The following is a 55895-nucleotide window of genomic DNA, read 5'->3' as shown; positions in this document are numbered from 1 at the left end:
GCCTTCACCGGCTTTTCGGAACGGCTGGTGCCTAACGCCCGTCCGGCGCTGGACTGCCCGATTGTCTATCCCTATGCGCCCAACGCCGTGCTGCTGGGCTTTATTTTCAGTTTTATCGGCGGGCTGGTGGGGTTGTTTTTCCTCGGGCAATTGCACTGGGTATTAATTCTGCCGGGCGTAGTACCGCACTTTTTCTGCGGCGCCACCGCCGGCGTCTTCGGCAATGCCACCGGCGGCAGGCGCGGCGCCATGGCGGGGGCCTTTGCCCACGGTGTATTAATCACCTTCCTGCCTGTGGCGCTGCTGCCGGTGCTCGGCGCCATGGGCCTGGCCAACACCACTTTCTCGGATACCGATTTTGGCGTGGTGGGGATTATGCTGGGCAACATGGCGCGCTTTATGGACCGAGGCACCATTACCATGGCGATAACCGGGGTATTTGTGCTGCTGGTGATTTATAACTTTGCCGCCAGGAAGAAGGTGGCGGTGGAGGAGCGCGAGGTGTAATCGCTCCGCCGGACATACTGAATAAGGGCCGGCGACGGCCCTTTTTATTGCTCATTTGCCCTTGGATGACGTCTCAACAACAAGGGCGCTGTACGAACTTATGTTAAACGTCCCGGGGATTCAGGTTGATATCGCTTTTTTATACACAATAGGTATATTTCCGTTTTATACAAAATATGTATAAAGAGAACTTATACAATATTTGTATGCTGTGAAAATATTTTTTGCATGCATAAATGCCAGACTGGAGGCTCGTTAATATCCGTCCTGGAATTTTATGTCGCGGTCATACTATCTCGATTGTCGCTGAGTTGGCCGGAAATATTCCCGCCGCCGATTAATCCATCACCCACCTGCATCGCGGACTCATGGTCGGGAAGTCCATCGCCGATCGTAAGGCCAGTCGGGCCGGGTAGCGGGACGTCACCCCAACGAATAAAGGCGAGGAAACGACAGCGCGTTACGTTGATGTCGGTGTAATAATAGTTCCAGAATCAAAATCATATGTAGTAATATGTAATCATTGATTATAAGCAAATTAATGATTGCAGTCATGCAAACAGGAAAGTGGAATGGCAACATATGATTTTGTAGTAGGGAATAGCTATACCAAAAATGATCTTTATACCCTGTGCCGTATTCCCGTAGAAAAGCAAAAAGGCAGTTGGAATACCGGCTATACCCAGTACGATGGGGATTGGTTTATCTTTTGTAATATCGGCATGCCGGGGCGTACGGGCCATAACTATGGCAATAGATTCGTTGGGGATGATCTGTTGTGGTATGGCAAGACCGACTCCCATATCAATCAGCCTTCCATCAAATCAATGCGGGATGGAATAGGCAATAATTTCATCTTTTATCGCACAGACGATCGCTCCCCCTTCACCTTCGCGGGCAACGCCAAGGCGATACAGGTGCGCGATATACGACCGGTTGAAATCCTATGGGGGTTTCTACAATCGGGAGAGCAACGCGTTGAGGTGCTGGCGCAAGAAGAGGTGGAGCCGGAAAAGTTCTATGAAGGCGCCACTAAAACCATTTCAGTGAATATCTATGAACGCAACCCCCAGGCGCGCAGGCTGTGCATCGATAAACATGGCGTGTCTTGTGCCGTATGCGGGTTTAACTTTGCCAAGGTCTATGGGGAGGTCGGCAAAGGTTTTATCCACGTCCATCATCTCAAGCCGCTGGCTGGGATTGGGGCGGAGTATCAACTCGACCCCGTTGAAGATCTGCGCCCCGTATGTCCGAATTGCCATGCTATGCTGCATCGGCGCAAACCGCCCTATTCTATTAATGAACTAACTGAATTACTAAAAGAGAATAGTTCCCAGTAAAGCGATTCAAAAGGCACGCTCACTTAAAAGGTCATCGTTATGATGTGAGCGTGGTTGAAAAAATATTTTTGAATAAGCCATGGCGAACTTGTGTATTGTCTATATTGACTTTTTGAAGGATAAACATTAGGGTTACCTCATGCGCTGACCGCTGGAGAAACAATGTCATTGATCGTGTTGATACTTTCAGTATCATTAATGGGCTTTTACTTTAAGAATAAAACCGAATTAAATAAAACGATTAATTTTATAAATGTATTTTCCATATGTATGACCCTGTTTTTTATTACTTATTTTATCAGAAATTATAGCTCATCGTCGCCTGAGTTGATTATGTCATTTGATGTATTTATAACTATTTTTTTCATAAGTTTATTCATTGCTGCTTTTGCACACTTAATGTTTTTAAGAATTAAACCTTATTGATATTGGTGAGATTATAAATAAATGGAATTTCATTAACATTTTTTACAAAAGGAGATAATTATGATCAGACCACAGTTTGGTATTACCCCTAACCCAGCCTGCAATCAACCCAATCCCGTGGGCAATACTAATTACAATACCAATGGTTTATTGCCTTTAGGAATAGGCATTGGAACAACGGTTATGCGGGCTATTCCCACTCCTGTAGGCGTCGGAATTGCGGTTGCCACCGATGTGTTAGGCAGGGCCGCGAATCATATGCCTATTAGTACGCCCATGCCTAACGTACCGATGAATCCCAGTTGGGTTGGGAATAAATAATTTTTTAAGGGCCTAATGAGTTATTAGGCTCTTAAGTCATCGCATTAAATTTCTCGATTAAATCATTTAATTTACCCTATCCACTTTGCGATGGCGGCTGCAATTATCGATTAAACGGATAGCGCACGATCTTATCCTGCTTTTTTCCCTCGCCCGGGCGCCTTGCCACCCGAGCGTGCCGGCTTGCCCGCGGCCTGTGCCCCCATCCCCGTAAAGCGCGTTAACGCCGGCTGAGCATTGCGATCCCGCTTTTTGCCCGTCCTGAGCTCATCCACGGTGGCCGGCGGAATCAAGCACTCCCTGCGGTTGCCGATCAGCTGCTTCATATCCATTGCCGTCAGCGCCTCGCGTATCAGCGGCCAGTTGGCCGGGTCGTGATAACGCAGCAGCGCTTTATGCAAGCGCCGCTGGCGCTCGCCGCGCGGGATCACCACCTCTTCGCTGTGATAATCCACCTTCGCCAGCGGATTTTTACCGCTGTAATACATGGTGGTGGCGCTGGCCAGCGGCGAGGGGTAAAAATTCTGTACCTGGTTCAGCCGGAAGCGGTTTTTCTTCAGCCACAGAGCCAGGTTAACCATATCCTCGTCGCGGGTGCCGGGATGCGCCGCGATAAAATAGGGGATCAGGTATTGCTCCTTGCCGGCCTGCCGGGAATAGGTATCGAACAGCTGCTTAAAGCGCTGATAGCTGTCCATGCCCGGTTTCATCATCTTGGCCAGCGGACCTGCCTCGGTATGCTCCGGCGCAATCTTTAAATAACCGCCAACGTGATGCTCCGCCAGTTCCTTAATATAACGCGGGTCCGCCACCGCCAGGTCGTAACGCACGCCCGAGGCGATCAGGATCTTCTTGACGCCCGCAAGCGCCCGGGCGCGGCGATAAAGTTTGATGGTCGGCTCGTGGTTGGTATCCATATGCGGGCAGATTTCCGGATAGACGCAGGATGCCCGCCGGCAGGTCTGCTCGGCGCGCGGCGCCTGGCAGCGCAGCATATACATATTGGCGGTGGGGCCGCCCAGATCGGAGATCACGCCGGTAAAGCCCGGCACGTTGTCGCGGATTTGCTCGATTTCCCTTGTAATGGAGGTTTCCGAGCGGCTTTGGATAATGCGGCCTTCATGTTCGGTAATCGAGCAGAACGCGCAGCCGCCAAAGCAGCCGCGCATAATATTCACCGAGAAGCGGATCATATCGTAGGCCGGGATAGCGGTATTGCCATAGGCCGGATGCGGCACGCGCTGGTAAGGCAGGGCAAATACCGAGTCCATTTCTTCGGTCAGCAGCGGAATGGCCGGCGGGTTGATCCAGACATAGCGGTCGCCGTGTTTTTGCATCAGGGCGCGGGCGCAGCCGGGATTGGTTTCATGATGCAGGATGCGCGAGGCATGGGCGTACATCACCTTGTCGTTCCTGACCTTTTCAAACGAGGGCAACAGGACGTAGGTTTTTTCCCATGGCTTGGGTTTGGGCGCGCGCACGCTTACCGGCCGGGCGTCGCCGGCGTTTACCGTCCGGGTGGCGCAGGGCAGGTCGTCGCCGTAAGGATTAACCATGGGCTCGATACGCCCCGGCGCATCAAGGCGCGTGGAATCGACGCCGGTCCAGCCGGGCAGCGCCGTTTTACGCAGTACGGCGGTATTACGCACATCGTTGATATCAGCGATGGGCTCTCCCGCCGCCAGGCGGTGGGCCACTTCCACCAGCGGACGCTCGCCGTTGCCGTAAATGAGCATATCGGCCTTGGCATCCACCAGTACCGAGCGGCGCACGGTATCCGACCAGTAGTCGTAATGGGCGATACGGCGCAGGCTGGCCTCGATGCCGCCCAGCACCACCGGCACATCGCTGAACGCCTCCTTGCAGCGCTGGGTATAGACCAGCGTGGCGCGGTCCGGGCGTTTGCCGGCGAGATTGCCCGGCGTATAGGCATCGTCATGGCGCGCTTTGCGATCCGCCGTGTAGTGGTTGATCATCGAGTCCATATTGCCGGCCGTAACGCCAAAAAACAGGTTCGGCTTGCCCAGGCGCATAAAGTCCGCTTTGCCGCGCCAATCCGGCTGGGCGATGATGCCCACCCGAAAGCCCTGCGCCTCCAGCATGCGGCCGATTATCGCCATGCCGAAGCTTGGATGATCGACATAGGCGTCGCCGGTGACCACGATAATATCGCAGCTGTCCCAGCCCAATTGGTCCATCTCCGCGCGGGACATGGGCAGGAAGGGCGCGGTGCCAAAACATTCGGCCCAGTAAAGCGGATAGGAGAACAGCTGGCGTTCGGGGCGGATCAGGCTTGTCGGCACGGGGAACTCTTAAGCGGATGGCGTCTTTGGGGCGAAAATTCTACCGATTTTGCCGGGGAAATGGTGGGGAAATTGCGATCACAATGAGACAGATCAAAAAAATCAGCCCCGCTTATCGCCTGGGCCAGGAAGGCATGGCGGCAATATTACCGGCTGTGCCGTTAACGCTCTTACCGAAATCGCAATGGCCGGAAATGGGCCTGATTAGCATTCAGGCCCTCTAAGTCTTCACATTTTATCTATCAAAGTACATTATCGATCATACACTGGAGGAAAGGTTTGACTTGCTCTTGCCGGTCCTGACTGACGGGTTGGCTTGTTTCGTCGCTAATATTCAGTTCCCTCGTTATTTTATCCTGTTTGTCCGGTGATTTTTTATCAACCGCCACTTTGATATCTATGAGGTACTCATGGCCGTCAGGCAGCAGCCTGGTACAGCTTTTTATCCGCTCACTCTCGTTTTCCCTCAGCTTTACTGACTCATGTGTGGTGTGCGCATACGTGAGTGGGCTAAGCGTTACGATTGGTAATAGCATGCAAAGCAATTTTTTCATTTTATATCCTCGTTAAATTTATTTTTATTAAAAACGCGTTAATTAAAAAAATTATGCCAATTATTCACTTTAAAATTATTTTAAATAAAATAAAAATGACCCAGAATAATCTAACCGGAATGCAATGCTCGCATACTGCTATTTAAAATAGACTATTGTGGTGTGTTTTTATATAGGGTTGGATGTTGGGTGGGCGGTAAAGTTCATCCATTTTTTAAAATCATTATTCATTTTTTGCAAGTTATAGATAGATTATTTTAATTATAATGTTAATTATATATAGTGATTTAAACGCCTGGAGCAGAGGGTGCCGCGTAATCACCGTATCGTGGTATCGGCCATCACCTACGCCGAAACGCGCTTCGGGACAATCGGCCAGAAGGCTTCCCGGCGCCATGCTGGTGACCAATAATATCAGAGAATTTGCGCTGGTGCCGGGACTGGCGCTGGAGATTGGGTTGAGCAACAGGATTCGGCGAGCTTTAGCGTTATTCGTTAACCCAGGAGGCAGCGCCGCGTTTAACGCCGCCGCCTTATCTCCTGCGGCAATGTCGCCAGCGTCGCCAGCTCCGCCACCGGCCGGGGGGCGTCATCGGGGGCGGGCAGTCCCACCCGGTTGTGCCAGAACGTGGGCAGGCCCACTTTGGCCGTGCCGAACAGATCGTAGGCCGAACCGGCCACGAATACCGCCCGGTCGGCGCTGACGCCGGCGATATCCAGGGCCAGTTGATAGGGGCGCGGATCGGGTTTATAGAAGCCGGCCTGTTCCGAGGTGACCACTACATCAAAGGGCACGCCAACGCTGAGGGCCGCGGCCAGACCCAGGCGCTGCGAGCAGTTGGTGACCACGCCCAGCCGGTAATGCCGCGCTAACGCCCTAAGCACGCCCGCGGCTTCCGGCCAGGGACGCAAATCGCGCCAGCCCTCCTCCAGGCGGCGGGCGGCGGCTTGACCCAGTCCGACCCCGGCGGCGGCTTCCGCCACCAGGGTTTCATAAGGCCGGTAGGCGCCGCAGCCGTAGGTCAGCCCCAGATAGGCCATGCGCCAGGCGCGCCCCGCGTCTTCGGACCCGGCGGCCCGGTTCCATACCGTCCATGAGTCCAGCACGGCGGTAAGCAAATCAAATAACACCAGCTCCACCGGCAATACGGGTGCCCCTGCCTGGATAGCGGTTTGGTCCATGGGTTTCTCCTTGCCTGGCCTTAGTCTGGTTGCGCGATGGCGCTGATGTCCGCCTTGACGTGCCCCGTATTGCCTACCAGCCGTTGATGCGCGGCCAGAATACCGGCGGCTGGGTATCGGCCAGGTAATAACCGCTGAACTGCGCGGCGGTGGCGCAGGCGTGGTTGGGCAATATCCGCAGCAGGGTGCCGATCGGCAGCGCCGGCAGATCGCGCGCGCCGGAACGGGAGGCGATAATGCCGTGCTCCTGATTGGCGTCGGCGACGATCAGGTCGGCGATGGGGTTGCCCTGATTATCGCACACCAGGCCGTACCCCTGATCGACGGGTTGGGCCGCGGTGCCGCGATCGCGCGACAGGGCCATCCAGCCCGCATCGATAAGGGTCCAGCCTTTGGCCGGCTGATGGCCGATGACCGTGGTCGCCACCGACAGCGCAATATCCCCGGCACGACAGACACCCAGTCCGGCCATCACCAAATCAAAAAACGCGAATACCCCGGCGCGCACTTCGGTTACGCCGCTAAGGTCGCGGGCAAACAGCGCGGTGGGCGTGGAACCCACACTGACGATCTCTATGGGAAAACCGGCCCGGCGCAGCATATCGGCGCTGGTGACCACCGCGTCGCGTTCATCCATGGCGCACTGCGCCAGCGCGGCGGCGGAGCGGCAGTGATAAGAGCCGCCGGCGTGGGTCATGACGCCCCGCAGCCGCACCCTGCTGTTTTGCAGCACGCGGGCGATATCGATAAGCAAGGGCGACGCCGGCGGCACGCCGGAACGGTGGCCGTCGCAATCAATTTCCAGCAGGACGGCGAAATCGACCTGGTGACGGCCGGCAAAGGCCGTCAGCGCGCCGGCGCTGGCGAGGTTATCGAGGATCAGCAGCAACCGGCAGCCGGCGCCGATAAGCCTGGCGGCATGGGCTAATTTATTCGGCGCAATTCCCACGCCGTACAGAATATCCCGGTAGCCGGCGGCGAAAAAGAAATCCGCCTCGCGCAGGGTGGACACGGTAATCGGGCCTTTTTCCCCGGCAAAAAGACGCTCGCTGACCTGAAGGGATTTATTGGTCTTCACATGAGGGCGCAGCGTAACGTTAAACGGCGCAACCTGGCGGCGCATGCGCTGAATATTGTTGTCCAGACGCGCAACATCCAGCGTCAGGTAAGGGGTTTCCATGGTGGCGCTTATATCGGGCATAGGTCCTCCGGCTGAATAGTGACAGTATAAAAAACCGCCGCTGGCGGAGTAAATTGAATCTTTCTGTATCTATGATTCAGTACTACTTAATACTTGATTCATGCATTTAGCAGGATGGCAATATTAGTCACAGTAGTATGGTAACGGGCGGTGACTATGATAATTTATCATTATTAATCCCAGATTCAGGAATGTCCTATGCACGATATGCGGGATCTGAAGCTGCTGCTGGCGATTCGCGATAACGATACCCTCGTGGCCGCCGCCCATCAGCTGGGCCTGACCCCTTCGGCGGTGACCCAGCGTTTGCAGACCATAGAGAAGCGGCTAAATGTGCGCTTGATCGACCGATCCGCACGGGGCTTGTGTTTTACCGGCGAAGGGGAACTGTTATGCCTGCGCGGTAAACAGCTGGTGGAGCAGTACGATGCCCTGATGCATGAGCTGGACAAGCGGCGCAGCGGTTTTGCCGGCACCTTGAAAATCAACGCCCCGTTTGGCTTCGGCCGGCGTTACCTGGCGGCGGCGGCTGCGGATTTTCAGCAGCGCTATCCCGACGTCGAGATGTCGCTTACCCTGTCGGACCGCCCGCTGGTTGAAGCCGCCGAACGGTTTGATATCGTGATTCATATCGGCCAATTGCGGTCATCCAGTTTGATTGGCCATGCTATTGCCGCCAACAGACGTTTTGTCTGCGCCTCGCCCGATTTTATCGCCCACCATGGCCAGCCCAGCTCGCCGGAAGAGTTGGCCCGCCTGCCCTGCATCGCCCTGCGTGAAAATAATGAAGACGTGCTGCTGTGGCATTTTACCCGCGGACGCACCAGCAGCAGCGTGCGCGTGCGCTCAACGCTTGCCAGCAACGACGGCGATATTATCCGGCTGTGGGCGACGCGCGGGCTGGGCATTATCATGCGCTCGGAATGGGATGTGGCGGAGGCCTTGCATAAAGGGGAACTGGTGCGCCTGATGCCGGCCTGGAAAACCCCCGACGCCAATGTGATTGCCTTGACCCACCAGCGTGAGGGGTTGCCGCTGCGCACGCGCCAGTTCATGCGTTTTCTGCGGGAACGGTTTTCGCCGGTCCCGCCCTGGCGCGAGGCTCAGGAGGAGAAAATCCACGGCTAGGATTACGCGTTAATACCGCCGTCCACATTGATGCCGGTGCCGGTAATATGCCCCGCCGCCGGAGACGCCAGGAACGTGACCGCGGCCGCCACGTCTTCTGCCTTGCCGTAATGGCCCAGCGCAATATACTGGCGCTGGGTCTCGGCGCCTTCGCCGTCGGCGGGGTTCATATCGCTGTCGGTGGGGCCGGGGTGGACCAGGTTAACGGTAATGCCGCGCGGGCCCAGATCGCGGGCCAGGCCGCGGGTCAGCGACAACAGGGCCGACTTGGTCATCGCATAAACGGCAATGCCCGGCATCGGCACCCGATCGGCCAGGCAACTGCCGATATTGATAATGCGCCCGCCTTGCCCCAGGTGCGGCAGCGCGGCCTGGGTGGCGACCACCAGGCCGCGGATATTGACGTTAATCATCGCGTCGATATCCTCAAGCGCCATATCCTCCAGCATGCCGCCGCGCGCGATGCCCGCATTATTGACCAGGATATCGAGACCGCCCAGCCCGGCCACGGTTTGGCTTACCGCATCGCGTACCGCGCCGGACGATGCGCTGTCGGCCTGGATGGCCAGCCCCTTGCGGCCAAGCCGCTCAATCTCCGCTACCACCGCGCTGGCCTTGTCGGCGGATTTTTCATAGGTAATAGCCACGTCGGCGCCGGCCCGCGCCAGCGATATCGCCATGGCCTTGCCCAGGCCGCGGCTGGCGCCGGTAACGAGCGCGCGTTTGCCTTGCAGTGAATTCATGGTCGCTTCCTCTTTATGTGTTAATCGATACAAAAATAACTTAAACGGAATTGCCGCCGAAGATCAAGCGTATTATTATAATGATCGACACATAATTAATGAGGGCAGGCGCAGGTTATGGCGGCACGAGGACGACCCAGGGGTTTCGATCGCGAGGCGGCGTTGGCCGCGGCAATGAGACTCTTCTGGCAGAAGGGGTACACCGCGACGTCAATGGCGGAGCTCTATCAGGCGATGGGTATTCATTCGCCAAGCCTGTATGCCGCATTCGGCAATAAGGAAGACTTGTTCCTGGAAGCCGTGGCCTGCTACGAAAAATCTATCGCGCCACTGATATGGTCGCCGCTGGATACCGCGCCGACCGCGCGTGAAGCAGTGGGGGAATGGCTGAAATGCTCGGCGCGTATCCTGACCCGGGACGCGTGGCCGCCAGGCTGTATGGTGACGCTGTCGAATGTGGCGGGTGAAGGATACGCGCGGCTGGGCGAGCAGGTGAAACGATCGCGCCAGCGCGGTATCGATAAGCTCACCGCCCGGCTGGATCAGGCGGTGGCGGAGCGGGAGCTGGCGGCCGGCATCGATACCGCGGCGCTGGCGCGGATGTACTTTAGCATCCAGCAGGGGATGTCCATCCAGGCACGCGACGGCGCCGGTTTCGCTACGCTTGACGCCATGGCGGATATGGCGCTGGCGCTATGGCCGGCGGCCCAGGCCATGACGAGCCATGGTGTCCAGGGCGACATCCCCAGGCAGGGACAAAAGAATGCCGGCGCCTTGATTACTCGGCATCGCCGTTAAAATGTAATACCGGCGCCGGCTGCCGGTGGGTGCGACGGAACCCGTACAGGCGCAGCCCGCCTAACGCCAGCCAGATCAGGCCTAATATCATGGCGGTTTTATCCAGGCTGACCAGCAGCCATAAGGTCGCGACGGCGCCGAACGCCGGGCAAACCAAATAGAGCAGGGTGGACAGGGGGTCTCGCCGGCGCTGGCGGATGAAGTAGTGGCTGATAACGGACACATTGACCAGGGTAAAGGCCAGGAAAGCGCCGAAATTTATAAATGACGTGGAAGTGGTGACGCTCATGAACAAGGCGAGCAGGGCGACCGCGGCGCAAAGCAGGATGGCGTTCGCCGGGGTATTACAGCGTCCCAGCCTGCCCAGGACCCGGGGCAGCACGCCGTCGCGGCCCAGGGTATAGATAAGCCGGCTGGCGCTGGCCTGGGCGGCGATACCGGAGGCGAACTGGCCGAAGACCAGGCCAATCATAAACAGGGTGACGAAAATATCGCCGCCAATATTGCGCGCAATCTCAAATGCGGCCGCGTCGGTATTCGCGAATGCCGCGCCGGGGTGCGCCAGCTGTACGCACCAGGACACCGCGATAAAAATAATGCCGCCGATAAGCGTAATCAGCATAATGGCGCGCGGAATACTGCGTTTGGCGTCTATGGTTTCTTCCGTCAGGGTGGTAATGGCATCAAACCCGAGGAAGGAATAACAGGCCACGGCGGCGCCGGCGACCAGCAGCGGCAGCAGATGGGCGCCGCCGGCGGTAAAGGGCGCCAGGCTCCAGAACGGCCGGGACGCGTCGCCCCAGATATAATGCACCGCGAGAGCCACAAAGGCCGCCAGCACCAGCAGTTGCACTATCATCAGCAGGCTGTTGACGGCGCTGGCGACTTTCAGGCCGATAATATTGATACATGTGGTCACGGCGATAAACGCCAGCAGCCATACGTACTGCCCAACGGCGGGAAACGCCGAGGAGAGGTAGACCGCGCCGATAAGCCAGATCACCATCGGCAGGAACAGGTAATCAAGCAGTATCGCCCACCCGGCGAGAAAGCCCAGGTTATCGCTGATGGCATTGCGCACGTACATATAGGCGGAACCCGCCACCGGGAAGGCGCTGGCCATCCGGCTGTAGCTAAACGCGGTAAACAGCATGGCCACCAGGGCCAGCACATAGGCGCCGGGCACATGGCCGTCGGTAATCTGCGCCAGCACGCCAAAGGTGCCCAAAACGATAATCGGCGTCATATAGGCCAGGCCGAACAGCACCAAATGACCGGTGGTAAGCGTCTTTTTAAATGCCGACATGGAAAACTCCCGTGTGTGTTTAGTTTTACTAAACATCAAGTTTAAAAAGTGAACGTTAAGCCGTTAAAGCGGCCACCAGCGTTGCCCGTCGGGGCAGGTTTCCATATGGCCGGATAACATGAGCCGGCGGTCCTTGAGATAGTGATATTGGCTGCGGGCTTTTTCCGGCAGGGTAAAATCCAGCGTGACCCTGAGCGTCGCCTCCTGCCTGCCCAGCGCGCCGAGCAGGTTGCCATAGGGATCCACCACCGCGCTTTCGCCGGCAAACGTGAAACCGGCGCCGGCGCCGGCGCGGTTGGTCATCGCGAAAAAAATCTGGTTTTCGAACGCCCGGGCCAGCGCCGCATGCCTGTGTACCGGACCGTAGGGATCCATATTGCCATTGGTCACGACCAGCAGATCGCAGCCCATGGCGGCCAGGGCGCGGGCGGTTTCCGGGAATTCAATGTCATAACAGATAAGCAGCCCGATCCGCTTGCCGCGCCACAGGCCGCATACCAGGCGATCGCCGGCCAGCACCAGCGCGCGTTCATCCGGCCATAAATGGGTTTTGCGGTATTTAAACGCCACGCCGTCTTCCGGGGTGATAAAAACCGTGGTGTTGAAGACGCCCTGTTCATCCCGTTCCAGCAGGCCGATGGCGATGGCGATATCGCGCCGGACGCTGAGTGCCTTAAGCGTTGCGATCTCCGGCCCGTCCAGCCGCAGGGCGCGATCGTCCACATGGCCGTTTTCGGCAAAGCCGGTCAGAAAGGTTTCCGGAAAAATCACCAGCTGTGTTTGCGGACTGCAACATTCGATATGCATTACTGCCTGCGCCATATTGCCTTTGATATCACCCTCGCGGTTGCGTGCCTGTATTAATTCAAGCTGCATACACTGTTATCCTTTGTGCATATTTATGGCGTTAATCATTAGTCCGATTATGCATGTAGGGATATGCTTGCCTATAACACGAACGGGGATGACTCAAATGGGTGATAAGCTTTACTTATCAATGGAGGACCTGGCCTGGCACCATGATATCGGGCTGCTGATCGATAGCCTGGACCAGGCGGATTTTTGGCTGAAAGCCGCGCGCTATTTGCATGGACGGCTGGTATTCGATAATTGGGTGGCGCTGCTGTTTATCCGCGACGCGCCGCCGGTGATCTTCGCCGAAAGTGATGAAAGTGACGGCAGCGACGCCAAATTGTTTTTGGATTATCAGAAAGGCCTATACCTGCTGGACCCCTTTTACCTTGGCGTATGGGCCAATCCGCGCAGCGGGCTGCAGCGCCTGGACGAGGTGGCGCCGATCCATTTTCGCGACTCCGAGTATTACCGCCGTTATTTCCAGCGCAATATCGTCGAGGATGAAGTGCAGTTAAACCTGGTGTTGGATGAGCGGCGAATTTTATGTTTATCGCTGGGCGGGGCGCGGCGTTTCAGCGATCATGACATGGGCCTCCTGCGGCTGTCCGTGGCCTGGCTGCTGCCGCTGATGCGCCAGCGCATGCGTTTTGAAACCGCCCGCGCCGAGAGCGTGGCCTCTCCTTTCCTGACCGGCCTGCCGGGCACCGAAATGCTGACCGAACGCGAAAGCGAGGTGACGCAGCTCATGTTAAGCGGCTGCTCCACCAAGGAAATCGCCCGTCGCCTGTGTATCTCCATCGAAACCGTGCGCGCCCATAAAAAGCATATCTATGCCAAGCTGGGCGTGAAAACGCAGTCGGAATTATTTGTGCTGTTTTGGCAGGGGCGGCAGGAGTGATGTCGGCCCGCTTCCCCGGGCAGGCTCTTAAAATCGTCCGTAATCAGCAGCGCGGCGGCTTTTTTCAGGATATCCCTTTCCATCTCCAGGCACCTGATGCGTTCCTCAAGCTCCTGGATGCGCTGCTGATCCGCCGTGACCGCCATGCCCGGCGGCATGATGCCGCTGCGTTCAGCCCGCAGCTGCGCGACCCAGCGGTACAGTACGTTTTCGTTGACCCCGGTGGCGTCACAGGCTTCCTTGTAGGTATGGTTTTTATCGAGCACCAGGCTTGCGGCCTCCCGCCTGAACTCCATGCTGAATGTTGTTTTTCTGGTCATCAGGACATCCTTTTTAATCCGGCGATTATATCGCCTATCAGGACGCCCGGCATTAGTAGCACCCCCTGCCGTTGCCGCGCGGCCGTCCCCGGCGGCCACGCTTAACCAACAATCTCGGCCAGGGGATTATTCCCGGCCGGCCGGAGAATAATCATGCTTCCTGCCGTTTCGTTCCTGTGCCGTTTAACCGTTTCTTTGCGATCTTCGCAGGGATAAAACCTGACTGGCTCGCTGAAAGAATCAATTATCTCGCACGCTATAAGGCGGGAAATGCTATTTCGCGGGACGCCTGTCCCAGCGAATAATTTCGGGGCGGCAGCGATGCCGGTTTGACGCTTTGCGCAGGGACCACGCCGTCGTCATAACTTTGTCATGATTGCGTCAGGCCGGTGTCAGCGCCGGGGCCGTAAACTCCTTACCTGAAACAAGTGGTACAGACCACTGCCACCACGGTATATGGAGCTTAAAATCATGCGTATTTTGTTAACCCGTACTATGTTGTCATCCGCCGCCTGCGCGCTTTTGCTTACGGCAGGCATGGTTTCCGCCCAGGCCGCGCCGGTCAGGAATATCGTCCTGGTGCACGGCGCATTTGTCGGCGGCGCCGGCTGGCGGCCGGTGTATGATATTTTGACCAGGGACGGCTATCACGTCACACTGGTGCAGGAGCCGCTGACATCGTTCCCGGAAGATGTGGCCGCCGCCAAACGTACGCTGGCCATGCAGGACGGTCCGGCGGTGCTGGTGGGGCATAGCTACGGCGGCGCCATCATTACGCAGGCGGGTAACGATTCCCATGTCGCCGGCCTGGTGTATATCGCGGCCCACGCCCTGGATAATGGCGAAACCGAGGCCAGTAACGGTAAAAAAATGCCCAACACCGCGCGACCTTTCGCCAAAACGCCCGACGGCTACCTGTACATCAACCCGGCAAATTATCCGGCGGATTTCGCCGCCGATCTGCCGCGCAAACAGGCCGAGTTCGAGGCGCAGGCGCAGATGCCGACCTCGGCCAGCGTATTTACCGCCAATATTGCCGACCCGGCCTGGAAAACCAAGCCGAGCTGGTACATGGTGGCGCAGGCCGACAAAATCATCAGTCCCGACCTGGAGCGGATGTATGCGGCGCGGGCGCATAGTCATACGGTGGAAGTCGCCGGCGCCAGCCATTCGGTATACGAATCCCATCCCCAAGAGGTCGCGGCGCTGATAGAACAGGCGGCGCGCCATGCGTTAGACTAAACCGTGGCCGCGACAGGCCGCGCCGGAGATTATATGAAGATTCTCGTCATCGAAGATGAACCCAAGGCCCGGGACTATATGCGCAGCGGCCTGACCGAATCAGGTTATGTGGTCGACGTGGCGTCGGGCGGCGTGGACGGCCTGCATATGGCCCTGGAAGAACGCTACGATCTGATCCTGCTGGATGTGATGATGCCGGGAATGGATGGCTGGTCGGTGATGGAGGTGATGGACAAACGGATTGATACCCCGGTGATCTTCCTCACCGCCAAAGGCACCCTGGAGGATAAACTCAAAGGGCTGGCGCTGGGCGCGGACGATTACCTGGTAAAGCCGTTTTCCTTCGCCGAGCTGCTGGCGCGCATCCGGATTGTTTTGCGGCGCGCGGGACAGGGCCGGCAGGATGACGTGCTGGCTGTCGCCGATTTGCAGATGGATGTCGCCAAACGGCGCGTGGAGCGCAACGGTGTGCGCGTCGACCTCACCAACAAGGAGTTTAACCTGTTGCATCTGTTTATGCTGAGCCCGGGGCAGGTGCTGACCCGCTCGCTGATTGCCTCCAGGGTGTGGGATATGAATTTTGACAGCGACACCAACGTGGTGGATGTGGCGGTGCGGCGTCTGCGGCAGAAAATAGACGAGCCGTTCGGCAAGCCATTGATCCATACCGTCCATGGGGTGGGTTATCGCTGTGAAGACGAAACATGAAACGTTTCTCGCTGACCTCCCGCCTGTCATCGGCCCTGGCCATGCTGGTCATGCTGGTCATGGCCACCGTCGGATACGCCCTGTACCGTACTCTTGAGCAACAGCTGATTATCCGCGACGACGGGGCGCTAATCACCCGCGTCGAGCAGATCCGTACCCTGTTGCTCAATGAAGACGTCATGACGCTGATTCACGATAAGCCCGGCCTGTTTGCCAATATGCTCGGCAATACGGAGTCGTTATTGGTGCTGCAATTTACCGACCGGCCCCCCCTGATTGAAATCAATCCCGGCCATTCGCCCATTCCGCACATCAATCCGGTGCCCGCGGACGCGCCCCTGACGCTCGCCGCCGTACAGCATGCGGTGGCCGCCGGCGGCATTCCCTTTATTTCCGCCTCCGCCCTGGCAAACGTCGCCAGCGCGCCTTATCAGGTAAAAATCACCACCGGCCGCCTGATGTCGGAGCGCACCCGTACCCTGGACATGTACCGCAACCAGATCATCCTCGTCGCGTCGATCGCCACCGTGCTTACCGCGCTGCTGGCCTGGATTTTCACCCGCCGGGGTCTGGCGCCGCTGCGCCGCCTGGCCGCTGAAACCGCCATGATGGATGTCCGCTTTTTGTCCAGGCGCATCGGTATCACCCATGCGCCGCCCGAACTGCGGGAACTGATCGCGGCGTTTAATACCATGCTGGAACGGCTGGAAATCAACTTTCGCCAGCTTAGCCAGGTATCCGCCGATATGGCCCACGACCTGCGCACCCCCATCGGCATACTGCTCGGGCAAACGGAAGTGGCGATGCGGTTCAAACGTGATAATGACTATTATGAAAACCTGCTGGGCTCGAATTTCGAAGAACTGCAGCGCCTGGCAAAAATGATTGACAATATGCTGTTCCTGGCCCGGGCCGGGGATGCGGGCCATGCCATCCAGCGCGTGGTGCTGTCGTTAGCGGACGAATTCGGGCGTTTGAGCGAGTATTTTGAAGGGCCGGCCGGAGAACGCGGCCTGACGCTGGTCTGTGCGCGGGACGGCGCCACGGCGTGGGCCGACCCCGAGCTGCTGCGCCGCGCCCTGGCCAATCTGCTGGCCAACGCGATACGTTATGCCGACGCGGGCACGGCCATCGTGCTGCGGGCCGTGCAGCAGCCTGAGGGAACCACCATCAGCGTGGAGAATACCGGCCCCGACATTGCGCCGCAGCACCTTGAACGCCTTTTTGACCGTTTTTACCGCGCGGACGCTTCGCGTACCGGCGACGCCAGCGCCAGCGGGCTGGGTTTGTCCATTGTCCGCAGCATCATGATGCTGCATCAGGGCAGGTGGCATGCGCAAAGCGGTAAACGGCTCACCCGGTTCAGCCTGTTTTTCCCGGCAAAACCGCGGTAAAACCATTGCCGGGAATATATTTCATAAAAGTGGCATATCCGGCAAACATATTTGATAATTAATCAAATATGAAAACGACTCTTGATGAAATGCAGGCGTTTATCGCGGTAGTGGACAGCGGTTCCATTACCGCCGCCGCCGCGCAGCTGGATCAAACCATTTCCGCCACCAGCCGCACCCTCGGGCGGTTGGAAGAGAAACTGCGCACCACGCTGCTCAGGCGCACCACGCGCCGGCTGGAACTTACCGAGGAGGGCCGGGCCTTTCTCGAGCGCGCCCGGGATATCGTCCGCGCCGTCGAGGAGACGGAGGAATTGCTGTCCATGCGGCGTAACCAGCCGTCCGGGCTGCTGAGCGTGGATGCCGCCTCGCCGTTTATGCTGCACGTCATCGTGCCGCTGGTGGCGGGGTATTGTGCGCGCTATCCCCAGGTGGCGCTGGAGCTGAACAGCAATGAGGGCATTATCGATTTACTGGAAAAACGCACCGATCTGGCGATCCGCATCGGGCGGCTGAAGGATTCCACGCTGCACGCCCGGCTTATCGGCAACAGCCGCATCCGCGTGCTCGCCAGTCCCGCTTATCTGGCCGCGCGCGGCACGCCGGCAAGCGTGGCGGAATTATCCCGGCATACCCTGCTGGGTTTTAACCAACCCGAAGCGCTGAATGAATGGCCGCTGCCCGATGACAGCGGGCTGCCGCTGCATATCCAGCCGTCCATCCGCGCGTCCAGCGGCGAAACATTGCGGCAACTGGCGCTCAATGGCGCCGGTATCACCTGCCTGTCGGATTTTATGACGTGCGCGGATCGGCGGGAGGGGAGGTTGTGTCAACTGTTTCAGCGGCAGACGCTGGATGTCCGCCAGCCGATTAATGCGGTGTATTATCGTAATACGGCGCTGTCTTCCCGGATCCAGTCTTTTGTCGATTATCTGGTCGAGGCCCTCGGCTCCCATGGCTTCGGCGCATAAGGCGCCGCGGTTTAGCTGAACAGGCCGAGATGCTCGATCAGGATATGACAGCCGATGCCGACCAGCACCATGCCGCCCAGGATCTCGGCCCATTTACCCATGACCGGGCCCAGGAAGCGGCCAAGCAGCACGCCGGATGAGGTCATGACCAGCGTTGCCGTACCTATGGCCAGCGCCGTGGTGACGATATTCACCTGCAGGATGGCCAGGCCGACCCCTACCGCCATGGCATCCAGGCTGGTGGCGATGGCCGTGGTGACCAGCAGCCAGAAACTGTGTTTTCTGCGCGGCGGCAGATCGTCGGTGGTTTTGTTAAAACAGCCGTGAATCATCATTCTGCCGCCCAGGATACCCAGCAGGATGAAGGCGATCCAATGATCCCAGGCGACGATGTATTTGCTGGCGGCAATGCCCATTATCCAGCCGATTACCGGCGTGATCGCTTCCACCGCGCCAAAGATGGCGCCGGTTCTCAGCGCCTCTTTCAGCCCCGGGCGTTCAAGCGTCGCCCCTTTGCCGATGGAGGCGGCAAAGGCGTCCATCGACATGGCGAAGGCGAGGATCATGGTGGCGTACATATTCATTATTATTACCGGGTGGTGCCTGGCATCGATCCTGCCGCTGTTCGTCCTGCGCGGCGGGCGCATACCGGTTAATCAGTGAAAGAGGGGATGATACAGCGTTATCGCGGGAAAAAAAAGACAATAAAAACATGGGATTAAGTATAGCCATGGCTATATTTTATAGCCATGGCTGTTTAGCGGTATAAAATTGCGACGCTTTACGCCGGCCGCTGCTCGCTGCGCCGGCCCGCGATCAGCATGATAAGGCCGCCGGCCAGCAGCGTCAGGCCGCTGTAGGCGATGGCGCCCGGCGGCCCGAAGCCGTCCACCAACAGGCCGCCCGCCACTGCGCCCAGCGCGATGGCGATCTGGAACGTCGTCACCAGCAGGGCGCCGGCGGTTTCCGCATGATCGGGCGCGGCCAGCGTGTTCCAGGTCTGGAAGCTTACCGGCAGCGCGCCAAAGGCAAAACCCCAGGTCGCCGTGGCGGCAAAAGCCAGCCCGGCCAACGCGCCGTAGGCAAGCAGCAACGCTGCCATGACGCTGAGCAGGAGCGCCGCCAGCCCAACGCCCAGGCGGGCGCTGCGTTCAGCGATAAAGCCACCGGCGAGATTGCCGAAAAACCCGCCGATGCCGAAGGCCAGCAGCGCCAGGGAAATCATGCGCACGTCAAAGTGCGGCACCTGTTCCAAAAAAGGGCGTACATAGGTAAAGCCGGCAAAATGCCCCGAGATGACGAATATCACGGTAACCAGGCCGATGCGGATGCCCGGGCGGCGCAGCAGCAGCCAAAATGTCCCGAGGCTCGGCACATCCGCCGGCGGCAGCCGGGGCAGGGTGACCAGCTGTGCCAGCAAGGCGGCGATGCTGATGCCGGCGGCCGCCAGAAAAGTGGCGCGCCAGCCCAGGATATCGCCCAGATAGGCGCCCAGCGCCGGGGCGCAAACCGTGGCCGCCGAAACGCCGGTAAAAATAATCATCATGGCCCGCGGCAATAACCGGGCCGGCACCAGGCGCAGGGCAATGGCGGCCGCCAGCGACCAGATGCCGCCCAGGGCTATGCCGAGCAGCACCCGGGCTGCGATCAGCACCCAGATATTGGCGGCGACGGCGGCCAGCAGATTCGACAGCACCAGCAGCAGCGCCAGCCCCCAGACGACCATGCGCCGGTCCACTTTGCCCGTGCCGAGCACCACCGCGGGGCCCGCGATGGCGGCCACCAGCGCCGTCGCCGTTACCGCCTGCCCGGCGGCACCGTCCGAGATGCCCAGATCGGCGGCGACCGGCGTCAGCAGGCTGGCGGGTAAAAATTCCGCCGTCACCAGGGCAAATACGCCGAGCGACAGTGAAACCACCGCGCTCCAGGCCGCGGCGGAGCGCCCGTTATCGGTACGCGCCCCAGGGCATGACAAGCTTTCATCACCGGTACAGGACTTTTCTGACATGGAGACTCCACGAGATTCTTTGCAAGGTATGATCCGGATGGTACAGTTGAAGAGTTGGAACATCCATGCTAGGAAACCCGTAATGCTTGACAATTCGTCCAAATCTGGCGCGCCGCCGTTAAACGATCCTTTAACCGATATGCTGCGGGGACTGCGACTGGACGGGGTGGAATATGGCCGCTGCCGACTTGCCGCGCCCTGGGCCTTTGCGTTTCCGGCCCGCCAGGACGCCTGTTTTCTGTTCGTGGCGGAAAAAGGCTGCTGGCTGCAGACCCCGGCCGGCGCATGGGAAGAGCTGAACGCGGGCGACGCGGTGCTGTTGCCGCGCGGCAGCGCGCACGCGCTGGCAAGCGCCCCGGGCGTGGCGCCGCAAGCCTTTCCCCGCTGGCAGTGTCAATCGATTACCGGCAATTTCTTCGATTTAAACGCCGGCGAGGAAGGCGAGCATTGCGTGCTGTTCTACGGTTCCATGCGTTTTAATCTTGATAGCCTGCATCCCTTGCTGCGCATGATGCCCGATATGATGCGCGCCCATGAGCTGATGCGTAACGAGCCGGCGATCGTGCCTTTGCTGGAGGCCATGGGCTGCGAGGTGGCGATGAACCGGGTGGGCGCGTGCGGTATGGTAACGCGCCTGGCCGATGTCCTGGCCGCGCAGATTATCCGCGCCTGGGTAGAACACGGCTGCGGCAGCGCGGCGGGATGGATTGCCGCGGTGCGCAACCCGGAAATCGGCCGCGTGCTGGCGGCTATCCACGCGGCGCCCCACCGTGACTGGCCGTTGTCCGAACTGGCCGGCGTGATGGGCGCGTCGCGCTCCAGCTTCGCCAGCAAGTTTGCCGCCATCGTTGGGGAAACGCCGGCCCGCTATGTCGCGCAGGTGCGTATGCACCAGGCGCGGCAGTGGATTATCCGCGATTCCGCGCGCATTTCCGAGGTGGCCCAGCGGCTGGGATATGACTCCGAGGCGTCCTTCAGCCGCGCCTTTAAGCGCATTATCGGCACGGCGCCGAGTCATTTTCGCAACGTTGCGAAACAGGAGGCCTGACATTGTCATGCTATGGCAAGAGGAAAACCGGGCGTTATTCCGGCCGCTACGCGACCAGGCGCTAACGTCCGGGCGCGTTATAGAGAACACATCGGCCTGGCCGGGTCGCTTTAGGCCGCGTCGCCAGCGCTGCGGGATTGTCCGCTGATTTTTTGCCGCGCCCACTGCTCTGCGTTTGTTATGCCGATATGGTGCTGGTGATTAAACGTCTGGTTCATATCCCATGCCACGCCGGTTCCTTTGGCGAAAGCCAGCCGGTATTTGCGCACCGTATCCCCGGGTTCACGCGCCAGTCCGGCGGCGAGGTACGCTAAATCCCATGTCACACGGCGAACCTTGGTGCCGGTTACGCCGTCAACGATATCCGCCAGCCGCGCATAGGTCAGAGTATCGCCGGCGATATACACCACCTGGTTGACGATGCGCGGCGCGGCGAACAGAATAGCCGCGGTCAGTACGCCGATGTCCTCGGGCGTGGTGACGGTAACGGCGTTATCCCAACTGCCCAGGGCATGCACGGTGTTGTGCGCCAGATCCACGATGCCGAAAGACGGCTCGAACAGATAGCTGGTAAAGATGCCGGTGGAAATGATGACCCATTCGGTGCGCGTTTGCGCCCGCAGGAGATGGCGCACGTCGAGCTGTTCGTCAAACAGATCCTGGCCGCTGCCTTTGCCGATCAGATCGTAATCGACGCCGAATTGCCAGGGAAAATAGCGTTTCACTCCCGCCGCCAGTACCGCATGGGCTATTTTAAGCTGCGTGCCGCCGCCGGCGGCAAAGCCGGTGCAACACACCAGGGTGGTAAACGGCCGGAAGAGGTCGGCCAGGTCCGATGTGGTCGCGGTGAGCAGATCGCCCGCGAGCAACTGTACGCCCAGCGCGCGCAGTTCGGCCACATCGCGTTGTTTGCCCGGTTCCCGGCTGTGTATGGATGCCTGGCGCAGCAGCACGGTGATGGTGGTGCAGGCGGATAAGGCGGCGCGCTGCGCCAAATTGCGGATCACCGCCATGCCGAGCTCGCCGGCGCCGATCACCAGGATAGCGTCGTGGGTATTTACAGGGTTGACGTTCATGGACTTCTCCTATTAAGTTGCGACCAGGGTTACATCTCCCATGATGAAGAACAAGAAGGCACACCGGTGATACCGGGAGGCAATGTGGAAATGAGCGATATGATTGCACGGTCGCAGGCCGTGTGCGACGCGTTGAGCGACGACGACGATGGTTTAAAGCGCGAGGTGCTGACCCATGCCGGCAACCGCTGGTCGCTCGGCATCGTACACATCCTGGGCGTGGGGGGACGGCTGCGCCATGCGGAGATAGCCAGGCGCATGGGCGGGGTGACGCAGCGTATGCTGACCCGCTCGCTGCGGCAGCTGGAGCGCGACGGGCTGGTGCTGCGTTATGACTATTTTGAGAAATCCCCGCGCGTGGAGTATGAGCTGTCGGAGCTGGGCAGGCAGTTGCTGGGGCAAATGATACCGCTGTGGTTATGGGTGGTGGAGAATGCCGACCGGTTTCGCCAGGCACGGGCGACTTTCGATACCGCCCGGGAGCGTCCGTAAGTCGTCCCGGGCGGCTAGCGTTATCCGGGGAAACAATCCGGTTTGGAGATGATGCCCGGACGGCGGTTATGTATTACAGTGAGATCAGGATAGTTATGCCAGGGGCCACGGTCCTGTTTAACCCGGAGATCTTACCATGCTCACATCGCATATGCGCATCGCCCGCCCCGTCACCAACCTTGAACTCAGCAGGGAAATGTACTGCTCGGGCCTCGGCATGCGGGTGCTGGGCAGTTTTACCGGCCATAATGGGTTTAACGGCGTCATGCTCGGCGCGCAGGGACTGCCCTGGCATTTTGAATTTACCGTTTGCGAACAGCACCCGGTGCCACCGGCGCCGACGCCGGAAGATCTGCTGGTGCTCTACCTGCCGGATGAGGCGCGGTGGCGGCGATCGTGCCAGCGTCTGGGCGAGGCGGGTTTCGAGCGGGTGGTATCGTTTAATCCGTACTGGGACGTGGCGGGCAAGACCTTCCAAGATCATGACGGTTATCGGCTGGTGCTGCAAAACCGGGCCTGGGGCGACGAATCCGGCGCCGGCGCGGCCTAAGGCAAATGTTGCCAGGCGATTTCCAGGCCAAGGCCGAGCAGGCCCAGGAAAAAACAGCGGCGAAACAGTCCGGGGCTGATGACGGCGCGCAGCCAGGCGCCGAAAAACATGCCCGCCAGCGCGGGAATAACGGCCAGCAGCGACAGGCCCAGCGCGTGCAACGGCAGCATATGATGCCAGGCGAGGCTGGCCGCCAGCGCCAGGGTCGAGACGGTAAACGACAGCCCCAGCGCCTGGATAAGCTCGTCCCGCGCCAGGGCCAGGGCATTTAAATAGGGCACGGCGGGGAGGACAAACACGCCGGTGGCGCCGGTTACCAGGCCGGTGATTCCTCCCGCCAGCGGCCCCAGCCATTTCTCCGCCGCGGGCGGCACCCGCGCCTGCCGGTTAAGCAGGCTGACCAGCGCATAGACCATCAGCAGGATCCCCAGCCACAGCGATGTCCACGCCGCCATTGCGCCCGCCATCATGCCGGCGCCGTACCAGGTGCCGAGGCATACGGCCAGCAGCATCGGCCAAAGCCTGCGGCATAAACGCGCCCGGTGCGGCCCGCTGCACAGCTGCCATATATTCGTCACCAGCGAAGGGATAATCAGCAGCGCGGCCGCTTGCGCGGGCGGCATCACCACGCCCAGCACGCCCATGGCAACGGTAGGCAGGCCAAGGCCAATCACGCCCTTTACCACACCGGCGATCAGGAATGTCAGCCCGATTAACAGGATATACAGCGTCGGTTCCATGGTAAGCTTTTTTCTCAAAGTGCGGGTCCTTCTATTTTTGCCGCGTAAAGGATGCGGCACAATGCGTATGTTTTTAAGTCGGCCTTCGTTATATCCGAAGGCTAGCCGCCAAGCCGCACACGGGTAGGGAGGTAATATCATGCATTTCGACCTGACCGATTTACGTCTGCTGGTGTGGGTCGTCGACGCCGGCAGCATTACCGCCGGCGCGGGCAGGGCCTGCCTGTCCCTGTCGTCCGCCAGCGCCCGCATCGCCGGTCTGGAACGGGAGGCGGGCGTCCGCCTGCTGGCGCGCCGCCACCGGGGCGTCACGGCCACGCCGGCGGGACGGGTGGTCTATGACCGGGCAAAAATCATCCTGGGACACGCCGCGCAGCTGTCGGGCGAATTAAGCGCCTTTACCCAAGGCATCAAGGGGCAGGTGCGGCTGCTGGCGAACACCGTGGCGCTGGGGCAGTTTTTGCCCGGGCCGCTGTGTGATTTCCTGCGGCTGCATCCCGGCGTGGATATTGAGCTGGATGAACTGCCCAGCGAGGAGATTACCCGCGCGGTGGCGCGCGGCGCGGCGGATATCGGTATCGCGGCGGATCATGCGGATTTCAGCGGGCTGGAAATCCTGCCGTTCAGGCAGGATTGTTTAGTGCTGGCGGTGGCGCCGGGACATGCGCTGGAACGGCGTCGGCGGGTCAGCTTCAGCGAGGCGCTGGACCATGAGTTTATCGGCCTGCCGGAAGACAGCGCGCTGGCGCGGCATATCGAAGGACACGCGATCCGCGCCGGTAAAACCCTGCGGCTGCGGGCCCGGGTGCGCGGCCTGGATAATATCCGGCGCATGGTGGCCGGCGGCGCGGGGATTGCCATATTGCCCATCGCCATGGCGGCGAACGGGCCGGACGACGGCGTGGCCTTTATCCCGCTGGACGAAAACTGGACCCGGCGGCAGTTGAGGATCGCCATGCGCTCGCGCCTCGATCTTACCCCAGCGGCAAAAAAGCTGGTTGAATTTCTCGGTGCGTTAAACCCCCAGGCGCCAACACCCGGGGGATAAAGCCTGGCCAGATTACTCCTCCAGGGTGATATAATCCGGCCATGCCAGCGCGGCTTTGACCTGCAGCAGGTCGCGCATGCGCACCGCTTCCTGGCGTGGGCTGCGTGAGAACAACCGTTTAAACTCCCGGCTGAACTGGGATGGGCTTTCATAACCGACCCGGATAGCGACCTCCGCCGCGCTCAGGCCTGAGCGCACCATCAACAGGCGAGCCTGGTGCAAACGAGTGGATTTAAGATACTGCATCGGCGTGCTTTGCGTCACCGCTTTAAAATGGGCATGAAAAGCGGGAATGCTCATGCCGGCGTTTGCGGCCAGTTCGGTCACATCAATGCGCGCGGCGAACTGCTGCTGTATTTTTTGCATCGCTCTGGCTATTTGCCCAAAATGCCCCTGGTTGTCCAGCGCGGCGCGCAGCGCTTCCCCCTGTTCCCCCAGCAATACCCGATAATAAATTTCCTTGATTATACCTTCACCCAGCACCTGACAGTCGAGTGCGGAACCGAGGATTTTCACCAGCCGCAATATCGCTTCGCTTAACGCTTCATCGATAGGCGTAGACACCATACTGGCGGGAGCCGCATACCCCGCGGGTTTTTGCCGGGACAGGGTTAGCATTACCTCCGCCAGCAGTTTGAAATCCAGTTTCATGGATATCGCCAGCATGGGTTCATCGGCACTGGCCTCGGTTTGGCTGGCAAAGGGCAGGGGAACCGACAGCACCAGATAGTGCCGGGCATCATAGACAAACACGGCGTCACCGAGAAAACCGCGTTTGCGCCCCTGGCAGACAAATACAATACAGGGCTCATACAAGACGGGGGTACGTTCCAGAGCGGCGTTGGCGCGTAGCAAGCGTACACCGGGCAGCAATGAGTGGTTGTAACCCGGATTGGACGCCAGGCGCAGAAGGTGGCCGACTATTTCCCCGCCTAGGGAGTGTGTGGTAGAAAGCATATTTCTCTTATATATCCAGGTTTTTACTGGATTATTTCAAAATTATTGCTCTTTTTTTACCTTATTGCGATAGGAATAGGCAATTTATTTAGAGGCCTGGGCATTATTTCCCTCGCTGGCAATTTTTACAATAGGCCTCAATCAGCCATCTGGCGAGAAAGGGACACTGGGTTCCTTACCGCCCATCGTAGGGTAAACATTATGTCTATAGATACCACCCAAGGCCTGAGGGAACGGGTTGCCATTGTTACCGGCGCGGCGGGGGATATCGGCCGCGCCACCGTGGCGCTGCTGCTGGCCCATGGCGTTCGCATCGTAGCGGAAGATATTAATCCCGAGGTTAGGGATCTAGAACAAGCCGGCCACATTGTGACGCTGGTGGCGGATGTCAGCGAGGAAGCCACGGCAAAGCAGGCGATAAAGTTAGCGCAAGAGCAGTATGGCGGGCTGGATATTCTGGTGAACAACGCCGGGCGCACGCTGAACAAATCCGTGGCCGACACCAGCGCGCAAGAATGGGATCAGATCCTGGCCGTCAACGCGCGCGGTTGTTTTTTGCATTCCCGCGAGGCGCTGCGGGTGATGGCGGCGCAGGAGCAGGGCGCTATTGTAAACGTAGCGTCGGTGGTCAGCGTTATCGGTATGGCCGACACCGCCGCGTATGCCGCCTCTAAGGGGGCTATCGCGCAGCTAACCAAAGTGATGGCGCTTGAATACGGCGCCCACAACATCCGCGTAAACGCTGTGGCGCCCGGGGTGGTGGAAACCGGCATCCTGAACGGCATCGTCGCGGATAGCCGCGCCACCCTGGCCGGCTACGGTCATCTGCATGCCTTGGGCCGTGTGGCTCAGCCGGGGGAAATCGCCGATGTCATCGCCTGGCTGGCGTCGCCGCGCGCCAGTTTTGTCACCGGCGCGTTAATCATGGCCGACGGCGGTTATACGGCACGTTAAACATTTTTGGGAGTAAAACAAATGAACAACCAAGACATACTGATCATCGCGGCGGAACGCGGACTGGGCCTTGGCCTGGCGGAACAATTTTTCCAACGGGGGTGGCGGCTGTTTGTGACGGCGTTTCCCGGCGCCGATACCACGTCGCTTGAACGTATTGCGGTAGCCGATCCGGCCAGACTGGCCATCGGCTATATAGACGTTACCGCCCGCGAACAGATCGAGGAGCTTAAAACCGCGCTGGGAGAACGCAAGTTTGACGTTATATATCTCAATGCGGGTATTTACGGCGCCTTACATCAGTCAGTGCTGGAGGCCACTGATGAGGAGATGATGCAGATTATGCTGACCAATACCTTTGGCCCTGCCCGGTTGGCCCGTAGTCTGCTGTCTTTCCTGCGCGAAAGGGGCACGCTGGCGTTTATGTCGTCTCACCGCGCCAGTATCGCCGGCAATGTGGAGGGCGGCCTGGAGCTGTACCGGGCGAGCAAGGCTGCGTTGAATATGTTAGCGCGTGGTATCTATGCCGATCAAAAGGCGCGGGGCGTTACCGTACTTTCGCTGCATCCGGGATGGGCCGCCACCGCAATGGGCACGCTGGACGGCAGGGTGGCCGCGGAAATAGACGTGCTGACGAGCGTCACGGGCGTGGCGGACGTAGTGGAGCATTATCGCCATAGCGGACAACATCTTTACCTGGATTATCAGGGAAAACCCTTACCGTGGTGAACTACAAATAGCGCGCGATAAAACTGTCCAGATCGCGAAAATCCGCCAGGCGCTGTTGCAGCGTCTCATGATCCCAATGCCACCACTGGCTGCGCTCGATACGTTCAATCAGCGTCGCGTCAAAACGGCTGCCGATGGGTTTCGCCGGTACGCCGGCGACAATCGCGTAGGGCGCGACGTCCTTGGTCACCACCGACGCGGTGCCGATGACCGCGCCGTTGCCGATGGTGACGCCGGGCATAATGGTGGCGCCATGGCCTATCCACACGTCATGACCGATGGTGACATGCCGTTCGCGCCGCCAGTCGAAAAACGCCTCGTCGTCGGCGCCCAGTCCGTATGCCGAGCTGCGATAGGTAAAATGATGCTGGGCGATGCGCTGATAGGTGGGATGGTTGCCCGGGTTGATGCGCACATAAGAGGCGATCGAGACGAATTTACCGATGGTGGCGTACGAAATCTTGTTATGGCCGTCGGTATACGAGTAATCGCCCATGTCCACCTCTTCGAGAAAGGCGTCATCGGCCAGATGAACATACTGGCCGAGGCGGGTGCTGTTCAATATCACGTTGTTGCCGATTTTCGGCTGTGACCGGGATGTCATGAGTTGGGTTCCTGTCAAAATAACGCATTCTTCACGGCGGATCGGCGCTGCCTGCCCCGCCGCCGCGGGCTGAAAGGCGCAGCGGGCCGCGGTCAGAAGACCTGCCGCCCTTGCCGCCAGACATTTTTCACCGACACATGGCCGTGATGGCGATGGGCCAGCACCAGATCGGCGCGCAAGCCTTCGGCAATCAGGCCGCGATCGCCGAGTCCCAGCGCCCGCGCCGGATTGCCGGTCATCAGCATCACCGCCTGCGGCAGGGTAAAACCGTTGGTCTCATCCGCCGCGATGCGAAACGCGGCGTCCAGCAGGCTGGCCGGATAGTAATCGGAGGAGAGGATATCCAGCACGCCAATCGAGGCCAGATGGTGGGCCGCCACATTGCCGGAATGCGATGCGCCGCGCACGATATTCGGCGCGCCCATCAATACCTGCAAACCCAGCTGGTGCGAGGCGCGCGCCGCCGCCTCGGTGGTGGGAAATTCGGCGATGGCGCTGCCCAGGGCGCGGGATTCCTGCACATGCGCCACGGTGGCGTCGTCATGGCTGGCCAGGGTAATATTGCGCCGGCGGCAATGGGCGGCGATCGCCGCGCGGTTGGGCGCCGACCAGCGCAGGGCCAGGGCGGTCTGTTCCTGTTCAAAGGCATCCATTTGCCGATCGCTGAGATGATATTTACCCTGGGTATATTCACGGTATTTCAGCGACGAGACAAACTGGCGCTGGCCCGGCGAATGATCCATTAATGACACCAGCGCCACCGCCGGCTGATCCATAAATTGCTCAAACAGCCCAAGGGTGCTGCTATGGGGCAATTCACAGCGCAGGTGCAGCCGGTGTTCGGCGCGGGTGGCGCCGGAGGCGTGGCTGGCGACAATGGCGTCGATCATTTTTTGCAGCGTGCCGGCCCGGTGTCCGCCGTCGCGCACATCGCCTATCGCCACCGCGTCCAGCACGGTGGTGATGCCGTTGGCCACCATCAGCGCGTCATGGCTGCTCATGGCGGAATGCGCCGGCCAGTCGACATTCGGGCGCGGGGTAAAGAATTTATCCAGGTTATCGGTATGCAGTTCGATTAACCCGGGCAGCAGCCAGCCGCCCTCGCCGTCCAGCGCCTGGGGCAATTGGCTGGCGCTGTCGGCGTAGCTGAGAATCATGCCGTCGCGCATCTCCAGCGAACCGCTGACAATCTCATCTTTTAATATGAGTTTGACGTTATTAATGATCATCGGGGGTATTCACCTCATGAGACGGTTGCATAGCGTAGAGCCGGTCCGCCACCCGCTGGCGGACGGCGTCGTCATGGAAAATGCCGACAATGGCGGCGCCGCGCTGTTTGGCCTGTTCGATCAGGGCGACCACCGCCGCGCCGTTGCGGCCGTCGAGCGACGCGGTGGGCTCGTCGAGCAGCAATACCGGGTAATCGATGATAAAACCGCGCGCAATATTGACCCGCTGCTGCTCGCCGCCGGAAAAGGTGGAGGGCGCCAGATGCCAAAGCCGGCGGGGCACATTCAGCCGGTCGAGCAATGCCTCGGCGCGCTCGCGGCACTGCACGCGTTCGACGCCCAGCTCCAGTAATGGCTGCATCACCAGGTCCAGGGCGCTGATGCGCGGGATCACCCGTAAAAACTGGCTCACCCAGCCGACGGTATGGCGGCGCACCGCCAGGATTTGCCGGGCCTCGGCCTGGACCATATCCAGCCATCCGTCCTGGTGCCGTATCCAGATATGGCCCTGGTCGGGCAGGTAATTGGCGTACAGCGAGCGCAGCAGGGTGGACTTGCCGCTGCCGGAATGGCCGTGCAGCACCAGGCATTCGCCGCCCTTGACCGTCAGGTTGGCGTCGCGCAGCACCGGCAGGCGCACGCCGTTTTGCTGATGCAGCACAAAGGTTTTACTGAGATGTTCGACCCGCAATTGCGTATTCATCCGATGGTTCCACATGATAGATGTCTCCGTCTCAGGATAAGACCGACGAGACCAGGAGCTGGGTGTAGGGATGATGGGGATCGTCCAGCACCCGATCGGTGAGTCCGCTCTCCACCACCCGTCCTTCCTTCATCACCAGCAGCCGATGGGCCAGCAGGCGCGCCACGCCGAGATCGTGCGTGACGATCACCGCCGCCAGCTGCATCTCGACCACCAGCCCGCGCAGCAGATCCAGCAGCCTGGCCTGCACCGACACATCCAGTCCGCCGGTGGGCTCATCCATAAACACCAGCCGCGGCCGGGTGACCAGGTTGCGCGCGATCTGCAGCCGCTGCTGCATGCCGCCGGAAAACGTGGTGGGCAAATCATCAATGCGCGCCGCCGGGATTTCCACATCCTCCAGCCAGTGGGCGGCCTGTTGCCGGATCTCGCCATAATGACGCTGGCCGACGGCCATCAGGCGCTCGCCGATATTGCCGCCGGCGGAGACGCGCGGGCGCAGCCCGTCGAGGGGATGCTGGTGCACCACGCCCCATTCGGTGCGCAGCAGGCGGCGGCGGTCGCTTTCCGCCATGGCGTACAGGTCGCGCCCCGGACCGGTGGCCGGACAATAGGTTATCCTGCCCTCCTGCGGCGTGAGCCGCGCGGAAATGGCTTTCAGCAGCGTGGTTTTGCCCGATCCGGACTCGCCGACAATGCCGACCACCTCGCCGGGATAGATATCGAACGAGACGTCGCTGAAGCCTTTTCCCGGCGCGTAGAGATGCGTGAGGCGCTCAACCGACAGCAGCGGCGTCGGGGAAAGCGATACGGAGGTCATACGGGATTCCCCTGTGGCTGTTGCGCCAGCTGCTGCTGGCAAAAATCGGTATCGGAGCAGATAAACATGCGATTGCCCGCGTCGTCGAGCACCACCTCGTCCAGGTAGCTGGCGCGGGATCCGCACAGCGCGCAGGGCTGTTCCCAGCGCTGCACGCTAAAGGGATGATCATCGAAATCCAGGCTCTTGACCTTGGTAAAGGGCGGCAGGGCGTAGATGCGTTTTTCACGGCCGGCGCCGAACAACTGCAGCGCCGGCATCATATGCATTTTGGGATTATCGAACTTGGGGATCGGCGAGGGATCCATGACATAGCGATCGTTCACCTTCACCGGATAAGCGTAGGTCGTGGCGATATGGCCGTAACGGGCGATATCCTCGTACAGCTTGACCTGCATGACGCCGTATTCTTCCAGGGCGTGCATTTTACGGGTTTCGGTTTCGCGCGGTTCGATAAAGCGCAGCGGCTCGGGGATCGGCACCTGGTAAATCAGGATCTGGTCCGCCGCCAGGGGCGTTTCCGGGATACGGTGGCGGGTCTGGATAAGCGTGGCCTGGGTCGTGCGCACGGTGGTGGCGACGCCCGCCACCCGCTGGAAAAAGCGGCGGATCGACACCGCGTTGGTGGTATCGTCCGCGCCCTGGTCAATCACCTTCAGCACATCGTTGCGGCCGATAATGCTGGCGGTGAGCTGGACCCCGCCGGTGCCCCAGCCGTAGGGCATCGGCATTTCACGCCCGCCGAACGGCACCTGGTAGCCCGGAATGGCCACCGCCTTGAGAATGGCGCGGCGGATCATGCGTTTGGTTTGTTCGTCGAGATAGCCCGGATTATAGCCGGCCAATGTCTCACTCATGGGGGTTCTCCGATCCGGTGCCGGCGCCGTGGACAAATTCCTGGCGCAGGCGTTTAAGCAATTCCAGTTCAGCCTGGAAATCGACGTAGTGCGGCAGCTTGAGATGGGAAACAAATCCCGCCGCCTCCACATTATCGGCATGGGCCAGCACGAACTCCTCGTCCTGGGCCGGGCTATCGACCTGCTCGCCGTACTCGCCGCATTGCAGCGCGCGATCGACCAGCGCCATGGACATCGCCTTGCGCTCGGCGCGGCCGAATACCAGCCCGTAGCCGCGGGTAAAATGCGGCGGCCGGTCCGCGGGGTCGACAAAGCCGTTGACCATTTCACATTCCGTCAGCAGGATTTCGCCGATATCAATGGCAAAACCCAGCTCTTCCGGCACGACGGTGACCGTCGCGTAGCCGCTGCGGATCTCGCCGGCAAACGGATGGGTGCGGCCGTAACCGCGCTGGCCGGAGTAACTTAGCGCCAGCAGAAAACCCTCGTCGCCGCGTACCAGCTGCTGCAGGCGGGCGGAGCGCGAGCTGGGATAGGTGGGCGGACGGCGGGTGATATCGTCCGGTTCCGCGCCGTCGTCGTGTTCGCCGGGAGCCAGCTGCTGCTGGCCGAGCAGGCTGAACACATGGGCGCATTCATCGGGCAGCGCGGCGTCGGCGCGCGGCGCGGCCGGTACCGGCGCGCCCTCCGCCAGCAGGGCGAAGTCCAGCAGCCGGTGGGTATAGTCATAGGTCGGCCCGAGCACCTGTCCGCCGGGCAGATCTTTATAAACCGCCGAAATGCGGCGCTCCAGGCGCATTTTTTCCGTGGCGACCGGTTCGCTCACCGCCAGGCGAGGCAAGGTGGTGCGATAAGCCCGCAGCAGGAAGATGGCCTCGACCAGATCGCCGCTGGCCTGTTTTATCGCCAGCGACGCCAGTTGCCGATCGTAGATGCCGCCTTCGGTCATGACCCGATCCACCGCCAGGCCGAGCTGTTGATCGATCTGCCCGCAGCCGATCGCCGGGATCGCGTCGTCGCCGCGACGCAGATGTTCCTGTAGTTGATGGGCGGCATCAATCGCCTTTTCCCCGCCTTTCACCGCAACATACATCAGCACACCTCCACATGGGTGGTCCTGGGAATGGCCATCAGGCCGTCTTCGCAGGCTAGCAGGAAATCAAGGCCAAGCGGGAAACGCTGTGGCCGGTTGATCAGGTAATCCAGCAGCGGCGCCGGCAGCGCCGGGGCCGCCCGGCGCGGATGCTCTATGCCCGGGCCGCTCAGGCGCAGCGGTACGCCATCGTCCAGGCTGTCGATTTGCACTACCACCATGGCGCCGAGCTCGGGCGAAATTTCAGTGCCGTGCGCCAGCGCCTGGAGCTGCGCGGCGGTAAGCCGGTTATCGAATACGGCAAGGCTGGCGAGCGCCGGGCGTGCGGCCAGCGGCGCGCCGGTATGGAAACGCAGGTTGTTGATAACGGCGTCGCTGCCCAATGCCGGGCAGATGGCGAGCGGCGTTTCCCCATCGGCCAGCGTCAGCAGTACGCCGGTGGCGGCCTTGCCGAGCGGATGCCACCCGTCCTTTACCGGCAGGGTCACCCGGGAGCCGGGTTCGCTCAGGGCTTTGAGGATCAGGCGAAAAGCCTGCTGGGACTGGTGCACCGGTTGGGTAAATCCTGGCAGCAGCGTCATCAGTTATCCCCCCGCACCAGGGTAAAGAAGTCCACGCGGCTGGCGGCGATTTCACGCGCCCGTAATTGGTGTTGCTCTTGCCGCCGGGCGGACAGGGGCTCGATTAATTGCCGATGCAGGCGTTCATGATGCTCCGCCCGTTGCAGCATGGCATCCGCCAGGGCGCACAGCTCGGCATGGGCTTTATCGCGACCGGCCACGTAGCTGTAGCCATAGGTGCCGCTGCCAAGGCGGACCACGGCCCGTGTTACCGTCATGTCGCCCAGGACAAAACGGCGTCCTGTGGCGCCCATGCGCGCGACAAGCTGGGTAAGCCCGGTTTCCGGCGCGCGGATAATGTCAAACGGGACGTTAAGATCCAGGGTCTGCCAGCCGGCCCGCACTTCCGCGGCGGGGGAGGACGCCAGTACCGACATCCAGCGCTGTCTTTGCTGTAAGGTAAACATTCAGTGCTCCATCGTCAGTTCAATCATATCGGCGCGCGCCAGGGTAAAGGAGTATTCCGCTATCCGGTCGCTGTCGCCGCGGGTATTGAGCGTGCGCACGCAGAGCAGCGGGATTTGATGGGCCGCCTCCAGAAGCTGGCTTTCCTTGGTCTGGGCCCGCCGCGCGCTGATGCGCGTTTGCCTGCGCACCAGCTTCTCGCCCAGGCGCGTAGTGATAAATTCATGTAGCGAACCGCTGGCGAACTGCTGCAGTTCGGGCCACCACGCCAGGTCCGGCAGATAGTGGTCGATAACGCTGAGCGGCACGCCGTTGACCCGGCGCAGCGTGCGTAAATGAATCACGGTTGCGCCGGCCTGGCACGACAGCGCGTCCGCCACCGGCACGCTGCACGGTCGCAGCACCGCCAGCAGCAGTTCGCTGGTGGGGTGGCTGCCCTGATCCAGCAGGTTCTGGCTGAAATGCGCCTGGGCATGCAGCGGATAGTCATAGGGCCGCATCAACACCAGGATGCCGATACCGTGCCGACGCTGCAGCCAGCCGCGATCCACCAGTTGATCCACCGCGCGCCTCAGGGTGTGGCGGTTAACCTGATAGCGCTGCGCCAGGCGCTGCTCCGACGGCAAATATTCGCCGCTGCGGTACTGCGTGCGCAGCTCCTGCTCCAGCTGCGCGGCGATATGCTGATAAAGCGTGGGATAACTGGTCGGATGTCTAGATAACTGCATCATAATAAAAATCTCCACGGGGCGGCGGACAGTGGGTATGCAATAACGGGATGGCGCGGTGTGGCGGCATAACATACGGCAACGCTTCCGTTACGACATTGCATAGCATGATGGCGGCGCAAGATGACAGTGGGGTTAAAATAAGATGACATCGCAATGAATACTTGCCATTCACTGTTTTTATAAAAGAAGAAACGTCTGCAGCTATTTGAATTAAAGAGATAAAAAGATATTGCTCATGCGACGGGAATATATTTTTTGGGGCAACAGGCTGATGAATGACTTAATCCGGGGCAGCGTCACCTGAGCATCATAATAATATCATCCTGCTGTCATATATTAATCCGTTAATAGCAATCCATAGTGGTTTGGTAGACTTATTCCGGAGCAAACTTATGGCACAGGCACTGTTGCAGTTGGCGCAGCCCGAGGATCCCGTACTGCTGGCGCTGGAACAAAAAAAGGTCTTGGCGGTCAGGGGATTGAATAAGCATTTTAATCCGCAAAATAAGGTATTGCAGGACATTAACTTTGACCTGTACGCCGGTGAATTTGTCGCGATCATCGGCCGTTCCGGCGCGGGGAAATCCACCCTGCTGCATATCCTCAACGGCTCATTGCCCGCCTCCGGCGGCGAAATCCTGCATTACGCGCAAGACGGCGGCATGCTGGATATCGCCAGTCTGCCCGCGCGCCAGATGCGGCGATGGCGGGCGCAGTGCGGCATGATTTTCCAGGATTTTTGCCTGGTGCCGCGCCTGGATGTCATTACCAACGTTCTGCTGGGACGATTAAGCCAGACATCGACGTTAAAATCCCTGTTTAAAATATTCGACGATAACGATCGCGCCAGGGCGATCGAACTCCTGCAATGGCTGAATATGCTGCCCCACGCCCTGCAACGGGCGGAGCATCTGTCGGGCGGGCAAATGCAGCGGGTGGCCATTTGCCGCGCGCTGATGCAAAACCCGAAAATAATGCTGGCGGACGAGCCGGTGGCTTCTCTCGATCCCAAAAATACCCACCGTATTATGGGTGCGCTGAAGAACGTGGCCGAAAATAATATTTCCGTTTTGATAAACCTGCATTCCGTTGAATTAGTAAAAGAATATTGCACGCGAGTAATAGGTATTTCCCAGGGACGGATTGTTTATGACGGACATCCCGATCTGCTGGATGAGCACGTCTTGCAGATATTATATGGCGATGAAATTGCCCAGGTTCATTGATAAGCAGATCAGCCTCCGTTAATAGAGCGGGCGGGTTGGATTAACCCACACTTTTTGCCATTTTATTCATTGACTCACAAAGGCTATTTTAATGAAAAAGACATGTTCCCTGATAACCTTGCTGGCCGGTGCCTTCATGACATTGAATGCCGGTGCGGCCGATGCCCCGAAAGAACTTAACCTGGGTATTCTCGGCGGGCAGAACGCGACGCAGCAGATTGGCGACAATATGTGCGTGAAGGATTTTCTGGATAAAAAATTAAATGTCGATACCAAGCTGCGCAACTCCTCCGATTATTCCGGCGTCATTCAGGGGTTATTGGGCGAGAAGGTGGATATGGTATTGAGCATGTCGCCGTCGTCCTTTGCCTCGGTGTATATCGCCAATCCCAACGCGGTCGATCTGGCGGGCATCGTGGTGGACGATACCGATCAGTCAAGGGGCTATCATTCTGTAGTGGTGGTCAAGGCCGACAGCCCGTATCAAAAGCTGGAAGATCTGAAAGGTAAATCCTTTGGTTACGCCGACCAGGATTCCACCTCGGGTTATCTGATCCCGGATCATGTGTTCAAGAAGCAATTTGGCGGCAATATTGATAATAAATACAATAACTTTTTCTCAAGCGTTACTTTTTCCGGCGGTCATGAGCAGGATATTCTGGGCGTGCTGAACGGCCAGTTCGAAGGGGCGGTAACCTGGGCGTCGATGGTGGGCGATTACGATAAGGGTTACAACACCGGCGCCTTTGTGCGCCTGATTAAGGCGGACCATCCCGATTTGATGAAACAAATCCGCATTATCTGGCAATCGCCGTTAATTCCCAATGGCCCGATATTAGTACGCCACTCCCTGCCGGCGGATTTTAAAGCCAAACTGGTCGATGCTATCGAGCAGTTGGATAAGCAAGACCACTCATGCTTTATCAAGGCGGTTGGCGGCAAACAGCATATCGCCCCCACGTCCCTGAAGGAATTCCAGGATATTATCGACCTGAAACGCGAGCTGGTGAAAGGCAATCGCTAAGGCGCGGTAGGGTTGTTAACCCCCGCTGGCCGCCAGTTGGCGGCCGGCTCTGAAACGATGGCCTATGAATACTGATTTCAACCACTATTATCATCAGGTCCGGCGCAAACATAAACGCGACTCGCTGCTATGGTCGGGGGCGCTGGTGCTGCTGTATCTTGGCGCCGGCAATATCGCCGAATTCAACCTGTACGCGGTTTGGGTCGCCATTCCCCACTTTTTCGACTATCTGGCGCAAACCATTCCTGTCCTGCATTGGCGGGTATTGTTCGCCGATCGCCATACCCTGGGCTCGCTGCCTTACTGGGGCTACCGGCTGCCTATCCAGCTGCCGCTGATTTGGGATACCGTGCAGCTGGCGCTGGCTTCGACGATATTATCGGTGCTGGTCGCCAGCGTACTGGCGTTTCTGGCGGCTAATAATACCCGCAGTCCCGCACCGCTGCGCTTCGCGCTGCGTACGCTGGTGGCGTTTTTGCGCACCATGCCGGAGCTGGCCTGGGCGGTGATGTTTGTGATGGCGTTCGGCATCGGCGCGTTCCCCGGGTTCCTGACGCTGGCGGTACATACCGTCGGCAGCCTGACCAAACTGTTTTATGAAGCCATTGAGTCGGCTTCGGACAAACCCGTGCGCGGGCTGTCCGCCTGCGGCGCGGGGACATTACAGCGCATGCGCTTCGGCCTGTGGCCGCAGGTGAAGCCGATCTTCCTGTCCTACAGCTTTATGCGCCTGGAAATCAATTTCCGCCTGTCGACCATTCTGGGGCTGGTGGGGGCGGGAGGCATCGGCCAGGAGCTGATGACCAATATTAAACTCGATCAGTACGATCAGGTCAGCATGACGCTGCTGCTGATCATCCTGGTGGTGGCGCTGCTGGATTATATTTCCGGCAGGCTGCGCAAATGGGTCGTGGAGGGGAGGGGCTGATGCCGACCACAACATTGTCACCGCAGGCGCTGGCGGAATCCAGGCGGCGGCACAAAGATATCTTCGCCCGGCAAAACCGCTACCTGCGCCGGCTGGGCCTGCTGACCGCCGCCGTCGCGCTGTATTATGTTTATTTTTTTTCGGCGTTCGGCCTGCCGTGGCCGCGTTTCCTGCTCGGTTGCCAGCAAATCGGCCATTACATGGCGCGCATGCTGGTTTGGCATGATGTGGCCCACTGGCCGTTTGCCTATTACCTCGGGCAGATCTTCCTCACCATCGCCATTGTCTGGGTCGGCACCCTTACCGCCACCCTGATTGCCTTGCCCCTGTCTTTCCTGGCGGCGCGCAACGTGATGTCCACGCCGGCGCTGCGGCCTATCGCCCTTGTGGTCCGCCACACGTTTGATATTTTCCGCGGTATCGATATGGCTATCTGGGGAATGGTGTTCGTGCGCGCCGTCGGCATGGGGCCGCTGGCCGGGGTGATGGCGATTATCGTGCAGGATGTCGGCCTGCTCGGCAAGCTGTACGCCGAAGGCCATGAGGCGGTGGATAAATCGCCCGGCCGCGGCCTGAGCGCGGTGGGCGCCAACTACGTGCAAAAACAGCGCTTCGGCATCTATACGCAATCGTTTCCCGCCTTCCTGGCGCTCAGCCTGTACCAAATTGAGTCCAATACCCGCTCCGCCGCGGTGCTGGGCTTTGTCGGCGCGGGCGGGGTAGGGCTGGTTTACGCTGAAAATATGCGCCTGTGGAATTGGGATGTGGTGATGTTTATTACCCTGGTGCTGGTGGTAATTGTGATGGTCATGGATAAGATTTCGTCCCTGCTGCGCAAGAAATACATTACCGGTAATGACATCCCCTTATTCCAGGCGCCGCGGATCGCCCGCGAGGTGAAATAACGGCGTCCGGCGGCGCACGGATATCCGCATCAGATGCCTTGGCCGCCGGAGACCTCGATACGCTGGGCGTTAATCCAGCGGTTGTCTTCCGACAGCAGGCTGGCGATCATCGGTCCGATATCGTCGGGCAGGCCGGCGCGGCCGAGTGCGGTCATCGCGGCGAAAATCCCGTTGATCTCCGGATTGTCCCGCACCGCGCCGCCGCCGAAGTCGGTTTCGATGGCGCCCGGCGCCACTGTATTGACCGCAATCCCGCGGCTGCCCAGTTCCTTCGCCAGGTAGAGGCTTAACACCTCAACCGCCCCCTTTACCGCGGCATAAGCGGCGTAGCCGGGATACGCTACCCGGGTCAGGCCCGAGGACAGGTTCACGATGCGTCCGCCGTCCGCCATGTGCGGCAGCAGCGCCTGGGTCAGGAAAAACACGCCTTTGAAATGGACGTTGACCAGGCTGTCGAACTGCGCCTCGGTCGTTTCTCCGATAGGTGCGTAATCACCATGGCCGGCATTATTGACCAGATGATCAAAGCTGTCGCGCCGCCAGGTTTCGCTCAGCGCCGCCTTCACCGCCGCGGCAAACGGCGCGAAGCCCGCGATATTGCCGGTATCGAGGGGCAGGGCGACCGCCTTGCGCCCCATGGCGTTGATGTCGGCGACGACGGATCGGGCGTCTTCGCCGCGGCTGCGGTAGGTGATGATCACATCCCCGCCGCGGCGGGCGATGGCTAAGGCGCTGCTGCGGCCGAGTCCGCGGCTGGCGCCGGTAACGATGGCGATTTTAGTCATGGGGCACTCCTCTTGATTGGGATGTCCATCATAAGCGGTCCGCCGTGCCTTCATCGTTGCCGAAACCTCGACGTTCTTTGCCTATTCCTCCAAACTGATTTGCCTGCCGGCCGGCGATCGGCTAGCATCTGCGCATGAATGATACCCTGCTTACTGCCGTGCGACGGTATGTCGAGGCTTACGCCGATCCCGCCGGACTTGCCCACACTCCCATCGCCGGGCTGACCACCATCCGCGCGACCGCGCCCAGCGGACTGGTTTACGATATCTCCCGACCGCTGGTTTGCCTGGTGCTGCAGGGAAGCAAGCAGGTGGCGATGGGAACCCGCGCGTTCTCGTTTCGCGCCGGCGACTCGCTGCTGATCACGGCGGATGTGCCGACGGTAAGCCAGGTTACTGGCGCGAGCAGCGACGCGCCCTACCTTTCGCTGGTGCTGGACCTGGATCTGGCGGTGATAGCGGAACTGACGGTGGAAATGCAGGCGGACCCGGCAGCCGCCGGGATCCCGGTGCATGCCCAGCCGACCGACGCCGAGGTCGCCGACGCCGCGCTGCGCCTGATGCGCCTGCTGGACCGCCCGGCGGCGGTGCCGGTGCTGCATGCGCAGCTGGTGCGCGAACTGCATTATTGGCTCCTGGCCGGCCGGCATGGCGCGGCCATTCGCCGCCTGGGCTGGCCGGACGGCCATTTCCGGCGCGTGGCGCGCGCCGTCGCCATCCTGCGCACCGGGTTCGCCCAGCCGCTGCGGGTCGATAGCCTGGCGCAGGCGGCCGGCATGAGCCCGTCATCATTCCATCATCACTTTCGCGCCGTCACTTCGCTTTCGCCGCTGCAGTTCCAAAAGCAGCTGCGCCTGATCGAGGCGCGCCGGTTATTGCGCGCGGAAGGTATGACGGCGGGCAGCGCCGCGTTTGCGGTGGGCTACGAAAGCGTATCGCAGTTTACGCGGGAATATAGCCGGATGTTCGGCCTGCCGCCGGGTAAGGACACACAGGCGGAAAGACGCGGGGCCCAGTGATTTAATTTGTGATCAATATCACAAAATTTCCCCTTGAAAGCCGTGGTGGCGCCCTTATTTAACTAGCGAAGGCAACAGATGATATTGCCTTCAGGTTTGAGCTTTTGAATGTGCAACTGATATTCAGGAGGTTTAACCATGGCACGCACAACATTATCCGTATTCCCAAGCTTTAACGATGCTATTTTCAGCGATCGGTTCGATCGCATCGACCGGCTGTTCAGCCAACTCACCGGCGACACGCCGCTGTCCACGACGCCGTCTTATGATATACGCCGGCATGGCGACGACCGCTATGATTTAACCCTCAGCGTTCCCGGCTGGAAGGAAGACGAGCTGGACATCAGCGCCCAGGGCGGCACGCTGGTCATCAGCGGTAAACGCAAAGAAGAAAACACCGCTGAAGAACAAGACGGCTGGGTGCATCGCGGCATCAGCCGGACTGATTTCTCCCTGAGCTACCGGCTGCCGGAACATGTCAAGGTTGAAGGCGCCAATCTGGAAAATGGCCTGTTAACGGTGAATTTGCTGCAGGAAATACCGGAAACGGAAAAACCGCGAAAAATAGCGATTGGACAGCGCAACCAGGATGCGCCGAAAGCGCTGGAGCATGATGTGGCGTAACGGTGTTGTCCGCCCGGCCCTGAACCCCGGCTTTGACCGGGGTTCAGACTATTTGCCGCCGCTATGGGGCAAACAGCGTAAAGCGTAGCGCCCCCGTGCGCCGCTTTGCCTTTGTCATCGGGCTTTTTTTACGGTTTCTTTGCGCTTTCTTTGCAATGTGCGCGCTGAAGACGCCCGCAGGGTTGCCGATAACCTACCGGGTGCATAGAAAAAGGAGCCCTACCTTGTCCAATACCATCACATCCTCGGCGTCGGCCACATCGTCCGGGGGCGGCAGCGACGTCGCCGCGCAAATCAAGAATCTTACCCAGCAAATCACCAAATTGACCAAGCAACTGAAAACCGTCTCCCAGTCCAGCCTGACTGCCGACCTGAAACAGGAGCAGCAACAGCTTATCGAGGCGCAAATCAAAATGCTGGAAGCGCAAATTGCTCAACTGCGCCAGCAGCAGGCCGAAAAATCCGTCGGCACGCAAAAAACCGCCGCGACCGACGAGATTAAAGCCGATGGCGTCAATCGCGCCGCCGACGCCGATAAGGTCGACGTGTACATCTAAAGCCGCCGTCCGGCCGCCGGGGCGGGCCCGCTTACCACTCCGGCCTGTCCTGCACTATACTTTACCCTGGTTTGCCGGCCGGGGGGTGTTCCGTTCGGCAATAAAAAACCAATTGGTTCAAAAAATCTTGCTAAGCCCAATGTGTCGCTATAAATTGAACCAATCGGTTCTAAATAGCCACGACGCTGTCGCCTTCGATTTTCATCACCATCCTGTCAGCGCCATAGCGGCACTTAGCGATATTCCAGACACCAACTCCATAAGGGGACCCATTATGAGCACGATTAACGCAGCGGCTTCAGGACAATTTACGCTAGGCGATATTACCATCAACCGGTTGGGTTTTGGTGCCATGCGCATCACCGGCAACGGCATCTGGGGCGAGCCGGAAGATCGGCAGGCCGCGCTGGATACCCTGCGGCGCCTGCCGGAGCTGGGTGTTAACTTTATCGATACCGCCGACAGTTACGGCCCGGACGTCAGCGAAAACCTGATTCGGGAAGCGCTGTATCCCTATGACGGGTTGCTTATCGCCACCAAGGGCGGCTTAACGCGTCACGGCCCGAATATCTGGCAGCCGGTGGGGCGTCCTGAATATCTGCGTCAGGCGGTTTTGATGAGCCTGCGCAAACTCAAGGTGGAGCAAATCGGGTTATGGCAATTGCACCGGGTGGACGCCAAGGTTCCCGAGGATGAACAGTTCGACGCCATTGCCCAGATGCAAAAAGAAGGGTTGATCCGCCACGTCGGGCTGAGCGAAGTCAACGTGCAGCAAATCAAAAACGCCCAGCGCTTTTTCCCGGTGGTCTCGGTGCAAAATATGTTTAATCTGGTGTCGCGCGGCCACGAAGCCGTGCTGGATTATTGTACTGACAACAATATCGGCTTTATCCCCTGGTTCCCGCTGGCCTCGGGCGAGCTGGCCAATCCCGGATCGATACTTGACACCCTGGCGAAGGAAAAAGGCTTTACTCCCGGGCAGATCGCGCTGGCATGGATATTAAAACGCAGCCCGGTCATGTTGCCCATCCCCGGCACCAGTAAGGTAAAACATCTGGAGGAAAACCTGGCGGCGACCCAGGTGCGCCTGACCGACGAGGAGTTTCGCCTGCTTGATGAGCTGGGCCGTAAAGCGCAGCCCTCCCGGGTGCCGGGCAGCAACTGATCCTTCAGGCTGAGGGAAAACCGGCTATCGTCATGATCCTGCGCCCGTCGCGGCGCAGGTTCCTGTCCCGCGCGCGGATTGCACGCTAAGAAATAAGCGGTCCTTATGTGATGCCGGGTTGATGTTATTAATTACAGTGTTGACATGACGATGGAAAGGGGTAGATTGATTATTAACGCAGGCGAAGGCAGTTTTGAAATACTTAATTAAGCCTGTGTTCCAGAAGATGATGCGATAAAGGCAGCGAAGTGGTAAAAATAGTCGTGATTTAAGGTTTGAGTTTGCCAAACGGCGGACGTCACGATGGTAAATAAGGCCACGTAATAAAGCTTTATCATCGCACAATGGGGTCTTAAATGTTAGCGCGATACAGTAAAGCCTTGTAGTTGAAGTGAATATTCGTGATTGTGGGTTTGTAGCCAAATGATTGAGAATATCACGGAGAAAGTAAGGTCTTGTAACAAAAGTATATATCGCGATGGGTGATGTGCTGTGTTAGTCGGTTGGCGTCTGGACTGATTAACCAATATAAGTGTCGGGAAGCTTTTATTCAGTAATATACCGGAGGATAGTTCGTTATAAATACTTGATGTTCCCGTATGAAAATGTACATCGTTAATGTGGTTTGTGTTAAAAAATTGAAGTATTGAATGTTAAATTTTAAATTCGTAGCACCCTGAAAGCCCTGACCTCACCGTCAGGGCTTTTTTCATGGTTTGCCGCCGCGCTGGCGGAGTATTGTCATAATATCCCCAGCCATGATCTACAATTACCTCAGGTTATGACTCCACCGGAGATGTCCATTATGAAACCTTATATCGTATGCCACATGATGTCGGCAGTGGACGGGCGCAGCCTGACGGATGGCTGGAACCTTGACTACGCCTCGGACTTGTATGAATCCACCGCCGCCACCTTTAAGGCCGATGGCTGGATTTGCGGCCGCGTGACCATGCAGGAAATATCCCACGGCACCGATTATCCCAAGAGGCTGGCGAGCACGCCGCTGCCCCGTACCCATTATTTCGCCAGGCGCGATGCCGAACAGTACGCCATATCCATCGATCCGCGGGGTCTGGTGGCCTGGAAAAGCAATACCGCCCTTAACTCACATGTGATTGAAGTGGTGACAAAACAGGTCCCGGACGATTTTCTGGCCTACCTGCGCTCCATTGAGGTGTCCTATGTGTTTGGCGGCGAACTGGAAATTGATTTGGCGGCGGTGGTTACGCTGCTGGCGGCCGAACTGGGCGTGACCAGGCTGATTGTCGAAGGCGGAGCCCATGTCAGCGGCGCTTTTGTCAACGCGGGCCTGGTGGATGAGGTCAGCGTGCTAATCCTGCCGCTGGTAGACGGACGTCCCGGGCGTCCCTCGTCGTTTGAAATTGCCCGCGAGGCCTGGAAAACGCCGAACTACCTGAAGCTCGCATCGGTGGAAAAAACCGATCACGATGGCGTTTGGCTGCGCTATACCAAAATTTAGCCCGGCCGGTAAACGGCCCAATCCACCCATTTACCGGCGGCGCAAAGACGGCCCGGTGCTATTTAGGCAAAATATCTTTATAGATATGGCCGTCTTTCATGATGATCACGAAATTCTTCCCCGGATCCTCGATAAGCTTGATATTTTCCAGCGGGTCGCCGTCCACCAGCAGCAGATCCGCCAGCGATCCTTCCTCCACCGTGCCGAGCCGGCCGGGATAGGGATTGATAAAACCGGATAATCCCATGAGCTCGCCGTTGTCGCCGGTGGCCATTTTCAGCGTTTCCGCCGGGGTAAACCAGCGTACCAGCTTGGCCAGCTGCGCGCCCTGGCGGCTGGCCACCCGCTGGTCGAACAGCGCGTCGGTGCCGAAAGCCGTCTTGATATGGTATTTACCGGCAAGCCGGTAGGCGTTGCCGGTGCCGGCAAACACCTGCTGGGCTTTTTGCCGGGATAGCTCCGTTGGCAGCGGCGAGGCATCCTCATCGTCGAGCAGCGGCTGGATGCTCAGCCAGATACCTTTGTCCGCCAGTAATTTGGCGGTGTCCTCGTCCATCAGCTGGCCATGCTCGATGTTTTTAACCCCGGCGTCCACCGCCTGGCGTATTGCCGCCGGGGTGTAGGCGTGCACCGTGACATAGGTGCCCCAGTTGGCCGCGGCCTCCACCGCCGCGCGAATTTCCGGCACGGTGTATTGTATCGATTCGAGGGGATTGTACTGCGAGGCCACGCCACCGCCGGCCATCAGCTTGATTTGGCTGGCGCCCTGCCTTAATTGTTCCCTGGCCCGCAGGCGGACTTCGTCGGGGCTGTCGGCGATGGCGGCAATGCCCGTGCGTTCAGAAAAGCTTAAGGGGCCGCCAGGCTGGCGGGGCAGCTCGAACATAAAGCGGAAGTCGCCATGGCCGGAGGTTTGCGAGATAAACGCGCCGGAGGGATAAATGCGCGGGCCTGTAATCAACCCTTCGTCGATGGCGCGCTTGAGGCCGAATACCGGACCGCCGAGGTCGCGCACCGTGGTAAAACCGCGCATCAAGGTGTCGCCGGCCTCGTGCGCCGCGCGCATCTGCAGATAGTCCGGACTGGCGGTCATCAGCATCATCTGCGGGGTTGCCGCCATAAACGCATGCCAGTGCGCGTCGATAAGCCCCGGCATCAGCACGCGCCCATTGCCGGCGATCACCTGGGCATGGTCGCCGTTGTCCACGGCGATGGGGTCGGCGGAGATGCGCGCAATGACGCCGTTCTTGACCAGAACGTTGGCCGGGCCGGACAGGGCGGTGCTTTTACCGTCAAAGATGCGGACATCCTGGAATAAGGTCACCTCGTGATTGACCGGCGGCGGCGGGGCTTCTCCGGGAATGGCGAAATCGCCTTCATCCGCCAGGGCGGCAGACGAAAATAAACAGAGTATTCCCACCAGGAGCAGCCAGGGATATTTAGAGGTTTTGCCGTAACCTGGTGAAACAGCGCCGGGCCAGATGGACTGACTGTTATTTATTAAGCTCATAGTTATCGATCCTTAAGGATATTCTTGCGGGAACACGCCGCCGGCGGGTTAATAAAAACGCCATTACTCAATAAACTATGTCACGTCGCTGTATTCTGGTCGTCAATCATTTGCCGTATTTGAGATCGGGTGCGCATTAAAAATGGCGGCTTATTTTCCGTTATTAGATAGGTGAATAAATAATATTATTAAGTATGAACTTTGAGGGCCGCAAAAGAGTGTGTTAATACTTAACGTTGTTTTTTATTCCACCGGCATAACCATGATTGCCGCTGAATAAAAGCCATGTCCGCCGCGCCGCGCCGGCTTTTTGCCACCCTGGCTATATAAGGCGCCGGTATGCAATGACCTGGGATAGTCGTGGGTTAACCCGTTGATTATACTATGCGGAGGATAAGGTTATACTGATGACATTAAATCATGAGATATTTTTATCTTATTTGGGATACCTTTCCGGCGGATTTAACAGGCCTGCTGATTTATTCGCCGGGCGGCGGCCAGGGCAAAAGTCGCGACCGGACAGATTTTTTTAACCATCGCCTTTCACTGCCGCGCTGGTTGCGGCCTGGCCGGACCGCGGGATAAACAGCCGGCGTAAACCATTCAGGTCTATTTGGCGCAAATTCTGAAGGACCTTCTTAATTTTTCGTCTGCTTCTGCGCATTTTATTATTATGAAGGGAATTATTGCATTTAGTGACCTTTCCCCGTGCCGTATTATTCCCCGCCGGCGGCGCCCCGGGCCGCGCATAGCGCAATTACCGCCCTCACATTAATAAGCGCGCCAGGCGCTGAAAGAATGTCCGGACAGCTATTGCCACCGGAGCGGGCGGGTGGGACAATCGGCGCCCGCCGGCCAGGACGGTAAGCGCGGGCACGTATGAGACAAAATTATTTTTGGAAACAATGATAAAAAATTTAATTAAAATAGGATTAATGTTTTCGGGCACATTTGTCCTCTCCGCCTGCGCCACCCTGTCAAGCATGCCCATTGATAATTCGGCCGTCGAGGGCCTGCGCCTTGCCGGCCACGGCGATTTGCGCGCCCAGGTGGACAGCCTGGCGCTGCCCATGATCGCCGCCGGGCAAACGCCCGGCCTGGTGGTCGGCGTGCTGCGGCCCGACGGCGCCATGGCCACCTTTGGTTATGGCGTTACCGATAAGCGCGGGGGATACCCCGTCCGGGGCGATACGCTCTTTGCCGTCGGATCGGTGAGCAAGGGATTCCTTGCCGAGGTGACGGTCATTCTGGTTAATAAGGGCCTCTTGCGCTGGGATGAGACGCTGGAGACGCTATTACCGTCGACCGTGCCGCTCAGCCCGGACGCGCGCAATATTACCCTGCTGCAATTAGTCACCCATACTTCCGGCCTGCCAAGGCAAATGTTTTCCCTGGAGATATTAACTTCTTTCGTTCATTATTTATTTACCGGCGAGAATTTCTACTCTTCGCTGGATAATGACCGGCTGATGGATGCGCTGGCCGGTTTTCATCGTCCCGCCCGCCTGGAACCGCGCTATTCCAACTTGGGCTATGCCTTGCTGGATTATATCCTGCAGCGCCGCGGCGGAAAAAAAGTCACAGAGCTGCTGGCGGAAAATATTACCGGGCCGCTGGGCCTGGAGCATACCGGCTACGACGCCGGCTCATTGCCTGGTTATGCGCGCCGGGCCATCGGCCACGCGGGCGATCAACCCAAGTTTATCCGCCGCGGGCAGGCGGTGCCCGACTGGCATTTTTCATCGTATATGGTGGGCGCCGCCGGGCTGTACACCAATGCCGACGACCTGCTGCTGTATGCGCGCGCGCATCTGCGCCCCACCGGTTATCCCGCCTTGGACGCGGCGCTGCGGGACTCCCTTAGCGTACGTTATAGCCGTACGCGGGAAGCCGCGGCGCTGGGCTGGATCGTCGATGATCTCGGCGCGCAGAAAATTACCTACCAGGTCGGTTTTATCGGCGGTTATTCCAGCTATATCGGGCTGGACACGCGGCATAACATCGCGGTGGTGGTGCTGCAAAACAGCTTTAACTGGACCAATAATATCGGCCATCGGCTGCTGCAGCGCATGGGCGAGGCGGAGGATGAAAAGGCCCGCGCGTCGCAAACGCGGGCCGCGCCCCCGGCCCATTGACGCCAAAAACGGCGCCATGGCCGGCGCTGGCGACTTTCGCCGGCTTGGCATATACCTAACAGTATCGTGCTTAAACCAGCATCGCGTCGGCGCAGCCGGGAAGGAGGAGCCTCCCGGCGGATATTAAGGGTCTTTTATGAATCATGAGCATAAATGGTGGCATCGTTCCGTAGTCTATCAAATTTATCCCCGCAGTTTTTATGACGCCGACGGCGACGGTATCGGCGATCTGGCGGGCATTATCCGCAAACTGGATTACCTGGCGCTGCTGGGCGTGGGCGTCCTGTGGTTATGCCCGGTATACGCGTCGCCCAACGATGACAACGGCTATGACATTGCCGATTATTACCGCATCATGGACGAGTTCGGCACCATGGACGATATGGATCTGCTGATCGCCGAAGCCGGCAGGCGCGGCATGAAGATCATGATGGACGTGGTGGCTAACCATACCAGCGACGAGCACCGCTGGTTTTGCGAGGCGCGTACATCGCCGGATAATCCTTATCATGATTATTATATCTGGACCAAGCAACCCAACGATCTCATGTCGGTATTTGGCGGCAGCGCCTGGCAATATGAACCACGGCTCGATGAATATTACCTGCATCTGTTCTCGCGCAAACAGCCGGACCTGAACTGGGCTAATCCCCAGGTGCGCCGGGAAATCGTCGATGTGCTGACCTTCTGGCTGGAAAAAGGCGTGGGCGGCTTTCGCTTCGATGTCATCGATTTGATCGGCAAAATCCCTGAACAGCGCATCATCGCCAACGGTCCCCGGTTGCATGACTACGTGCTGGAACTCAATGAAGACGGCTTCGGTCAGTATGACGATATCCTGACCGTCGGCGAAGCCTGGGGAGCCACCCCGCAGACCGGGGTGCGCTGGAGCGATCCCGAGAGCCGGCAACTGAGCATGATCTTCCAGTTTGGCCACCTGACGCTGGATCAGGCCCGGGTCGGTGGCGAAAAATGGGATATCATCCCCTATGACCTGCGCGAGCTGAAAACCGTGTTAAGCCGCTGGCAGACCGAACTGTACGGCCGCGGCTGGAACAGCCTGTTCTGGAACAACCATGACCTGCCGCGGGCGGTGTCGCGGTTTGGCGATGACGGCCGGTATCGGGTTGAAAGCGCCAAAATGCTGGCCACGGTGTTGCACGGCATGGCGGGCACGCCCTACATCTACCAGGGCGAGGAGATCGGCATGACCAACGTGCGTTTTACCGATATCGCCGATTACCGCGATATTGAAACCCTGAACATGTACCGCGACCGCCTGGCGGCCGGGTACCGGCCCCATGGCGTCATGGCGGCGATCTACGCCAAGAGCCGCGATAACGCCCGCACACCCATGCAATGGGATACCAGCGAGCATGCCGGTTTCAGCGCCGGCACGCCGTGGATAAAGGTAAACCCCAACTATTGGGACATCAACGCCTTGTCGGCGGTGGAGGATAAGGATTCGGTATTCCATTATTACCGGCGGCTGGTGGCGCTGCGCAAGACGGCGGACTGGCTGGTCTACGGCAGTTATGAACTGCTGTTGCCCGACCACGGCCAGCTGTTTGCCTATTGCCGGCGGTATGAACGCGAGGAATATCTGGTGTTCGGCAATTTCAGCGGCCTTACGCTTACCATCTACCCGGCGGAACTGCGCCTTGGCGCGCGATCGGTCCCGCTGCTCAATAACTATCCCGACCCGACCCCGTGGGAAAACGGTGTTATCCGCCCGTGGGAAACGGCCATTATCAAGCTGTAGCGCCCGCGTCCGCGTCGATATCCGCCTTGTTCCTGACAAACACCGGAATGGTGTCGATAGGTGTCGCCACCTCGATCCAGGCGCCGCCGGGGTGGGTCCGGCCGGTGAAAAAATCCCGCCAGCGCATACCCTGGGGCAGCGGCGGCAGATAGACGCGCCGGGATGCCATCCCCGCCTCCAGCACCGGCGCCACCAGGATATCCGGCCCGAACAGATACTGATCCTCGATTGACCAGCAGGGCTCATCCTGCGGAAAATCGTAAAACAGCGGGCGCATCACCGGCGTGCCTTTGTCATGGGCCGCCACCATCTGGCGCTGGATATAGGGTCGCAGGCGCTCGCGAATATGCAGCCAGCGCGACAGAATGCGGTAATTCCGTTCGCCGAAGCTCCACAGCTCGTTTGCCGAGCCGCTGTTGCATTGTTCGACGCCGTCGCGGAACTTTTCCGGCGGATCGATTTGCGGCTCGCGACAGCCGTGCAGGCGCATGACCGGGCAGAACACGCCCCACTGGAACCAGCGCACCAGCAGTTCCAGAAAGCCGGGGTCGCGGATGTCCCCGCCCTGGAAACCGCCGATATCCGTCGTCCACCAGGGGATGCCCGCCAGCCCCATATTCAACCCGGCGACCACCTGGATACGCAGTGAAGTGAATGAGGAATGCACGTCTCCCGACCAGGCGAGCGCGTCGAAGCGCTGGCTGCCGGCCCAGGCGCAGCGCACCAGGTTGACGATGCCGGTTTGCCCCTCCCGGCGCTGTCCGTCATACAGGCATTGGGTGAAGTTCTGCGGATAGACATTGCCGACTTCAAGCGCAGTGCCCATGGCATAACGATAATTATCGAAGTGGTAGGTGCGGTATTCCGGCTCCGCCATATCCAGCCAGAACAGGCGAATGCCGATATCGTAGTAGTTTTTTTTGATTTTTTTCCAGACATACGCGCGCGCCTTGGGGTTGGTGGGATCAAAAAACGTGGTGCTGCCGCGCGAGTCGAGATTGATGGGCACCCCGCGGTCGGTGCGCACCAGCAGTCCCTTGGTTTCCATATCGGCAAAACTGTCGGCCCGGCTGTCGACGGTCGGCCAGATGGAGACCATGAGCTCAATGCCCATGGCGCGCAGCTCGTCCACCATGCCCTTGGGGTCCGGCCAGTCGCGTTGATCAAAACACCAGGTGCCCTGGATGGGCCAATGGAAGGAGTCGATCACCAGCACCGATAGCGGCAGCCCGCGCCGCCGGTACTCCCGCGCCACCGCCAGTACTTCCTCCTGGGTACGGTAGCGCAGCTTCGATTGCCAAAAGCCGGTGGCGAATTCCGGCATCACCGAGACCGTGCCGGTGGCCCGGGCATAGTTTTCCTCGATGGCGGCCGGGCTGTCGCCGGCGGTAATCCAGTAATCCAGCCGGTCGGTGACCCGCGCGCGCCAGACCGTCTGGTTGGCGGCGAAATGGACTTCGCCCACCGCCGGATTGTTCCATAAAAAACCGTAGCCGAGGCTTGAAAGCATAAAGGGCACGCTGGACTGCGAATTGCGCTGGGCCAGCTCCAGCAGGCAACCTTTGAGATCCAGCATGCCCTGCTGATATTGCCCCATGCCGTAGATTTTCTCGCCGCGCCGCGCTTCAAAAAACTGCGTCAGCTGATATTTGCCGCCGGGAATGGGATTGAACTCCCGCGCCTCGATTTCCAGCGGGCTGATATATTTGTCCTTATCGGTCTCGCCCGGTTCTATGCCGTCGGTGGTGCGCTGGCGCCACTGTTCGGCCAGCAGCAGCTCGCCGCGCTGGTTGTAGAACGCCAGCCGGCCGCGCTTATCGATTTCCGCCCTGATCTTGCCGTTAATCAGAGTCACCCGCCCATCGGTATGCGTGATGACCGGCCTGGATTTTTTTTTCACCGGCAGCAGCGCCCAATCCTGCTGCATATCCAGTTTGGCATAGTAGCTGACCCTGACCCGCAGGCTGTCTTCGCCCCAGGCCTCCATGATTAACTGCTGGCCGCTGGCGCGCCAGTACACCTTATTATTTCTGATGGCAAAGTTAGACATGCGCTACCCCGGTGACATCCATCCCCTGTTTACTATAGCAACCGCGACGGTAAATGCATGGGCGCGGCCGGAACCGGCACCGCTTTGCGCCCCGGGCGGGCGCGGGCGCCGATCGCGGCGTTCGATTTTTCCGAAACTGTCCGGCATGCGCGCTATTTACTGGCTATAGGGTCACCCGCTCTATATAACTATTAGATAAGGTTGCTTATTATTTGGATAACGGGGCGGGCGCTGATGCTGACACTGCGGCAGTTACGTCATTTTATTGCGGTGGCCGAGGCTGGCTCCATTTCCGGCGCCGCCCAGGCCACCTTCGTCGCCCAGTCCTCGCTGACGCTGGCGGTGCAGCAGTTGGAAGAGGAACTGGAGGCGCCGCTGTTCGAACGGCACGCCAAAGGCATGACGCTCACCCATCAGGGCCACCAGTTTCTGCGCCAGGCCAACCTGATCCTGGCGACGGTGGATAATGCCAAATTCAGCGTCAAGCAGGGCATGGCGCGCCTGAGCGGCAACCTGACCCTGGGGGTGACCAGCCTGGTGTCCGGGTATTTTTTAGTGGATATGCTGACCCGGTTCCGCGCCTGTTATCCCGAGGTGACGGTGCAGATTATTGAAGATGAACGCCGTTATATCGAGCATCTGCTGGTCAACGGCGAGATCGATATCGGCGTGCTGATCTTAAGCAACCTGGAGGACCGCCACGCCCTGCAGACCGAAGTGTTGGTCCATTCCCCGTACCGGTTATGGCTGCCGCCGCTGCATCCGCTGCTGGAGCAGGAAGCCATTTCCCTGGGCGATGTGGCGCCCTATCCGCTGGTGCAGCTCAACGCCGATGAAATGGAAAGGCACGCCAGGCAAATCTGGGCCAGGGCCGGGCTGCATCCCTGCATCGCCATGCGCACCGCGTCCACCGAGGCGGTGCGCAGCATGGTGGCCGCCGGGCTTGGGGTCTCGATCCAGCCGGACATGGCCTACCGTCCCTGGTCGCTGGAAGGCAGCATGATTGAGGCCCGCCAGCTGTCGGATCTGAATGAACATCTCAATATCGGCCTGGCCTGGCGGCGGGGCAACAGCCGGCCGGAGCTGGTGACGCCGTTCCTGGCGCTGGCGCGCGAAAAGACGTCGGCGCGCAAGGTTTCGCTTTAATCGAACGGGGCGTTCGTTATTTAGAATTTGTCGCTGGCAGGCCTGCGGGATAGTCTCAATGTGTAAGCAATTGTACCTACGTTGTTAACACCCGCGCCAATCCCCGAGGGCAACGCCGTGACCGACCTTTCCCTGTTAAGCGAGACCCGTTGGCTCAACTTCATCGACGGCGCAACCGTCGCCGGCGAAGGCGCCGCGCAGCCGATTATCAATCCCGCCACCGGCGCGGTCATCCTTGCGCTTAACGAAGCCGGCGAGGAGCAGGTGATCGGCGCGGTTAACGCCGCGCATCGCGCCTTTGCGCACTGGTCCGCCACCACCCCGGCCTTTCGCGCCGGCATCCTGCTGGAGATCGCGGCCGTCATCGACCGCCACGCCGGTCTGCTGTCCGGGCTGGAAGCGCTGAACTGCGGCAAGCCCCTGCACCAGGCGCGGCAGGACGATATCGTCGCCGCCGCCGACGTGTTCCGCTTTTTTGCCGGGGCCGTGCGCTGCCAGCAAGGACAACTGGGCGGGGAGTATATCGCCGGCCATACCTCGATGCTGCGCCGCGACCCGCTCGGCGTGGTGGCCTCCATTGCGCCCTGGAACTACCCGCTGATGATGGCCGCCTGGAAAATAGCCCCGGCGCTGGCGGCGGGCAATACGTTGGTCTTCAAGCCCTCCGAACATACCCCGCTATCGATCCTGGCGCTGATGTCCCGGCTGGACGGCCTGCTTCCCCCCGGCGTGGTTAATGTTATCTCCGGCCGCGGCGAGACCACCGGCGCGGCGCTGGTCAATCATCCCCTGGTGCGCATGATTTCCGTGACCGGCGATACCGTCACCGGTCAGAAGATCCTCCAGGCGGCGGTCGGCGGCATCAAGCGTACCCATCTTGAGCTGGGAGGCAACGCGCCGGTGATTGTCTGCGACGACGCGGATCTGCAGGCGGTGGTGGAGGGGATCCGCCGCTATGGCTATTACAACGCCGGCCAGGACTGCACCGCCGCCTGCCGCATCTACGCCCAGGCCGGCATCTACTCCCGGCTGGTGGACGCGCTGGGGGAGGCGGTGGCCGGCCTGCGTTATGCCCGGCCCGATGATGCAGACAACGAGCTTGGTCCGTTGATTTCTTCGCGTCAGCGCGACCGGGTGGCCAGTTTTATCGAACGCGCGCTGGAACAGCCGCATATCTCCCTGGTCACCGGCGGCCAGGCCCACGCCGGCCCCGGCTTTTATTACCCGCCCACGCTGCTGGCCGGCTGCCTGCAGCACGATGAGATCATCAAAAAAGAGGTGTTCGGCCCGGTGGTCAGCGTCACCCGCTTCGAGGATATCGCCCAGGCGCTGGCCTGGGCCAACGACTCGGAGTACGGCCTGGCGTCCTCGGTCTGGACCCGTGATGTCGACCTGGCGTTTTTCCTGGCCTCGAAGCTGCAATACGGCTGTACCTGGATCAATACCCATTTCACCCTGGTCAGCGAGATGCCCCACGGCGGCCTGAAAGGCTCGGGCTACGGCAAGGATCTTTCCGGCGAGGCATTGCAGGAGTACAGCGTGGTGCGCCATATCATGGCCAAATTCGATACCCGTTTTCCCACCCGCCCCCCGACCCCGAGACAGGAGACAGGCAATGAATAAAATAATGCGGTCAAGCGCCTTATGTATCAGCGTGTTATGTATCAGCGCCCTGGCCCGGGCCGCCGATCTTCCCACCCGGCTGGGCGAAAACGAAGGGCGGGTGGATATCATCGCCTGGCCCGGTTATATCGAGCGCGGCCAGACCGACAAGCAGTATGACTGGGTGACGGCGTTTGAAAAGGAAACCGGCTGCCAGGTCAACGTCAAGACCGCCGCCACCTCCGACGAGATGGTCAGCCTGATGGCCAAGGGCGGCTACGATCTGGTCACCGCCTCCGGGGACGCCTCGCTGCGCCTGATCCTCGGCAAACGCGTCCAGCCGATCAATACCGCCCTGATCCCCAACTGGAGCAAGATCGATCCGCGCCTGATGGGCGGCGTCTGGTATAACGTCGACGGCAAAACCTACGGCGCCCCTTATCAATGGGGACCCAATCTGCTGATGTACAATACCCGGGTATTCACCACGCCGCCGGACAGCTGGTCGGTGGTATTCGAGCCGCAAAACCTGCCGGACGGCAAAAGCAATAAGGGCCGGGTACAGGCTTACGACGGCCCGATCTATATCGCCGACGCGGCGCTGTACCTGAAAAGTACCCAGCCGCAGCTCGGCATCAAGGACCCCTACCAGCTCAATGAAACCCAGTACCAGGCGGTGCTGGCGCTGCTCAAACAGCAGCATCCCCTGATTCACCGCTACTGGCACGACACCTCGGTGCAAATGAGCGATTTTAAAAACGAAGGGGTGGTGGCGTCCGGCGCCTGGCCTTATCAGGCCAATGCCCTGGCGGGCGAGGGGCAGCCGATCGCCACGGTGATCCCGAAAGAAGGGGTTACCGGCTGGGCGGATACTACCATGCTGCACAGCGATGCCGCCCATCCCAACTGCGCCTACCGCTGGATGAACTGGTCGCTGGAGCCGAAAGTGCAAGGGGATGTCGCCGCCTGGTTCGGGTCGGTGCCGGCGGTGCCGGAAGGCTGCAAGGCCAGTACCCTGCTGGGGAGCAAAGGGTGTGAAACCAACGGCTTCAGCCAGTTCGACAAAATCGCCTTCTGGAAAACGCCGATGGCGAAGTGCGACAGCGGCAACGG

At 59.4% G+C, this 55895-nt stretch carries 55 protein-coding genes and 1 pseudogene (2 of these 56 running past the window's edge); 31 read left to right on the top strand and 25 right to left on the bottom strand.

What is annotated here, in order from left to right:
* The 3 genes from ACL2XN_RS15445 to ACL2XN_RS15435 all read left to right on the top strand — a co-directional run.
* On the top strand, nucleotides 1-507 hold the 3' portion of the coding sequence (locus ACL2XN_RS15445) for a PTS ascorbate transporter subunit IIC (protein WP_410012473.1). Its footprint begins 867 nt before the window's first position; 507 of the gene's 1374 nt are visible here — the last part of the coding sequence; its start codon lies off the left edge, out of view; the stop codon is at nucleotides 505-507.
* A 572-nt stretch (nucleotides 508-1079) separates the two neighbouring features.
* Nucleotides 1080-1847: an HNH endonuclease gene (locus tag ACL2XN_RS15440; RefSeq protein WP_410012472.1), complete on the top strand. Its 768-nt coding sequence runs from the start codon at nucleotides 1080-1082 to the stop codon at nucleotides 1845-1847.
* Between the two features lie 486 nt (nucleotides 1848-2333).
* The gene (locus ACL2XN_RS15435) at nucleotides 2334-2594 is read left to right on the top strand and encodes a hypothetical protein (protein WP_413729005.1); all 261 of its coding nucleotides are present in this window, start codon (nucleotides 2334-2336) and stop codon (nucleotides 2592-2594) included.
* Between the two features lie 131 nt (nucleotides 2595-2725).
* Here ACL2XN_RS15435 and ACL2XN_RS15430 read toward each other — a convergent pair whose 3' ends face one another.
* Nucleotides 2726-4897, bottom strand: a complete 2172-nt coding sequence (locus tag ACL2XN_RS15430; RefSeq protein WP_413729004.1) for a YgiQ family radical SAM protein — start codon at nucleotides 4895-4897, stop codon at nucleotides 2726-2728.
* 242 nt (nucleotides 4898-5139) lie between these two features.
* Nucleotides 5140-5451, bottom strand: coding sequence for a hypothetical protein (locus ACL2XN_RS15425; RefSeq protein WP_410012469.1), 312 nt, complete (start codon nucleotides 5449-5451; stop codon nucleotides 5140-5142).
* A 289-nt stretch (nucleotides 5452-5740) separates the two neighbouring features.
* Between ACL2XN_RS15425 and ACL2XN_RS15420 the strand changes: the two are divergent.
* A pseudogene (locus tag ACL2XN_RS15420) lies at nucleotides 5741-5851 on the top strand (VapC toxin family PIN domain ribonuclease); the annotation flags it as partial.
* Nucleotides 5852-5970: 119 nt separating this feature from the next.
* Here ACL2XN_RS15420 and ACL2XN_RS15415 read toward each other — a convergent pair.
* On the bottom strand, nucleotides 5971-6633 hold the full coding sequence (locus tag ACL2XN_RS15415; RefSeq protein WP_413727304.1) for an HAD-IA family hydrolase: 663 nt from the start codon (nucleotides 6631-6633) through the stop codon (nucleotides 5971-5973).
* 73 nt (nucleotides 6634-6706) lie between these two features.
* Complete coding sequence (locus ACL2XN_RS15410) at nucleotides 6707-7834, bottom strand: alanine racemase (protein WP_413729003.1); 1128 nt, start codon at nucleotides 7832-7834, stop codon at nucleotides 6707-6709.
* A 198-nt stretch (nucleotides 7835-8032) separates the two neighbouring features.
* Here ACL2XN_RS15410 and ACL2XN_RS15405 point away from each other — a divergent pair, with 198 nt between their 5' ends.
* On the top strand, nucleotides 8033-8962 hold the full coding sequence (locus tag ACL2XN_RS15405) for a LysR family transcriptional regulator (RefSeq protein ID WP_413729002.1): 930 nt from the start codon (nucleotides 8033-8035) through the stop codon (nucleotides 8960-8962).
* A gap of 2 nt (nucleotides 8963-8964) precedes the next feature.
* Here the strand turns inward: ACL2XN_RS15405 and ACL2XN_RS15400 are convergent, their stop codons facing one another.
* Entirely contained in the window at nucleotides 8965-9705 is a 741-nt protein-coding gene (locus tag ACL2XN_RS15400) for a 3-oxoacyl-ACP reductase family protein (protein ID WP_410012465.1), read from the bottom strand.
* A 117-nt stretch (nucleotides 9706-9822) separates the two neighbouring features.
* Between ACL2XN_RS15400 and ACL2XN_RS15395 the strand changes: the two genes are divergently transcribed.
* Nucleotides 9823-10503, top strand: a complete 681-nt coding sequence (locus ACL2XN_RS15395; RefSeq protein WP_413729001.1) for a TetR/AcrR family transcriptional regulator — start codon at nucleotides 9823-9825, stop codon at nucleotides 10501-10503.
* Here the strand turns inward: ACL2XN_RS15395 and ACL2XN_RS15390 are convergent.
* Together ACL2XN_RS15390 and ACL2XN_RS15385 are read right to left on the bottom strand one after the other, a co-directional pair.
* A complete protein-coding gene (locus ACL2XN_RS15390) occupies nucleotides 10484-11809 on the bottom strand; it encodes an APC family permease (protein ID WP_413729000.1) in 1326 nt (441 codons plus the stop codon). The two genes, ACL2XN_RS15395 and ACL2XN_RS15390, sit on opposite strands and share 20 nt — an antisense overlap.
* A 63-nt stretch (nucleotides 11810-11872) precedes the next feature.
* Nucleotides 11873-12685 (bottom strand): carbon-nitrogen hydrolase family protein, encoded by an 813-nt coding sequence (locus ACL2XN_RS15385; RefSeq protein ID WP_413728999.1) that lies wholly within the window; start codon nucleotides 12683-12685, stop codon nucleotides 11873-11875.
* Between the two features lie 97 nt (nucleotides 12686-12782).
* Between ACL2XN_RS15385 and ACL2XN_RS15380 the strand changes: the two genes are divergently transcribed.
* A complete protein-coding gene (locus ACL2XN_RS15380; RefSeq protein WP_413728998.1) occupies nucleotides 12783-13562 on the top strand; it encodes a response regulator transcription factor in 780 nt (259 codons plus the stop codon).
* Here the strand turns inward: ACL2XN_RS15380 and ACL2XN_RS15375 are convergent.
* Nucleotides 13493-13882 carry a transposase gene (locus ACL2XN_RS15375; protein ID WP_413728997.1) on the bottom strand — a complete coding sequence of 130 codons (390 nt, stop codon included), beginning with the start codon at nucleotides 13880-13882 and terminating at the stop codon, nucleotides 13493-13495. The genes ACL2XN_RS15380 and ACL2XN_RS15375 overlap by 70 nt on opposite strands.
* A 471-nt stretch (nucleotides 13883-14353) precedes the next feature.
* Here ACL2XN_RS15375 and ACL2XN_RS15370 point away from each other — a divergent pair, with 471 nt between their 5' ends.
* From ACL2XN_RS15370 to ACL2XN_RS15355, 4 genes are all read left to right on the top strand, one after another.
* Complete coding sequence (locus ACL2XN_RS15370; RefSeq protein WP_413728996.1) at nucleotides 14354-15124, top strand: alpha/beta hydrolase; 771 nt, start codon at nucleotides 14354-14356, stop codon at nucleotides 15122-15124.
* A gap of 33 nt (nucleotides 15125-15157) precedes the next feature.
* On the top strand, nucleotides 15158-15832 hold the full coding sequence (locus tag ACL2XN_RS15365) for a heavy metal response regulator transcription factor (RefSeq protein WP_410012458.1): 675 nt from the start codon (nucleotides 15158-15160) through the stop codon (nucleotides 15830-15832).
* The gene (locus ACL2XN_RS15360; RefSeq protein ID WP_413728995.1) at nucleotides 15829-17226 is read left to right on the top strand and encodes a heavy metal sensor histidine kinase; all 1398 of its coding nucleotides are present in this window, start codon (nucleotides 15829-15831) and stop codon (nucleotides 17224-17226) included. The genes ACL2XN_RS15365 and ACL2XN_RS15360 overlap by 4 nt, the downstream gene beginning before the upstream one ends.
* Nucleotides 17227-17294: 68 nt before the next feature.
* The gene (locus tag ACL2XN_RS15355) at nucleotides 17295-18197 is read left to right on the top strand and encodes a LysR substrate-binding domain-containing protein (RefSeq protein WP_413728994.1); all 903 of its coding nucleotides are present in this window, start codon (nucleotides 17295-17297) and stop codon (nucleotides 18195-18197) included.
* A gap of 11 nt (nucleotides 18198-18208) precedes the next feature.
* Here the strand turns inward: ACL2XN_RS15355 and mntP are convergent, their stop codons facing one another.
* Both mntP and ACL2XN_RS15345 read right to left on the bottom strand, forming a co-directional pair.
* Entirely contained in the window at nucleotides 18209-18781 is a 573-nt protein-coding gene (gene mntP / locus ACL2XN_RS15350) for a manganese efflux pump MntP (protein WP_410012455.1), read from the bottom strand.
* Nucleotides 18782-18978: 197 nt separating this feature from the next.
* On the bottom strand, nucleotides 18979-20205 hold the full coding sequence (locus ACL2XN_RS15345) for an MFS transporter (RefSeq protein ID WP_410012454.1): 1227 nt from the start codon (nucleotides 20203-20205) through the stop codon (nucleotides 18979-18981).
* Between the two features lie 82 nt (nucleotides 20206-20287).
* On the opposite strand from ACL2XN_RS15345, the gene ACL2XN_RS15340 reads away from it, so the two are divergent.
* Nucleotides 20288-21253: an AraC family transcriptional regulator gene (locus ACL2XN_RS15340; protein ID WP_413727300.1), complete on the top strand. Its 966-nt coding sequence runs from the start codon at nucleotides 20288-20290 to the stop codon at nucleotides 21251-21253.
* Nucleotides 21254-21363: 110 nt separating this feature from the next.
* Here ACL2XN_RS15340 and ACL2XN_RS15335 read toward each other — a convergent pair whose 3' ends face one another.
* A complete protein-coding gene (locus tag ACL2XN_RS15335; protein WP_413728993.1) occupies nucleotides 21364-22329 on the bottom strand; it encodes an aromatic alcohol reductase in 966 nt (321 codons plus the stop codon).
* Between the two features lie 90 nt (nucleotides 22330-22419).
* Here ACL2XN_RS15335 and ACL2XN_RS15330 point away from each other — a divergent pair, with 90 nt between their 5' ends.
* Both ACL2XN_RS15330 and ACL2XN_RS15325 read left to right on the top strand, forming a co-directional pair.
* Nucleotides 22420-22821: a winged helix-turn-helix transcriptional regulator gene (locus ACL2XN_RS15330; protein WP_410012451.1), complete on the top strand. Its 402-nt coding sequence runs from the start codon at nucleotides 22420-22422 to the stop codon at nucleotides 22819-22821.
* 136 nt (nucleotides 22822-22957) lie between these two features.
* On the top strand, nucleotides 22958-23371 hold the full coding sequence (locus ACL2XN_RS15325; protein ID WP_410012450.1) for a VOC family protein: 414 nt from the start codon (nucleotides 22958-22960) through the stop codon (nucleotides 23369-23371).
* Here the strand turns inward: ACL2XN_RS15325 and ACL2XN_RS15320 are convergent.
* A complete protein-coding gene (locus ACL2XN_RS15320) occupies nucleotides 23368-24111 on the bottom strand; it encodes a sulfite exporter TauE/SafE family protein (RefSeq protein WP_413730982.1) in 744 nt (247 codons plus the stop codon). The genes ACL2XN_RS15325 and ACL2XN_RS15320 overlap by 4 nt on opposite strands.
* A gap of 139 nt (nucleotides 24112-24250) precedes the next feature.
* Between ACL2XN_RS15320 and ACL2XN_RS15315 the strand changes: the two genes are divergently transcribed.
* Nucleotides 24251-25159: a LysR substrate-binding domain-containing protein gene (locus ACL2XN_RS15315; protein WP_410012449.1), complete on the top strand. Its 909-nt coding sequence runs from the start codon at nucleotides 24251-24253 to the stop codon at nucleotides 25157-25159.
* A 12-nt stretch (nucleotides 25160-25171) separates the two neighbouring features.
* Here ACL2XN_RS15315 and ACL2XN_RS15310 read toward each other — a convergent pair whose 3' ends face one another.
* Nucleotides 25172-26116, bottom strand: a complete 945-nt coding sequence (locus ACL2XN_RS15310) for an AraC family transcriptional regulator (RefSeq protein ID WP_413728992.1) — start codon at nucleotides 26114-26116, stop codon at nucleotides 25172-25174.
* A gap of 201 nt (nucleotides 26117-26317) precedes the next feature.
* Here ACL2XN_RS15310 and ACL2XN_RS15305 point away from each other — a divergent pair, with 201 nt between their 5' ends.
* Together ACL2XN_RS15305 and ACL2XN_RS15300 are read left to right on the top strand one after the other, a co-directional pair.
* Nucleotides 26318-27070, top strand: a complete 753-nt coding sequence (locus tag ACL2XN_RS15305; RefSeq protein WP_413728991.1) for an SDR family NAD(P)-dependent oxidoreductase — start codon at nucleotides 26318-26320, stop codon at nucleotides 27068-27070.
* A gap of 21 nt (nucleotides 27071-27091) precedes the next feature.
* The gene (locus ACL2XN_RS15300; RefSeq protein ID WP_410012446.1) at nucleotides 27092-27799 is read left to right on the top strand and encodes an SDR family oxidoreductase; all 708 of its coding nucleotides are present in this window, start codon (nucleotides 27092-27094) and stop codon (nucleotides 27797-27799) included.
* Between the two features lies 1 nt (nucleotide 27800).
* Here the strand turns inward: ACL2XN_RS15300 and ACL2XN_RS15295 are convergent, their stop codons facing one another.
* The 9 genes from ACL2XN_RS15295 to phnF form a co-directional block, all read right to left on the bottom strand.
* A complete protein-coding gene (locus ACL2XN_RS15295) occupies nucleotides 27801-28403 on the bottom strand; it encodes a DapH/DapD/GlmU-related protein (RefSeq protein ID WP_413721953.1) in 603 nt (200 codons plus the stop codon).
* A 92-nt stretch (nucleotides 28404-28495) separates the two neighbouring features.
* Nucleotides 28496-29632, bottom strand: a complete 1137-nt coding sequence (gene phnM / locus ACL2XN_RS15290) for an alpha-D-ribose 1-methylphosphonate 5-triphosphate diphosphatase (RefSeq protein WP_410012444.1) — start codon at nucleotides 29630-29632, stop codon at nucleotides 28496-28498.
* Nucleotides 29622-30335 carry a phosphonate C-P lyase system protein PhnL gene (gene phnL, locus ACL2XN_RS15285; RefSeq protein ID WP_413728990.1) on the bottom strand — a complete coding sequence of 238 codons (714 nt, stop codon included), beginning with the start codon at nucleotides 30333-30335 and terminating at the stop codon, nucleotides 29622-29624. The genes phnM and phnL overlap by 11 nt, the downstream gene beginning before the upstream one ends.
* Before the next feature lie 31 nt (nucleotides 30336-30366).
* The gene (gene phnK / locus ACL2XN_RS15280) at nucleotides 30367-31155 is read right to left on the bottom strand and encodes a phosphonate C-P lyase system protein PhnK (protein WP_413728989.1); all 789 of its coding nucleotides are present in this window, start codon (nucleotides 31153-31155) and stop codon (nucleotides 30367-30369) included.
* Nucleotides 31152-32012, bottom strand: a complete 861-nt coding sequence (locus ACL2XN_RS15275; protein ID WP_413728988.1) for an alpha-D-ribose 1-methylphosphonate 5-phosphate C-P-lyase PhnJ — start codon at nucleotides 32010-32012, stop codon at nucleotides 31152-31154. Before ACL2XN_RS15275 ends, phnK begins: the two co-directional genes overlap by 4 nt.
* On the bottom strand, nucleotides 32005-33105 hold the full coding sequence (locus ACL2XN_RS15270) for a carbon-phosphorus lyase complex subunit PhnI (RefSeq protein WP_410012440.1): 1101 nt from the start codon (nucleotides 33103-33105) through the stop codon (nucleotides 32005-32007). The genes ACL2XN_RS15275 and ACL2XN_RS15270 overlap by 8 nt, the downstream gene beginning before the upstream one ends.
* A complete protein-coding gene (gene phnH, locus ACL2XN_RS15265) occupies nucleotides 33105-33686 on the bottom strand; it encodes a phosphonate C-P lyase system protein PhnH (protein ID WP_413728987.1) in 582 nt (193 codons plus the stop codon). Before phnH ends, ACL2XN_RS15270 begins: the two co-directional genes overlap by 1 nt.
* Nucleotides 33686-34132 carry a phosphonate C-P lyase system protein PhnG gene (phnG, locus tag ACL2XN_RS15260; RefSeq protein WP_410012438.1) on the bottom strand — a complete coding sequence of 149 codons (447 nt, stop codon included), beginning with the start codon at nucleotides 34130-34132 and terminating at the stop codon, nucleotides 33686-33688. The genes phnH and phnG overlap by 1 nt, the downstream gene beginning before the upstream one ends.
* Nucleotides 34133-34858: a phosphonate metabolism transcriptional regulator PhnF gene (gene phnF / locus ACL2XN_RS15255; protein WP_410016653.1), complete on the bottom strand. Its 726-nt coding sequence runs from the start codon at nucleotides 34856-34858 to the stop codon at nucleotides 34133-34135.
* A gap of 395 nt (nucleotides 34859-35253) precedes the next feature.
* On the opposite strand from phnF, the gene phnC reads away from it, so the two are divergent.
* The 4 genes from phnC (at nucleotide 35254) to phnE (ACL2XN_RS15235) (ending at nucleotide 38944) form a co-directional block, all read left to right on the top strand.
* On the top strand, nucleotides 35254-36087 hold the full coding sequence (gene phnC, locus ACL2XN_RS15250; RefSeq protein ID WP_413721959.1) for a phosphonate ABC transporter ATP-binding protein: 834 nt from the start codon (nucleotides 35254-35256) through the stop codon (nucleotides 36085-36087).
* Nucleotides 36088-36178: 91 nt separating this feature from the next.
* Complete coding sequence (gene phnD / locus ACL2XN_RS15245; protein WP_410012436.1) at nucleotides 36179-37111, top strand: phosphonate ABC transporter substrate-binding protein; 933 nt, start codon at nucleotides 36179-36181, stop codon at nucleotides 37109-37111.
* A 64-nt stretch (nucleotides 37112-37175) separates the two neighbouring features.
* Nucleotides 37176-38039, top strand: coding sequence for a phosphonate ABC transporter, permease protein PhnE (gene phnE, locus ACL2XN_RS15240; RefSeq protein ID WP_413728986.1), 864 nt, complete (start codon nucleotides 37176-37178; stop codon nucleotides 38037-38039).
* The gene (phnE, locus tag ACL2XN_RS15235; RefSeq protein WP_410012434.1) at nucleotides 38039-38944 is read left to right on the top strand and encodes a phosphonate ABC transporter, permease protein PhnE; all 906 of its coding nucleotides are present in this window, start codon (nucleotides 38039-38041) and stop codon (nucleotides 38942-38944) included. Before phnE (ACL2XN_RS15240) ends, phnE (ACL2XN_RS15235) begins: the two co-directional genes overlap by 1 nt.
* A gap of 29 nt (nucleotides 38945-38973) precedes the next feature.
* On the opposite strand, the gene ACL2XN_RS15230 is transcribed toward phnE (ACL2XN_RS15235), so the two are convergent.
* Entirely contained in the window at nucleotides 38974-39729 is a 756-nt protein-coding gene (locus tag ACL2XN_RS15230; protein ID WP_413728985.1) for an SDR family NAD(P)-dependent oxidoreductase, read from the bottom strand.
* Between the two features lie 134 nt (nucleotides 39730-39863).
* Between ACL2XN_RS15230 and ACL2XN_RS15225 the strand changes: the two genes are divergently transcribed.
* From ACL2XN_RS15225 to ACL2XN_RS15205, 5 genes are all read left to right on the top strand, one after another.
* Nucleotides 39864-40748: an AraC family transcriptional regulator gene (locus ACL2XN_RS15225; protein WP_413727293.1), complete on the top strand. Its 885-nt coding sequence runs from the start codon at nucleotides 39864-39866 to the stop codon at nucleotides 40746-40748.
* A 138-nt stretch (nucleotides 40749-40886) separates the two neighbouring features.
* Nucleotides 40887-41372 (top strand): Hsp20 family protein, encoded by a 486-nt coding sequence (locus tag ACL2XN_RS15220; protein WP_410012431.1) that lies wholly within the window; start codon nucleotides 40887-40889, stop codon nucleotides 41370-41372.
* 224 nt (nucleotides 41373-41596) lie between these two features.
* The gene (locus ACL2XN_RS15215; RefSeq protein ID WP_413721964.1) at nucleotides 41597-41929 is read left to right on the top strand and encodes a FlxA-like family protein; all 333 of its coding nucleotides are present in this window, start codon (nucleotides 41597-41599) and stop codon (nucleotides 41927-41929) included.
* 274 nt (nucleotides 41930-42203) lie between these two features.
* On the top strand, nucleotides 42204-43094 hold the full coding sequence (locus ACL2XN_RS15210; protein WP_410012429.1) for an aldo/keto reductase: 891 nt from the start codon (nucleotides 42204-42206) through the stop codon (nucleotides 43092-43094).
* An 805-nt stretch (nucleotides 43095-43899) separates the two neighbouring features.
* A complete protein-coding gene (locus tag ACL2XN_RS15205) occupies nucleotides 43900-44577 on the top strand; it encodes a RibD family protein (RefSeq protein WP_410012428.1) in 678 nt (225 codons plus the stop codon).
* Nucleotides 44578-44635: 58 nt separating this feature from the next.
* Here ACL2XN_RS15205 and ACL2XN_RS15200 read toward each other — a convergent pair whose 3' ends face one another.
* Nucleotides 44636-46087: an amidohydrolase family protein gene (locus tag ACL2XN_RS15200; RefSeq protein ID WP_413728984.1), complete on the bottom strand. Its 1452-nt coding sequence runs from the start codon at nucleotides 46085-46087 to the stop codon at nucleotides 44636-44638.
* Between the two features lie 935 nt (nucleotides 46088-47022).
* Between ACL2XN_RS15200 and ACL2XN_RS15195 the strand changes: the two genes are divergently transcribed.
* A complete protein-coding gene (locus tag ACL2XN_RS15195; RefSeq protein ID WP_413728983.1) occupies nucleotides 47023-48222 on the top strand; it encodes a serine hydrolase domain-containing protein in 1200 nt (399 codons plus the stop codon).
* Nucleotides 48223-48358: 136 nt separating this feature from the next.
* Complete coding sequence (locus ACL2XN_RS15190) at nucleotides 48359-49984, top strand: alpha,alpha-phosphotrehalase (RefSeq protein ID WP_413728982.1); 1626 nt, start codon at nucleotides 48359-48361, stop codon at nucleotides 49982-49984.
* On the opposite strand, the gene ACL2XN_RS15185 is transcribed toward ACL2XN_RS15190, so the two are convergent.
* The gene (locus ACL2XN_RS15185; protein WP_413728981.1) at nucleotides 49974-52034 is read right to left on the bottom strand and encodes a TIM-barrel domain-containing protein; all 2061 of its coding nucleotides are present in this window, start codon (nucleotides 52032-52034) and stop codon (nucleotides 49974-49976) included. The genes ACL2XN_RS15190 and ACL2XN_RS15185 overlap by 11 nt on opposite strands.
* Before the next feature lie 234 nt (nucleotides 52035-52268).
* Between ACL2XN_RS15185 and ACL2XN_RS15180 the strand changes: the two genes are divergently transcribed.
* The 3 genes from ACL2XN_RS15180 to ydcS all read left to right on the top strand — a co-directional run.
* Entirely contained in the window at nucleotides 52269-53180 is a 912-nt protein-coding gene (locus tag ACL2XN_RS15180; RefSeq protein ID WP_410012423.1) for a LysR substrate-binding domain-containing protein, read from the top strand.
* A gap of 117 nt (nucleotides 53181-53297) precedes the next feature.
* On the top strand, nucleotides 53298-54803 hold the full coding sequence (locus tag ACL2XN_RS15175) for a gamma-aminobutyraldehyde dehydrogenase (RefSeq protein ID WP_413728980.1): 1506 nt from the start codon (nucleotides 53298-53300) through the stop codon (nucleotides 54801-54803).
* A 4-nt stretch (nucleotides 54804-54807) separates the two neighbouring features.
* A protein-coding gene (ydcS, locus tag ACL2XN_RS15170) for a putative ABC transporter substrate-binding protein YdcS (RefSeq protein ID WP_413723532.1) crosses the window boundary here: on the top strand, nucleotides 54808-55895 show its 5' portion. Its footprint extends 64 nt past the window's final position; only the first 1088 of its 1152 coding nucleotides appear in the window; its start codon is at nucleotides 54808-54810; its stop codon lies beyond the right edge, outside the window.

Source organism: Sodalis sp. RH22 (genome assembly GCF_047324165.1).
Taxonomy (GTDB): Bacteria; Pseudomonadota; Gammaproteobacteria; order Enterobacterales; family Enterobacteriaceae; genus Acerihabitans.
The sequence above is the reverse complement of the archived record's forward strand: the minus strand, read 5'-3'. Positions and strand labels throughout refer to the sequence as shown.

Coding starts and splice junctions, on each gene's coding strand:
- ACL2XN_RS15225 (WP_413727293.1), top strand. CDS start 39,864: ATGAATGATACCCTGCTTACTGCCGTGCGACGGTATGTCGAGGCTTAC.
- ACL2XN_RS15380 (WP_413728998.1), top strand. CDS start 12,783: ATGGGTGATAAGCTTTACTTATCAATGGAGGACCTGGCCTGGCACCAT.
- ACL2XN_RS15415 (WP_413727304.1), bottom strand. CDS start 6,633: ATGGACCAAACCGCTATCCAGGCAGGGGCACCCGTATTGCCGGTGGAG.
- ACL2XN_RS15330 (WP_410012451.1), top strand. CDS start 22,420: ATGAGCGATATGATTGCACGGTCGCAGGCCGTGTGCGACGCGTTGAGC.
- ACL2XN_RS15180 (WP_410012423.1), top strand. CDS start 52,269: ATGCTGACACTGCGGCAGTTACGTCATTTTATTGCGGTGGCCGAGGCT.
- ACL2XN_RS15425 (WP_410012469.1), bottom strand. CDS start 5,451: ATGAAAAAATTGCTTTGCATGCTATTACCAATCGTAACGCTTAGCCCA.
- ACL2XN_RS15205 (WP_410012428.1), top strand. CDS start 43,900: ATGAAACCTTATATCGTATGCCACATGATGTCGGCAGTGGACGGGCGC.
- ACL2XN_RS15190 (WP_413728982.1), top strand. CDS start 48,359: ATGAATCATGAGCATAAATGGTGGCATCGTTCCGTAGTCTATCAAATT.
- ACL2XN_RS15295 (WP_413721953.1), bottom strand. CDS start 28,403: ATGACATCCCGGTCACAGCCGAAAATCGGCAACAACGTGATATTGAAC.
- ACL2XN_RS15185 (WP_413728981.1), bottom strand. CDS start 52,034: ATGTCTAACTTTGCCATCAGAAATAATAAGGTGTACTGGCGCGCCAGC.
- ACL2XN_RS15210 (WP_410012429.1), top strand. CDS start 42,204: ATGAGCACGATTAACGCAGCGGCTTCAGGACAATTTACGCTAGGCGAT.
- mntP (WP_410012455.1), bottom strand. CDS start 18,781: ATGAATATGTACGCCACCATGATCCTCGCCTTCGCCATGTCGATGGAC.
- ACL2XN_RS15315 (WP_410012449.1), top strand. CDS start 24,251: ATGCATTTCGACCTGACCGATTTACGTCTGCTGGTGTGGGTCGTCGAC.
- ACL2XN_RS15345 (WP_410012454.1), bottom strand. CDS start 20,205: ATGTCAGAAAAGTCCTGTACCGGTGATGAAAGCTTGTCATGCCCTGGG.
- ACL2XN_RS15400 (WP_410012465.1), bottom strand. CDS start 9,705: ATGAATTCACTGCAAGGCAAACGCGCGCTCGTTACCGGCGCCAGCCGC.
- ACL2XN_RS15385 (WP_413728999.1), bottom strand. CDS start 12,685: ATGCAGCTTGAATTAATACAGGCACGCAACCGCGAGGGTGATATCAAA.
- phnE (WP_413728986.1), top strand. CDS start 37,176: ATGAATACTGATTTCAACCACTATTATCATCAGGTCCGGCGCAAACAT.
- phnH (WP_413728987.1), bottom strand. CDS start 33,686: ATGACGCTGCTGCCAGGATTTACCCAACCGGTGCACCAGTCCCAGCAG.
- ACL2XN_RS15395 (WP_413729001.1), top strand. CDS start 9,823: ATGGCGGCACGAGGACGACCCAGGGGTTTCGATCGCGAGGCGGCGTTG.
- ACL2XN_RS15310 (WP_413728992.1), bottom strand. CDS start 26,116: ATGCTTTCTACCACACACTCCCTAGGCGGGGAAATAGTCGGCCACCTT.
- ACL2XN_RS15405 (WP_413729002.1), top strand. CDS start 8,033: ATGCACGATATGCGGGATCTGAAGCTGCTGCTGGCGATTCGCGATAAC.
- ACL2XN_RS15340 (WP_413727300.1), top strand. CDS start 20,288: ATGCTTGACAATTCGTCCAAATCTGGCGCGCCGCCGTTAAACGATCCT.
- ACL2XN_RS15365 (WP_410012458.1), top strand. CDS start 15,158: ATGAAGATTCTCGTCATCGAAGATGAACCCAAGGCCCGGGACTATATG.
- phnG (WP_410012438.1), bottom strand. CDS start 34,132: ATGTTTACCTTACAGCAAAGACAGCGCTGGATGTCGGTACTGGCGTCC.
- ACL2XN_RS15195 (WP_413728983.1), top strand. CDS start 47,023: ATGTTTTCGGGCACATTTGTCCTCTCCGCCTGCGCCACCCTGTCAAGC.
- ACL2XN_RS15275 (WP_413728988.1), bottom strand. CDS start 32,012: ATGAGTGAGACATTGGCCGGCTATAATCCGGGCTATCTCGACGAACAA.
- ACL2XN_RS15410 (WP_413729003.1), bottom strand. CDS start 7,834: ATGCCCGATATAAGCGCCACCATGGAAACCCCTTACCTGACGCTGGAT.
- ACL2XN_RS15270 (WP_410012440.1), bottom strand. CDS start 33,105: ATGTATGTTGCGGTGAAAGGCGGGGAAAAGGCGATTGATGCCGCCCAT.
- ACL2XN_RS15440 (WP_410012472.1), top strand. CDS start 1,080: ATGGCAACATATGATTTTGTAGTAGGGAATAGCTATACCAAAAATGAT.
- ACL2XN_RS15390 (WP_413729000.1), bottom strand. CDS start 11,809: ATGTCGGCATTTAAAAAGACGCTTACCACCGGTCATTTGGTGCTGTTC.
- ACL2XN_RS15335 (WP_413728993.1), bottom strand. CDS start 22,329: ATGAACGTCAACCCTGTAAATACCCACGACGCTATCCTGGTGATCGGC.
- ACL2XN_RS15220 (WP_410012431.1), top strand. CDS start 40,887: ATGGCACGCACAACATTATCCGTATTCCCAAGCTTTAACGATGCTATT.
- ACL2XN_RS15305 (WP_413728991.1), top strand. CDS start 26,318: ATGTCTATAGATACCACCCAAGGCCTGAGGGAACGGGTTGCCATTGTT.
- phnE (WP_410012434.1), top strand. CDS start 38,039: ATGCCGACCACAACATTGTCACCGCAGGCGCTGGCGGAATCCAGGCGG.
- phnC (WP_413721959.1), top strand. CDS start 35,254: ATGGCACAGGCACTGTTGCAGTTGGCGCAGCCCGAGGATCCCGTACTG.
- ACL2XN_RS15320 (WP_413730982.1), bottom strand. CDS start 24,111: ATGGAACCGACGCTGTATATCCTGTTAATCGGGCTGACATTCCTGATC.
- ACL2XN_RS15300 (WP_410012446.1), top strand. CDS start 27,092: ATGAACAACCAAGACATACTGATCATCGCGGCGGAACGCGGACTGGGC.
- phnF (WP_410016653.1), bottom strand. CDS start 34,858: ATGCAGTTATCTAGACATCCGACCAGTTATCCCACGCTTTATCAGCAT.
- phnK (WP_413728989.1), bottom strand. CDS start 31,155: ATGACCTCCGTATCGCTTTCCCCGACGCCGCTGCTGTCGGTTGAGCGC.
- phnM (WP_410012444.1), bottom strand. CDS start 29,632: ATGATCATTAATAACGTCAAACTCATATTAAAAGATGAGATTGTCAGC.
- phnD (WP_410012436.1), top strand. CDS start 36,179: ATGAAAAAGACATGTTCCCTGATAACCTTGCTGGCCGGTGCCTTCATG.
- ACL2XN_RS15230 (WP_413728985.1), bottom strand. CDS start 39,729: ATGACTAAAATCGCCATCGTTACCGGCGCCAGCCGCGGACTCGGCCGC.
- phnL (WP_413728990.1), bottom strand. CDS start 30,335: ATGAATACGCAATTGCGGGTCGAACATCTCAGTAAAACCTTTGTGCTG.
- ACL2XN_RS15375 (WP_413728997.1), bottom strand. CDS start 13,882: ATGACCAGAAAAACAACATTCAGCATGGAGTTCAGGCGGGAGGCCGCA.
- ACL2XN_RS15355 (WP_413728994.1), top strand. CDS start 17,295: ATGAAAACGACTCTTGATGAAATGCAGGCGTTTATCGCGGTAGTGGAC.
- ACL2XN_RS15435 (WP_413729005.1), top strand. CDS start 2,334: ATGATCAGACCACAGTTTGGTATTACCCCTAACCCAGCCTGCAATCAA.
- ACL2XN_RS15200 (WP_413728984.1), bottom strand. CDS start 46,087: ATGAGCTTAATAAATAACAGTCAGTCCATCTGGCCCGGCGCTGTTTCA.
- ACL2XN_RS15325 (WP_410012450.1), top strand. CDS start 22,958: ATGCTCACATCGCATATGCGCATCGCCCGCCCCGTCACCAACCTTGAA.
- ACL2XN_RS15370 (WP_413728996.1), top strand. CDS start 14,354: ATGCGTATTTTGTTAACCCGTACTATGTTGTCATCCGCCGCCTGCGCG.
- ACL2XN_RS15360 (WP_413728995.1), top strand. CDS start 15,829: ATGAAACGTTTCTCGCTGACCTCCCGCCTGTCATCGGCCCTGGCCATG.